Source organism: Duganella phyllosphaerae (assembly GCF_001758785.1).
Taxonomy (GTDB): domain Bacteria; phylum Pseudomonadota; class Gammaproteobacteria; order Burkholderiales; family Burkholderiaceae_D; genus Rugamonas; species Rugamonas phyllosphaerae.
The window spans coordinates 1-57,671 of record NZ_LROM01000002.1 but is presented as its reverse complement, the minus strand read 5'-3'; the positions used below and the strand labels follow the sequence as shown (position 1 = coordinate 57,671).

Here is a 57,671-nt window from a genome sequence, read left to right as displayed (position 1 = left end):
TGGCAGTTCGCGTCCAGGAACAGCTGGATGCGGCGCGCTTTCTCCGCGGCGATCTCGGTAAATTCGCTGATCAGCGCATCTTGCTCGGCCGCGCGGGTAAACAGGTGTACCGCCAGCGGCGCCAGATCGGTAATCGGCCGCATCGTCACGCCGGCAGGCAGCGCGGTGAAGATGTATGCGGCGCCCAGCATCAATCCCGCCCCTTCACCTGCCATTGACACCCCCATCTGCGACTGCTGCGTCTCGTACACGAAGTTCGGGCAAAAGCCGGCACGCTTGCAGGCAGCCACCAGCAGGTCGTGCAAGTGCGGCACGACTGGCCGCTCGAAGAAGATCAGGCGCTCGGCGGCAAGATCGGCAACCGTCAAACCGGGCTGGCTGGCCAGCCGGTGATCGGCGCGCATCACCGCCACCCAGGCGCCGCACAGTATAGGCCAAGCCTTGATGCCGCTGTCAGCAGCGGGCATGGTCACCGGCACGCCGATGCCGACGTCGATGATGTCCTTGTGCAGGGCTTCGAACTGCAAACCAACGACATGTTTTTCATAATGGTCCTTAGGTAATGATCCGAGGTACCGAGTATGTCGCGCTGCGCACATCAAGACCAATTAGTTCGGCGATCACGGTTTGATAAGTTCGACTGGGGGGATCAGTCCTGCCGCTGCTTCGCCACTCCCGCCGCCGTCACCTTGCCCTGCTTGCCGCCGAACTGGTAGAGCACGTAGTTGCTCAGCTGCGCAATCTCGTCGTCGGTGAGCGACGCCCGGAACGACGGCATGAACACCTCCGTGCCGGCGATGTGCGCCCTGGTGCCGGTCAGGATCATCTGCACCACGTTGCGGCCCGACGGGTCGTTGACCGAGCGTGCGCCCAGCAGCGCGGCGTATGGTGATTGCGGGCCGTCGCCGTTCCACTGGTGGCAGCTGGCGCAGCTGCTCTCGAACAGGCGCAGGCCGTCCTTGAGGTGGGCCGGGGTATCAGGCGCCGGCGCGTATGCGCTGGCCTTGGCCACGCTGTCGGGCTGCGGATTGACGACGATCGGGTTGTCGCCGGTGCGCGGTGGCACGCTGCGCAGGTAGGTGATCAGGTTGCGGATGTCGGTGGGATCGAGGTATTGCAGGCTGTTTTCCACCGCTTCGCGCATCGGGCCGGAGGCGGCGCCGTGGCCTGGGGCGTGGCCGGCGCGCAGGTATTGGTACAACTCGGCGTCGGTCCACTTGCCGATGCCGTGCACCGGGTCGGACGTGATGTTGGGCGCCTGCCAGCCGTTGACCACCGCGCCGCCCAGTTCATTGCGGTGGTCGAGCGCGAAGCCGAGGTTGCGCGGCGTGTGGCATTCGGCGCAGTGGGCCAGCGCAATGGCCGTGTAAGCGCCGCTGTTCCACTGCGCCGACTTGTCGGGCGCCGGCTTGAAGCGCGCGCTCTTGAAGAACACCGCGTTCCAGAAGCCCATCGCCCAGCGCTGGTTGAACGGAAAGGCCAGGTCTGGCTGCGGCGTCTGCTGCGTGACGGTCGGCAGGCTGAATAAATAGGCCTTGATCGCCAGCGCATCGTCGCGGCTCAGCAGCGAATACGACGTGTACGGGAAGGCGGGATACAGGCGCTTGCCGTCGTGGCGCACACCGTCGTGCAGTGCGCGCACGAAGTCGTCGTCGCTGTACTTGCCGATGCCGGTTTCCTGGTCGGCCGTAATGTTGGACGAGTACAGGGTGCCGAACGGCAGCTTGAACGGCAGGCCGCCGGCAAACGGCTTGCCGCCCGCAACCGTGTGGCAGGCCACGCAGTCGGCCGCCTTGGCCAGGTACTCACCGCGCACGATTTTCGAGGCCGATACCGGCGCTCCTGCCAGTACCGGCGCGGTGCCCGGTGCGGGGTCGGAACGGGTGAGGTAAAAATACGCAGCCGTGCCGAGGACTGCGGCGCACACGGGCGCAATGATCAACATGCGTTTCATGCCTTGCTCCTTTTTTGCGCCAGCAGCTCGCGCCGGATCGGCAGTTCGCGCAGGCGTACGCCGGTGGCGGCAAAAATCGCGTTGGCCAGCGCCGGTGCGGCGATGGCGGTGCCCACTTCGCCGATGCCGCCGGGGGCCTCGGTGCTGGGGACGATGTGGACTTCGACGTCGGGTGTTTCGTTCATTCTGATCATGCGGTAGTCGTTGAAATTGCTTTGTTCGATGGCGCCGTTGGCGATGGTTACCTCGTTGAACAGCGCGGCGGACAGCCCGAACAGCAGGCCGCCCTGGATTTGCGCTTCGATCGAGCCGGTGTTGACGGGGATGCCGCAATCGACCGCCACCACCGCGCGCCGCAGGCGCACGTCGCCGGCGGGCGTAACTTCCACCTCCACCATGGCGCACACCTTGCTGCCGAACGGCTCGCCCAGGGCCACGCCACGGCCCACGCGCGCGGGCAGGGCAGCGCCCCAGCCCATTCTGGTCGCCGCCAGGTCCAGCACGGCGGTGGCGCGCGGGTTGTGGCGCAGCAGGGCGCGGCGCCACGCGACCGGATCGGCCTTGGCGCGGTGCGCCAGTTCGTCGAAAAAGCTCTCGACGATGAACAGGTTGTGCAGCGCGCCCACCCCACGCCACCAGCCCACCAGCAGTCCCGGCGGCATATCGTGGCGCACCCATTCCACCTTCATGTTGGGAATCGCATAGGGCATGTCGGCCACGCATTCGATGGCGTCGCCATCAAGGCCGTTCGGGCGCATGCCGCCCGGTCGCCAGCGCCCCAATACGGTGGCGCTGCAAATGCGGTCGCCGTACCACACCGGCATGCCGCTGGCATCGACCACCGCCGAAATCACGTCGTGGTACATCGGGCGCACGATGTCGTGGCCGATGTCTTCCTCGCGGGTCCAGATGATCTTGAGCGGGTACTTGACCAGCCTGGCGAACATCACCGCCTGGTCCACGTAATCGCTCTCCAGTCGCCGGCCGAACCCGCCGCCCAGGTATTGCGGATGCAGCACCACCTGCGCCACCGTCAGGCCGGTGATCCTGGCCGCATTGGCCACCACCCTGGTCGGCACCTGGGTGCCGGCCCATATCTCGCAGCAGTCGGCAGTAACGTGGACGGTGGCGTTGAGCGGCTCCATGGTGGCGTGGGCCAGCATCGGCAGCTTGTACGTGGCCTCGATCAATTCGCCGGCGGGACGCGTGCCTGCTTCGCGCCCGGGGATGGCCTTGCCATTGGCCTGGCTGGCGGCGAGTCCCGCGCGCAGGTCGCGCGTCGTCAGCGTCGCATTGGCGCCCCGGTCCCATTCGATCTCCAGCAGTTCCATGCCACGCCTGGCCGCGCCGAAGTGGATGGCGACCACTGCCACCGCGTTGTCGATCCTGATTACGTCGATCACGCCGGGCACGGTCCGCGTGGCGCGGTCGTCGAACTTCACCAGCTTGCCGCCAAAGGTAGGGCAGGCCTTGACCGTGGCGATTCGCATGCCGGGCACGCTGACGTCGATGCCGAACTTGGTGACACCGTAGACCTTGTCGGCCGAGTCCAGGCGCGCCATCGGTTTGCCGATCAGGCGGAACTCGGCAGGTGACTTGAGTTTGACTGCGCCGGGATCGGGCAACTGGTTGGCGGCGGCCGCCACCTGGCCGTAAGCGAGCTTTCTGCCGCTGGCTGGGTGCCGGATCACGCCGCGCTCCACCACGCAGTCGGCGGGCGCCACCTTCCATTTGGCGGCTGCGGCCGATACCAGCAGGGTGCGGGCGATGGCGCCGGCTTCACGCAGTTCGGTAAACGTGCTGCGGGTGCTGGTGGAGCCGCCCGTGATCTGCCCCTTGAGCAGCTTCATGCCATACAGCTCGTCGCTGGCCGGCGCGTGTTCCACCTGGATCTGGTCCAGGTCGACGTCCAGCTCCTCGGCCAGCAGCATGCACGAACCGGTGTAGATGGCCTGGCCCATTTCCACCATCGGCATCACCAGGCGGATGGCGCCGCTAGTGTCGATGCGCACGAACGCATTGGGGGCAAAGGCAGGTGCGCCGTCGGCCGCTGCCGCTTTGGCGTCGCCGGCCTGGCGATGCGGGGTGACCATGCCGAGCGCGGTCTTGGGCGTGGCCAGCCACACGAAGGCCACCGACAGGCCGGCGGCTTGCAACAGCTGGCGGCGCCCGGCCGAAACGGTTTCATCGACGCGGCTCATTTGCGGCCTCCGATCGCGGTGACAGGAATCGCTTGGGTGACCGCGATCTTGCCGGTGGCGGCCTGCTTGATGGCGGCGCGGATGCGCACGTAGGTGGCGCAGCGGCAGATATTGCCGGACATGGCCGAGTCGATATCGGCGTCGGTAGGGTTCGGCGTGCGCTTGAGCAGCGCGGCGGCCGACATGATCTGGCCCGACTGGCAGTAGCCGCATTGGACCACGTCCACCGCCAGCCACGCCTCCTGGATACGCCTGCCGCTGTCGGTGGCGCCCACCGCTTCGATGGTGGTCACTTCGCGGTTGCCCACGCTTGACACGGGCAGCACGCACGAGCGCACCGGGTTACCGTCCAGGTGCACGGTGCAGGCGCCGCACTGGGCGATGCCGCAGCCGAACTTGGTGCCGGTCATGCCGATCACGTCGCGTATCACCCATAGCAGCGGTGTGCTGCCTTCGACGTCCACGACATGTTCGTGACCGTTCACCCTTAGCGTTTGCGCCATTGTCCTGCTCCTCGGTAGTTTTTCATTCCTTTTGAGCGTAACAATCTTTTGACAAGGCGATAACTGGCTGATGGTGATAAGCCGTTATGCGCCTTTTGCACAAATGGGCCTGTCACGCCTGGCTGATGAACTTGTTGGTGAGATAGTGGCCTATCCCTTCTGTCCCGCCTTCCGATCCATGACCGCTTTCCTTCATGCCGCCGAACGGCAATTCGGTGGCGACGATGCGGTACTGGTTAATCCCGATCATGCCCGCTTCCAGGCCGTCGCCGACGTCGAGCGCGGTACGGGCATTGGTCGTAAAGGCATATGCCGACAGGGCGTATGGCAATCGGTTCGCCTCGGCCAGGCCATCTTCCAGCGTGTCGAATTTCATCAGCACGGCGATCGGGCCGAACGGTTCTTCGTGCATGATGCGGGCAGTCATCGGCACATCGGCCAGCACGGTCGGTTCAAAAAAGTAGCCGGGGCGGTCGATGCGCTTGCCGCCCGTGAGCACGGTGGCGCCCTGTTCGACTGCGTCGGCCACCAGGGCCTCCATTTTGGCCAGTTGACGCGGATTGGCCAGTGGTCCAACCTGCGTCTGCGACGTCATGCCGTCGCCGATCACCAGCGCGGCGGTGGCGGCGACGAAGCGTTCCACGAACCGGTCGTACACGCCGCGCTGGATCAAAAAACGGGTGGACGAGATGCAGATTTGCCCGGTTCCGCGAAAACGGTTGGCGGCGCCGCCAACTGCGGCAGCCTCGATATCGGCGTCGTCGAACACCAGCACCGGGCCGTGGCCGCCGAGTTCGAGCGTGATCGGCTTGACGCCGGCGGCGGCGCGCTCCGACAGCAGGCGGCCCACCGGTACCGACCCGGTAAAGGCCACCTTGCGGATCACGGGGGAGGCGATCAGCTGCGCCGACACCATGTCCGGCACGCCGAACACCACTTGCAGCACGCCCTTGGGCAGGCCGGCGTCGTCCAGGCAGCGCGCCAGCGCCAGGGCGGTGGCCGGACTTTCCTCGCCGGGTTTGAGGATCACGCTGCAGCCGGCGGCCAGCGCCGCCGACAGCTTGCGCGCCGGGGTAATCGCCGGGAAGTTCCACGGCGTGAATGCGGCCACCGGGCCGATCGCCTGGCGCTTGACAAGCTGCTGCACGCCGGGACGGTTGGACGGCACCACGCGGCCATCGATGCGGCGCGCCTCTTCGGCGAACCACTCGAAGTATTCGGCGGCGCGCAGCACTTCGTCGCGGCTTTCGGCCAGCGGCTTGCCTTGTTCGAGCGTCATCAGGGTGGCAATGCGTTCGGCGCGCTCGCGCATCAGCGTGGCGGCGAGGCGCAGGATGCGCGAACGTTCGGCCGGCACGGTGCGGCGCCAGACGTCGAAGGCGCTGCGCGCGGTGGCCAACGCCAGGTCCAGGTCGGCGGCGGTGGCCAGCGGCACGCGGCCCAGGATCGCGCCATTGGCGGGATTGACCACGGGCGCGGTATCGCGGTTGCCGGCGGCGATCCAGGCGCCGTCGATGAACAGGGAGAGCGGGTCGTAATTGAAGGTACGCATGGTTTTTTCCTTGGTAGAGTTGAGTTGCCGTGGAAAGAAGCGTAGAACCGGACGGCGCGCGTGATAAGCGGGCACCGTCCCACAACCGCTATGCAAGGAACGCAAAGATGCAATCAGAAAAATTCGCGGAATTTCTCGGCGTGTTCGTCGATGTCGCGCGCGAGGGCAGTTTTTCCGGCGCCGGCCGCCGGCGCGGACGCACGCCGTCGTCCATCGGTCGCCAGATCGACATGCTGGAAGAGCACCTGGAGTCGCCGCTGTTCCTGCGCTCCACGCGGCTGCTTACGCTCACCGACGCCGGCGAAGCGTTGCTGATACGCGCACGCCAGATCCTCGACGCGCTGGCCGACGCCCAGCAGGAACTCGCTTCGATGAAAGGGGAGGTGACGGGCGTGTTGCGGGTGGCGTGCTTTCCCACCTTTGGCAAACGCTACGTGCTGCCGGTGATGGGGCAACTGGCCTGCCAGTACCCCGACCTGCGGCTGGAACTGGATTTGACCGAACGCCTGGCCGACCCGGTGGCTGAGCGCCTGGACCTGGTGATCCGCATCGGCGACCTGGCCGACAGCACCCTGATCGCCAGCCGCCTGGCCACGCAAACCCGCATCCTGTGCGCCAGCCCTGCCTACCTGGCGCGCGCTGGCACGCCTGCATCGTTCGACGATTTGAGCTGCCATCGCCTGATCGACAAGCTGCACGGCGCTGACCTGCTGGGCTGGACCGACGTGCTGGGCCAACCGGCGCGCGCGTGCGGCGGCCAGCCGGTGTTTGCCTGCGACGACTTCGAGGCCATGCGCCTGGCCGCGCAGGAGGGCATGGGCATCGCCTATTTGCCCGACTGGGTGGTGGGGCCCGACATCCATGCCGGTCACCTGCGCCAGCTGTTTCCCGAATGGTCGCAGCAACCGCGCGCCAGCACCGGCATCCACGCGCTGCGCGCGTTGCGCCAGCCGCCGCCGCGGGTGACGGCGCTGCTCGATGCGCTGCGCGCGGCCATCGGTCAGCCGGCGGTGTGGGCGTGCCACACGAGCCGCGCCGCCATTTAGATGCTCTTGGCCAGCAACCCCTGCAAGATGGTGATATTGGCCTGCAGTTTCTCCGCCCGCTGCGGGTCGTCCTGCAACAATTCCTGCTCCAGCCGTTGTTGCTCCTGCAGCGCCCGCAGCGCCGACCACAGCGCCGCTTCCACTGCTTCTTCCTGCATGTGCGCCAGTACGCGCGCGGTGAAGGCGTGGCCGGTGTGGCACCGGAACCGCGCCGGCGCCGCGCCGTCGAGTTGCCATAACGCGCCGCCGCACTCGGGGCAAGTATAGCCACTCGGCTTGCCGATGCGCTGCAGGTCCGGCAAACCGGCTTTGCCTTGCACGAAGCTGTTTTCCACCTTCACCCACGTCGGCGCCGGTGGTGGCGGTGGCGCCGATGGTGCCTCTGGTGGCAGCGCCGCCAGGCTGGTCAGCAGCGCACCCATCTCGGCGACGCGCAGGACGTGATCCACTGCGACGTTGCCGATCGCGCTGGCCGGCATGTCGGGCACTTGCGCTTCCTGCGGGTCTTGCACTACCGCCTGGCCGCCGCAGGCCTTGATGGCCTGCAGGCCGGCCGTGCCATCGTCGAGATAGCCGGTCAGGATGGCGCCGATCACGTGACCGTCGAAGGCGGCGGCGGCCGAGCGGAACAGCGGATCGATGGCTGGGCGCGTGTAGTTTTCCTTGGGGCCGTGCCACAGGCGGGCGCGCGGCTGGCCGTCGTGCTGTTCCACGGTCAGGTGGCAATCGGGCGGCGCGATCAACACCTGGCCCGGCAATAGCGGCGCCCGGTCCACGGCGTGGGTGACCGGAAGCGGGCAGCGCTTTTGCAGGATGTCAGGCAACAGGCTGTGACGCGCGCCAATGTGCATGACGATCAGCACCGTGGCCGGCAGGTCGGCGGGCAGGGCGGCGGTAATGTGCGTGAGTGCCGCCACGCCCCCGGCCGAGGCGCCTATCAGTATCAGTTTTTGCATCGATGTTCCTCCTCTTCCGACCATGCTGGTGCTGGGAGCGTTTTAGTTCGGTGCGTTTTCTCACATGCGCGCAGGTCGCGTCGTACGTCGCATATTTAATACAGATGGAAAAATTTTCAACGGTGTAAAATTGACCTTCTTTTTTTACCGGAACTGCTGATATGGCCCCGTCCGATCATTCTCCCCAGCGCATCCATCTTGTCCAGGACAAGGTCATGCGCAGCGCCCAGCAGTTTCCGGTGGTCGGCCTCGGCGCATCTGCCGGCGGCATCGAGGCGCTGCTCGATTTCTTCGGACATGCCCCGGTCGATACCGGCGCCGCTTACGTAGTGGTCATGCATTTGTCGCCGGTGCACGACAGTAATGCCGACGCCATCTTGCAGCGTGCCACCCGCATGCCGGTGGTGGCGGTCACCAGGCCGGTGCACGTGGAACAGAATACGGTGTATATCATTTCTCCCAATCTGACGTTGGAGATGAACGACGGCTACCTGCGCGTGGGCGAACGTAAACCGGGCGGGCCGCCGGTGGCGATCGACCAGTTCATGCGCACGCTGGCGCTGGCGCACGGGCCGCGCGCGGTCGCGGTGATCTTGAGTGGCACCGGCGTGGACGGCATCGGCAGCCTGTCGCTGGTGAAGGACCAGGGCGGGATGGTGCTGGTGCAGGCGCCCGAGGATGCTGGCCAGTCCGGCATGCCGCGCGCAGCCATCGACACCGGCTTTGCCGACTTTGTATTGCCGGCAGCGCAAATGCCGCACAAGCTGGCCGACCTGTGGCGCAATCTCCGCAATCTCCGCAACCTCCGCGACATCGATCTGCCGCAGGCGGCAGCCGATGCGCCGACGCCGTCCGAGCCGGGACAGTACGAGATCGTGCGTGAAATTCTCGGCCTGCTGCGCACCCGCACCGGCCACGATTTCTCAAAATACAAGCAGGCCACGGTACTGCGCCGTATCGAGCGGCGCCTGCAGGTACGCGAGCTGCACGCGCTGCAAGACTACCGCGACCTGCTGCGCCAGGAACCGGCTGAAGGAAATGCCTTGTTGGCCGACATGTTGATCGGCGTCACCCAGTTTTTTCGCGACCGCGAAGCGTTCGACGTGCTCGCGCAGGACGTCGTGCCCGAGTTGTTCCGCGACCGCCACGACGACGACCTGGTAAGGGTGTGGAGCGTGGCGTGCTCCACCGGCCAGGAAACCTATTCGCTGGCAATGCTATTGGCCGAACATGCCGACAGCGCCAACCTCGGCTACAAGTTCCAGCTGTTCGGCTCCGACATCGACGAACGCGCCATTGCGGTGGCGCGTGCCGGCCTGTACGCCCCCAGCATTGCCGACGACGTGGGCGAGGCCCGGCTGGCCCAGCACTTTACGCGCGAGGACGGCCGTTACCGCATCCGTAAAACACTGCGCGACACCATCCTGTTCGCCAGCCAGAACGTGCTGCGCGATCCGCCGTTCTCGCGGCTCGACCTGATCAGCTGCCGCAACCTGCTGATCTACCTGAACCGCGACACCCACGCGCAATTGCTTGAAATGTTCCATTTCGCCCTGAAGCCGGGCGGCTACCTGTTCCTGGGCAGCTCCGAATCGGCCGATACGCTGGCCGAGTTTTTCATGCCGGTCGATAAGAAGAACCGCCTGTACCGCGCCAAGCCGGCGCCGCGGTTTGCCCGTACGACCACGCCAATTCCGCTGGTAGTGGCGCCGGTGCCACACCTGGCAGCGGCCAACCCGGCCCAGCCCGACAAGGTGATTTTTTCGTATGCATCGGTGCACCAGCGGCTGCTGGCCGAATACGCGCCGCCCAGCGCGCTGGTCGATCATGATTCTAATATCGTGCACCTGTCGGAAGGTATCCACCAGTTCCTGCGCCATGCCGCCGGCGAGCCCTCGCGCAACCTGATCACGCTGGTGGAGCCCGAGTTGCGGCTCGAGTTGCGCACGGCGATGTTCCAGGCCATTCAAAGCGGCAAGAGTGTTGAAACCCGCCGGATTGTCATGCAGCGCGGCGAGCGGTCGTTCTACGTCAATATCGCGGTGCGCCCGGTGTTCGATGTGAACACCGGCACCGACTTCGTGCTGGTGCTGTTCCACAAGGCCGAGCAGACCACGGAAGAGCAGGTCATCAACGCCGACGGCGTTGAACAGGACGCTGTGCTCACCGGCCTCGAGGAAGAACTGCGCCGCACCAAGGCGCAGTTGCAGGACACGGTCGAGCATTCCGAAACCTCCAACGAGGAACTGAAAGCGTCCAACGAAGAGCTGCAAGCGATCAACGAAGAATTACGCTCAGCAACAGAGGAGCTGGAAACCAGCAAGGAAGAGCTGCAATCGGTCAACGAGGAACTGGTGACCGTGAACTACGAGCTCAAGAACAAAGTGGAGGAAGCGGGCAAGGTCAACGACGACCTGCAAAACCTGATTACGTCCACCGACATCGCCACCATTTTTGTCGATCGCAGCCGCCGCATCAAGCGCTACACGCCGCACGCGGCCACGCTGTTCAACCTGATCCCCGGCGACGTCGGCCGGCCGTTGCACGACATCACCCACAAGCTCGACTATCCCGAACTGGCCACCGACGCCAGCACCTCGTTCGACACCCTGCGCGTGGTCGAGCGCGAAGTGAGCAGCGACGATGGCCGCTGGTTCATCAGCCGCATCCTGCCGTACCGCACCGGCCAGGACCGCATCGATGGCGCAGTACTCACGTTTATCGACATCACGGGCCGCCGTCGGGCCGAAGAGCAGATGCGCCGCAACGAGGAACGCATGCGCCTGGTGGCTGCCAGCACCAAGGATTACGCCATCATGACGCTCGATTGCGATGGTCGCATCACCAGTTTCAACAGCGGCGCCGAGCGCATCTTCGGTTATACCGAGCAGGAAGTGCTGGGCCGCCACGACGCCATCATCTTCACCCCCGAGGACCGTGCAGCGGGCGCGCCGGACGACGAAAAGCGCCGCGCGCGTGAAGACGGCCGTGCCGAAGACGAGCGCTGGCACCTGCGCAAGGATGGCAGCCGGTTCTTCTGCAGCGGCGTGATGGCGCCGCTGGCCGACGGCGAATTCTTCGGCTACGCCAAGATCGGCCGCGACCTCACCGGCCGCGTGGAGCACGACCAGCAGCGCTCGGAGCAACTGGCGCTCGAACGCGACCGCCGCGCCGAGGCGCAGACCGCCAATGCACTCAAGGACGAGTTCTTGGCCGTGATGTCGCACGAGCTCAAGCATCCTCTCAACCTGATCCACCTGAATGCCGACCTGATCTGCAGGCTGGCCGGAGCCCAGGGCAATGCCGTGCTGAACAAGGCGGCCGAAACCATTCGTGCCTCCACCGTCAGCCAGGCCAAGATCATCAACGATTTGCTCGACCTGTCGCGGCTCAAGACCGGCAAGATGGCGATCAACCGCCGCCGCATCGATCTCAACGTCATGACACGCACGATCGTGGACGTGGTGCGCGCCGACCCGGCCGCCGCCAACCTGCACATTGCGCACCGCGAACCGGACGAATCGCTGTGGCTGTATGCCGATCAAACCCGCATCGAGCAGGTGATCTGGAATTTGCTCAACAACGCCATCAAGTTTACGCCGGCGGCCGGCACCATCGACGTAATGCTGAGCAGGGAAGGGGACCAGGCCCGGCTCGACGTACGCGACAACGGCCAGGGTATCGCGGCCGAATTTTTACCGACCATTTTCGACATGTTCGGGCAGGGCACGCCAAGCATCGTGCGCGGCACCAAGGGCCTGGGCATCGGCCTGGCCATGGTGCGGCAAATCGTCGAACTGCATAACGGCCGGGTGGAAGCGGCGTCCGGCGGCAGCGGCCACGGCGCCAGCTTCACGGTCTGGCTGCCGCTCGACAGCCGCCGCCAGGAACGTGAAACGCTGGCGCCGTCACAGGGCGCAGCGGCGTTGGAGGGCGTGCGGATACTGGTGGTGGACGACAGCGAAGATGTGATGGAGGCGTTCACCCAGCTGCTGCAATTTACCGGCGCCACGGTGCGCCCCACGACGTCTCCCCACGCCGCGCTGGCTATACTGGCGGAAGAGGACATCGACTTGCTGATTTCCGACATCGGCATGCCGGAGATGGATGGGCTGGCGTTTATCGGCGCCGTGCGCACTGGCGCGCGCAACGCCAGCGTGCCGGCAATTGCGGTCACCGGCTACGGCCGCAAGGCCGATATCGAACGGGCGCTGGAAGCCGGCTTCGACACCCACGTCAACAAGCCGGTGGAAATCGACCAGGTGGAAGCGGTGGCCCGGCGTTTGCTGGGCCGCGATGGCGGTTGAGCGCCTTTACCTGGCCGACTTGATTCCTGGCCCCTTGAGACCGGTACGAGTTGTTACTTGAGTGGCTACTTGAGTGATGCCTGGAGTTTTTTGGCCATGTCGCCATGCTCGGCAACAATCGGTTCGAGCTTGGTGGCCAGCGCCTTGATATCGGCGTCCTTGGCGCCGGTCATGTCTTTTTTGAGCTTGGCGTGCACTTTGGCATGGTCTGCCACGCCGCCTTGCTTGATGTAGGCCTTGTCGAATTCCGTGCCCGACAGCTTTTGCAGCTCGGCCGCCATTTTCTGGTGGGCAGCGTCGGGCGCAGTGGGCAACGTGATGTTTTTCGCCGCCGCGACCTTTTTGGTATCGTCCAGCCCGGTGGTGTGATCGTCGATCATCTTCTGGGCAAACGCCTTGACGTCGGGGTTGGCCGATTTTTCAACCGCGATCTTTCCGGCTGCAATTTCGGCCAGGTTGGCCTGGGCGATGGCGGCCAGGCGGTCGGCATCGGCCTTGGCCACCGTGGCATTTTGGGCGAACGCGACACCGGTGGCGGCGAAAGCGAGCGAGAGGGCGGCAAGCAAGCGGTTGGTTTTCATGGGCTATCTCCTGGTTGAATGGACAGTGCCGTGCACTGCGAACCAGTAGTCTGCTTCGCCCACCCTCCTAAGCTCTGTGCGCCATGTCACCGATGCGTGTTCAGATCACGCATCGGCTGCGTCAGGCGCGGAACGCGCGGCGCATGCCGTCGAAGTCGACTGCCGGCTGGTGCTTTTCCACCGCTGCCGCCGTGACCTTGCTCGTCGGCGCGAATACCAGTCCTTGCACCAGCATTGCCGCCAGCAACAGCAGCCCGAAAATTGCAGCGATCTTGATCGTGACCATGATTGTCCCCTTCTGTATCGGCCGGTATGCAGATGCGTCCGGCGCTGGTTGTTATATCCAGAGTAGGCCGTACCCAGGCTAAAGGGAAGCTGTTTCGTCGGATAGCTGGTATTTCCGGGCCGGATGGCTGGTCAGCCGTGCAGGCGCGTTTGATCTTGCACAAGGCCGCAACGGTACGTGCCCACTACGCTGGTCGTTGGTCCGGGAGGCGATGATGGCGAAATTCCTGTATGCATTGTTGTTGTTTTACCTGTGCGGCTGCGCCGGTACCTCGCACCGTGCCCCCGCCCCTGGCGACGCGGATGTGATACCGATTACGGCGCAATGGCTGGCCGGGCAGCGCCGCGAACGCAATGTTGACGACGCTGCCAGCGCCGTGTCCGCGCTGTCGAGGCCAGCAGCATTGCCGGTCCCAGTCCCGATCCCGATCCAGGTCCAGGTCACGGTCCCGGTCCCGGGTTCGGTCCGGATTCCGGCCCCGGCTACCGCTGCGGGCACCGACAGCGCCTACCGGCTGGGCGTGGGCGACGTGCTGGCCGTCACCGTCTGGGACCATCCCGAGCTGACCGGCGCCGGCTTGCCGTCGCGATCCGACAACCTCGACGGCCAGACCGGACCACCGCCGGCCACCTTTGTCATCGACCAGCAGGGACAGTTACATTTCCCGTTTGCTGGCGCCGTGCCGCTGGCCGGCCTCACCCGCGAAGCGGCGCGCGACCGGCTGGTGCAGCGGCTGGCACGCTACTTCCGGGCGCCGCGCGTGACGGTGACGGTGATGGCCTACCGCAGCCAGCGCGTGTATGTCGAAGGCCAGGTGCGCACGCCCGGCCCGCAACCGATCAACGACATTCCCATGACCCTGCTCGAAGCGCTCAACCGCGCCGGTGGCCTGTTGCCAACGGCCGACCAGAGCCGCATCACGGTCGAACGGGCGGGGCAGCGTTACCGCATCGACCTGGCGGCGGCGATGCGTGGCGGGCCGCCGCAGCCGCAAGCACCCGCGGACAGTGCTGCCCCCAGCCAGGGGCACCCGGCTGCGATGCTGCTGGCCGATGGCGACGTGGTGCGGGCGCCGCCGCGCGACGAGAGCAAGGTGTTCGTCGGCGGCGAGGTGCTGTCGCCCCGCGCGCTGACCATGCACGACGGTCGCCTGACGCTGGGCGAGGCGCTGGGCGAGGCCGGCGGGCTCAATCCGCAAAGCGCAGATGCGGGGCAGGTCTACGTGGTGCGTCGGGCGCGGCATGGTGACGATGTGGCGGCTGAGGCTGCGGCTGCGGCTGATACTGGCAAGGTGTACGGCACCGGCGCCCCGGGGCGATCGCTGGTCTACCGGCTCGACGCCCGGTCGGCCAGCGCGCTGGCCCTGGCCGAGCAATTCGAATTGCAGCCGCGCGATGTCGTGTACGTGGCCGCCTCCACGCTGACCAACTGGCACCGCGCCATCAGCCAGCTGTTCCCGGGCGAGCTGTCGTCGGCCGTTGGCGTCACCACCCGGCCTTAGGATACCCACAATGGATGCCCCCATGGACGCCCCCCGCGACGCCGACACCTCCCGCATGCTGCGCGCGTTGCCGGGCGTGGCGCAGCCGGGCCGCCTGATCGAGTACCCGGCGCCGCCCGCGCCGGCCGATCCGACCATGCTGGCCTGGCGCGCCTGGTTCCGCGCGCTGGCCGCACGTCGCTGGCTGATCGTGGTGGTCGCCGCACTGTGTACGCTGGCGGCGCTCGGTTACGCGCTGGTGGCGCCGCCCGTGTATCAGGCCAACATGCTGCTGCACGTGGAAGAGGAGCAGCCCAATGCGTCGAAGAACATCCTCAACGAAGTGTCGTCGCTGTTCGAGACCAAGAAGGCCGCGATCGCCGAAATGGAGCTGCTGCGCTCGCGGCTGGTGGTGGCGCCCGCGGTCGATACCTTGCGCCTGTACATCCACGCGCGGCCGCGCTACTTTCCGCTCGGCGGCGAATGGATCGCCCAGCGCCGGGGCGGCCAGTTGTCGGCGCCGGCCTGGTTCGAACGCGGCGGTTACGCCTGGGGTGGCGAAAAAATCGACGTCGCCGTGTTCGATGTGCCAAGCCACTGGTATGGCCGAAAGTTCAACCTCATGGCGCTCGGCGGCGAGCGCTGGCGGCTGACCGATGGCGCCGGCCGCGCATTGCTCGATGGCCGGACAGGGCAGCTGGCGCGGCTGGCGTTGCCGGCCGGGCCTGCTGCGACGGGAGTAACTGGAGCGGACGGCACGGCGGGTTTCGCGGCGACGCGTACCACGCCCGATCACCTGGAATTGCTGGTCACGCGCCTGCGCGGCGCGCCCGGCACCCGCTATGTCTTGCGCCGCACATCGCGGCTGGCGGCGCTTGAAAGCGTGCAGCGGTCGCTGCAGATTTCCGAACAGGGCAAGCTGTCGGGCATCATCGCGGTCACCTTGCAGGGCAGCGATCCGCAGCAGGTATATGCCACGCTGACCGAAATCGGCCGCGAATACATGCGGCAAAACCTGGCGCGCCGTACCGAGGAAGCGCAAAAGACCCTGGCCTTTCTCGACCGCCAGTTGCCGGTGGCCAAGCAGCAGCTGGAAGCTGCCGAGGCCAGCTACAACGGCTTTCGCAGCGGCCACGAGACCATCGACCTGACCCAGGAGGTGCGCATCGCGCTCGACACGCTGGCGGCCGCGCAGGCACGACGCAGCACGCTGGTGCAAAAGCGCGCCGAGCTGCTGGGCCGCTTTACCGACGAGCACCCGGTGTTGCAGGCGGTGGCGCAGCAAGTGCGCGAAAACGACCGCGAGATCGGCGCGCTGGAAACCCGCATCAAGCGGCTGCCGCGCATCGAGCAGGAACAGGTAAGGCTCGAGCGCGACGTCACGGTCAGCACCAAGCTGTACACCGAGCTGCTCAACACGGCCCAGCAATTGCGCCTGATGGCGGTGGGCAGCATCGGCACCGTGCGCATGGTGGACATGCCGGTCGCGCCCGAGAACACGCTCAAGCCCAACCGGCCGCTGATCGTGTTGCTGGGCCTGGTAATCGGGGTGTTCCTGGGCGCGCTGCTGGCACTGGCCTGGCGCGCCGTGCGCGGCGGCATCGACGCACCCGAACGGATCGAGGCGCTGCTGGGACCGAACACGGTGCACGCGACCATCCCGCACAGCCGCAGCCAGGACCGGTTGCGGCGCCAGCTACGGCGGGCAGGCAAGGCCGAGCCCTCATCGAAGGCCGGGCAACAGCTGCCGGCGGTGCGCTCGCTGGCGCAGGCCGCGCCCGACGACGTTGCTGCCGAGAGCCTGCGCGCCTTTCGCGCCACGCTGCAATTCGTGTTGCCGCACAGTCGCAACAACATCGTGTGCTGCCTCGGTCCCACGCGCGCGGTGGGGGCGGCTTTTGTTTTAGTCAACCTGGCGCTGCTGCTGGCAGCCGGTGGCCAGCGCACCTTGCTGGTCGATGCCGACTTGCGCGACGGCACGCTGCACCAACACTTCGGTCTCGACCGCGCGGCCGGCTTGGCCGATTGCCTGGCCGGGATGTTGCAGCCGCACCAGGCGCTGCGCGCCGCGGTCGCGCCCCGGCTCGACTTCATCGCTGCCGGCGGCGCCGGGCCGCACCAGGCCGAACTGCTGCAGTCGAGGCTGTTCGCCGACGTGCTGGCGCGGCTGGGCGCGCGCTACGACGTGGTGCTGGTGACAGCGCCGCCGGTGCTGGTGGCGGCCGATGCGCTGGTGGTGGGCGCCAATGCCGGGTCGGTGTTCCTGGTGGCGCGCGCCGGGGTCACCACCGAGACCCAGCTGGGTGCGGCTGTCAAGCGTCTCAACCATGCCGGCATTGCGCCGCGCGGGGTGGTGTTCAACGACGTCTGACGCACTTTTTCAAATTGTTTTGAATTTTTTTTCACGCCGGACTTTGTCTCCCTTTTTGATTGAAAGCCGCATGCCTGCTGAATTTCGTCTTGCCGGTGTGCATGGTCTGATGACTCGAAATAAATCTTGTCAGAAATTTTTTGCTCAAAGCATTGAACTATAGAATTTGATGCAGATCAAACCTCGCTCATTCACTTTGAAATTGCGAGGAACGGCTGATGAAATCATCTGTCAACTATCTGTCTCAAACTGCTGGTGCGACTGCCTGCATGATCTTGCTCTCCGCCTGCGGCGGTGGTCAAAGCGATAGCGCCAGCGAGGCGCCCGCCGTCATGCTGGCCACGACGCAACTGTCGGATCAACCGGCGGCGGACGCCAGCTACAACGCGGCCGCCACCGCGCTGTACGTGGCCACCACCGGCGCCGACAGCAACCCCGGCACCAGCGCCAAGCCGTTCAAGACCATCGCACGCGCGGCCCAGGCGGCCACCCCGGGCACCGTGGTGCACGTGGCGCCCGGCACCTATGAAGGCGGCTTCCGCACCAGCACCAGCGGCACGCCGACGGCGCGCATCCGCTATGTTTCGGACACCAAGTGGGCCGCAAAGATCGTCCCGCCGGCCACGTCCGCCAATGCCGTGGCCTGGGACAACCGTGGCAGTTATGTCGATATCGATGGTTTCGACGTCGACGGCAGCGGCCACAAGGCCGGTACCCGCTGGGCCGTGGGCCTGTACACCGCCGGCTCGTTCGGAACCGTTACCAACAGCCATGTGCATCACATCGGCCAGGGCGCTTGTGCCTCGGGTGGCGGCATCGGCGCCGACAGCTATTACAAGGGCACCGGCAACGACGTGCTGGCCAACGTGGTGCACGATATCGGCGCGGCTGGTTGCAAGACCATGTCCGGGGTGTTCGTCAACAGCGCCGATAGCGACGTCAAGAACAACCTGATTTACGCCGTCTCGCAGGCTGCGGTGCTGCTGTGGCACGATGCCGCACGCGCGGCCGTGAGCCATAACACGATCTTTGCCGCCCATACTGGTATCGTGGTGGGCGGCGGCGATCCTTATGTGTCCAATGGAGTCAACGATTACTCGCGGGTAGCCAACAACATCGTGGTCGATACCCAGTACGGCGTGGTCGAGCAAGGTAACGTGGGCAGCAACAACACTTACACCAACAACCTGATGCACCAACAATCGGCCTATCCGTACATGTTGCTCAAGGGCGTAGCGGTGGCCACCATCGCGGCGGCGCCGCAGTTCGTCAACTATGTTCGTACCGGCGGCGGCGATTACCAGCTGCAGGCAACGTCGCCCGCAATCGACAAGGGACTTGCCGGCGACGCCACCGCAACCGACCTCAACGGCAAGGCGCGTCCTGCCGGTGCCGGTCCCGACCTGGGCGCCTACGAGTTCAACGGCGCCACGCCGAGTCCGACACCGACGCCTGCTCCGCAGCCAGTACCGGATGCAGCCCCTGCGACGGCGAACAACCTGTACGTCGCCACCACGGGTTCGGACAGCAACTCGGGCGCGCAAGGCTCGCCGCTGCGCACGATTGCCCGTGCTTCCGCGCTGGCCAAGCCCAACACCACGGTGCACGTGGCGCCGGGCACCTATGCTGGCGGCTTCAAGACCACCACCAGCGGTACCGCCAGCGGCCGCATTTACTACTATTCGACCGTCAAATGGGGCGCCAAGATCGTGCCGCCGGCCAGTTCCAGCAACAACATCGCCTGGGACAACCGCGGCAATTACGTCGACATCATCGGCTTCGAGGTCGATGGCAGCAAGCTGCAGGGCGGCACCGTGTGGCGCAGCGGCTTGTACACGGGCGGCTCGTACGACGTCATTCGTGGCAACCGCGTGCACCACATCGCCAACACGCTCGCGTGCAACGGTAGTGGCGCGTCGGCCATCGGCGTCGATTCTTACTACAAGGGCATCAAGGGCGATGTGATCAACAACTTCGTGCACGATATCGGCCCGGCCGGTTGTAAATACATCCAGGGCATCTACGTGAGCACGTCGGGCAGCGTGGTGGGCAACGTGGTATACCGCGTCTCGGAGGCGGCGATCCACCTGTGGCACGACGCCACCAATGTGATCATCGCCAACAACACGGTAGCCGCTTCCGGCACCGGCATCGTGGTGGGCGCAGGGGACTTCTACAACCGCACGGCGCCCAACGACTACACCCATGTCGTCAACAACATCGTGTACGACAACCGTTACGGCATCACCGAGCAAGGTTCCACCGGTACCCACAACACCTACCGCAACAACCTGGTGTACCAGAACAGCATCTACAACATCAGCCTGAAAAATGGTCTGCAGGCGACCGGTACGGTGTCGGCCGATCCACAATTCGTCGGCTACACGCGCAGTGGCACGCCTGACCTGCACCTGCGCGCCTCGTCGCCGGCCAAGGGCAAGGGCACGACCGACTACGCGCCCAAGACCGATATCGAGGGCAAGCCAGTCACAGCCCCGGTGACCATCGGGGCTTACCAGTAAGCAGGATTGAGCGGTCAGCCGGCATCGGCTGACCGCCCGGCAGGCGCGGTTTTTACGGTACGGGCGAGGTCCTGGTCGCCCGGCAAGCGGCGCCGCAGCAGCCGCCGCAGCCTGCCGGTCTGCGCTTCGAACGGCAAGTGAAACAGGTAGGCCAACGCCAGCACCACGGCCAGCATGGCGGCATACACCGCCAGGCTGGCTGCATCCCCCGGCGCCAGCAGCGCGCCGTCGCGGTACGACCACAACATCCGCTGCAACGGGATATGCACCACGTACAAGGTAAAGGAGAAGCCGGCCAGGAAGGCCCCGGTCTTTGCCACCGCCGCCACCGGCCGTCCCCGTCCCACGCTGCACAAGCACACCACCAGCAGCACTGCCAGCAAGAGGTCCGGCCCCAGGGTGGCGAGGGTGAAGTCGCCATCCTGGCCACCGAGGCGCAGCAGCGCCGCCACGACCAGCAGCACACCACGCCACAGCCAGCGCTGCGCAGCCGAGAAATCGAACCGCAGGCGCGACGCTGCCACCCCCAGCAGCCAGACCAGGAAGTAGCCGGTAATCGCCGCGCCCAGCAGCACCGTCAACGCCAGCGCCAGCGCCGCACAACCTGATCGCCACCAGGCAGAGCCGGCGCGCGCACCTGTCACCAGCAGCGGAAACAGCACGTAGTACCAGGTTTCGTTGGACAGGCTCCAGAGCGGAAAATTCTCGCCGAAAGGCGGCACGGCCAGGGTCTGCAAGCCCACCAGGTTGCCCAGCAGCGTGGTGAGAGACCAGGCCGAGCCGGCCATGGCGAGATCGGAGCGTGGCAGCGCGCCGGCCCATGCCAGGGCCAGCATCAGGACGAACGCCGGCAACAGCACGGTCCACAGGCGCGTGGCGCGGTCGACGGCATAGTCGCGCAGCGCCCGTGCCCGCGGCACGTTGTGGCTGCGGTCGAGGAATACGCCGCCCACCAGCCAGCCACTGAGTACAAAAAACACCAGCACCGCCTGGTGCGCAAAACCGGTGACGAACGCCAGCCCCTGGTACCACAGCGGCGGATCGGTCAAGGCGCCCAGGCCGGGAAACACCTGGGCCCGCAAGTGCGCAGCCGCCACCTGCAATGCGGCCAGCCCGCGCAGCCAGTCGATCAGCACCGACTGTCGGCCGCCCGGCATCAGCCGGCTGCTGCGCACGATGCGCAACAGCGGTCGCTTGCGGCGCACGCCGAACAGCAGCGTGGCCACCGTGCACAATAAAATCTGCAGGTCGATGGCGAAGCTGCGGCGCTGCACGTAGCGCGCATAGTAGGCGAGTTTGATGGGCAGTACCTGGTGCAGGTAGGCGTGTTCGGGGTCCGGCGCCTGACGCAGCAGTTCGCCCTCGTTGCGAAAGCGCAGCGCGGCCCAGTCGGTGATGCCCGGCGCCACCGACAACACCACCGAGCGCACGGCTGGCGGATAGTGGGCCACGTAGCGTGGTACTTCTGGGCGCGGACCGACCAGGCTCATGTCGCCGCGCAGCACATTGACCAGTTGCGGCAGTTCGTCGAGCTTGTGGCGCCGCAGCCAGCGCCCGGCGCGGGTGGCGCGCTGGTCGTCGGCCACCGACAACTGGCCATCGCGCTCGGCGCCGGCAGCCATGGTGCGGAACTTGATGATCTGGAACGGCGCGCCGTGCCGGCCCACGCGGCGCTGGCGAAACAGCACCGGGCCCGGCGAGTCGCAGCGTACCCATGCCGCCAACAGCAACAACAGCGGCGCCAGCAGCAACAGGCCCGCCAGTGCGGCGGCGATATCGAACAGGCGTTTGGCTAACATAGCAGCTCCGTCAGGGTGGCGATCACGCGCGCCTGGTCGGCGTCGGTCATGCGGGTGTACAGCGGCAGCGTCAGCTGCGCGTGGTAGCTGGCTTCGGCGTGGGGGAACTGCTCGGGGTGCAACTGGTAGCGGTCGCGCCAATAGGGCTGGCGGTGCAGCGGGATATAGTGGACGCTGGTGCCGATGCCGTGTTCCGCCAGCAGCTCGATCAGGCGGTCGCGCGCCAGCGGCGCCTGCGCCGTCAAGCGGACCGGGTACAGGTGCCAGGCGTGCTGGCTGCCGGGTGGCGCATCGGGCGGCAGTGTCAAGGGCAGGTCGGCCAGGCATTCGTTGTACTGGCGCGCCAGGTGCTGGCGGCGTGTTAGAAAGCCGTCGATCTTGCGCAGCTGGACGCGGCCGATGGCGGCGGCGATATCGGTGAGGTTGTACTTGAAGCCTGGTGCGACCACCTGGTAGAACCAGGCCGGGTGCCGGGAGACGAAGCGGTCGAACGCGTCTTCGCTGATGCCGTGCAGCCGCATCACCCGCACCCGCGCTGCGATGTCGGCCGCGCGGCAGACCACCATGCCGCCTTCGCCGGTGGTGATGGTCTTGTTGGCATAGAAGCTGAACACGGTGGCGTCGCTGTCGAGCGTGCCCACCAGGCGGCCGCGCAAGGTGGTGGGAAAGGCGTGGGCGGCGTCTTCGACCACGCGCAGGCCGTGGCGGCGGGCCAGCGCGACGATGGCGTCGATGTCGCAGGCCAGGCCGCCGTAATGGACCGGGATCACCGCGCGGGTGTCGGGCGTGATGGCAGCTTCGATGGCGTCCGGCTGCAGGCACAGGGTGTGCGGATCGACATCGACGATCACCGGGTCGGCGCCCAGGTAGCGCACCACTTCGGCGGTGGCGGTGAAGGTCATGGTGGGCACGATCACTTCGTCACCGGGACCGATGCCCAGCGCCTCCAGGGCCAGGTGCAGGCCGGCGGTGGCCGAGTTGACGGCGATGGCGTGCACGTCGCCGCCCAGGCAGGCAGCGAAGTCCTGTTCGAACTGGCGGCTGACGGGGCCGCTGGTAATCCAGCCGGAGCGCAGACAGGCGAGAACGGCGGCGGCTTCTTCCTCGCCGAGGTCGGGGAGGGCAAAGGGGAGAAAGTCGTCGGTTGATAAGGTCATCGTGATCTCCTTTGGTACCTGTTGGTGGTGTGGCTGTGTGGCTGTGATGCTGGCTATGGATTCCCGCGTGCGCGGGAATGACGGATTTTTCGCTCACGGTACTGCGGGTGGTAGCGGGTGGTAGCGAGTGGTTGCGGGTTGTAGCGACTTGTTGCGGGTTGTAGCGACTTGTGGCGCGCTGTTCAAGCTGGTTCAATGGGGCGGCGGACCGGGGCGGCAGCAGGCGTCGAGGTAGCGCTGCGCCAGCAGCCGGTAGTCGAGGTGGCGGCGGGCGTAATGGGCGCCGCGCTGGCCCAGTTGCTGGCGTTGCGGTGGCGGCAGGCTGGCCAGGCCGGTGATGGCGGCCGCCAGTGCGCCGGGGTCTTCGGGGGCGATGCTCACGCCGCAGCCGGCGTCGGCGACCGGGTCGTTGGCGGCGTCCACCGCGTGGATCACCGGGCGCGCCGCCATCAGGTAGTCGCCCAGCTTGTTGGGCGAGATGCCGTAGCGATACAGGGGCTGGCGCCGCCAGCCCAGGTAGGCGATGTCGAAGCTGCCCAGCAGCGCCGGCATGCAGGCCTTGGGCAATGGCGCCAGAAAATGCACGTGGTGCAGGCCGTCCAGGTCCACCCGCCGCTGCAGTTGCTGCTTGTCGGGGCCGGCGCCCGCCAGCACAAAGGCGAGCGGCTGGCTGCGCAGCAGGCTGGCCGCGTCGAGCAGGGTGTCGAGCGCGTTGGCGCTGCCGTGGCTGCCGGCGTAGCCGACCAGCGTGCGGCCCTGGGCGCGCAGGGTGGCCAGCAGCGACGTGACAGGTGCCGGCAGCGGCGGTGGCGCCGCTTCCCATTCGGCCGGGACCACGCCGTTGGGCACCACGTGCAGCTTGTGCGGCGCCATGCCGCGCGCCACCATGTGACCACCGGCGTGCGGCAGGATCGAGATCACGGTATCGGCGTGGCGATAGGCATAATCCTCGGCCGCCTGCATCACCCGGATGAACGGATGGCGCGGCGACATGCCCCCGAGTTCGATCGGTGACAGTGGCCACAGGTCGTGCACCTCGAACACCAGGCGGGCGCCGGCCAGTGCGGCGATGCGGCGCGCGGGCCAGATATCGGCCGGGTAGGTGCTCGATGCGATCACCAGGTCGGGCCGCTCAGCGGCCAGCTGTTTCGACTGCTGGTACAGGCGCGCGATAAAGGCGGCGAGATTGGCTGCGCGCCCCGCGCCATTGCCTTCGTAGGCGGGCGTGGCCAGCCAGCGGTAGGCGATGCCGTCGATCTCTTCGTCCAGCACGGCGCGGCCGTTCAGCTGCGGTGCCTGGGCGCGCAGGTGCGAGGCGCTGGCCGCCACGATGCGTACCCGGTGGCCGGCACGCACCCACTCGCGCGCCAGGTAATAGGGGCGGTATTCCATGCCGTGGCGGATCGAGCCGGCGTAGTGATTGATCAGCAGGATGTTCACGGGAGCTCCTTACCAGCGCAGTGCATCGAGCGCGCGCACCAGGTTCTTGTGACTGTTGGCGGCCCAGCCGGCGTGCCACTGTGAGGGGTGCGTGAGCAGGCAGATGCGCCTGTGCCTGCCCAGCGCTACCTGCGGCGCCACCGGGTGGAAGTAGCGCGGCGCCGGCTTGTCGCTGATGTACAGGTCAAAGCTCGACAGCAGTTCGTGGTCGTAGCACTCGGCAGCGATGCCGCAGCGGGCGCGCAGGTCGCTGTCGTCCAGCACCGCGCAATTGGTGATGCCCAGGCGCCGGTTGGCGAAGTCGCCGTGGCTGGCTACCGTGTGCAGCTTGCGGCCCAGCGTGGTCTCGATACGCTGGAAGTTGGCTTCGAATTCGGCGCGGATCTGGTCCAGCCGCGCGCTTACCTGCTCCGGGAGTTTCAGGTGCGTGCGTTTGGCATAGGTGGCCAGCTCCTCGTAGTGGTAGCTCGCTTCGCTGCCGTAATCTTCGATCGCTCGCATGAGGCCGAAGTCCAGCGTGGACAGGCGGAAGTAGTAGCTGGCGCGCACACCGTGGCGCTGCTCGATCTCGAACATGCGGCGGGCGGTGGCCAGGTCGGTGTCGATGTCGTGGCGGTGGACCAGCACCGGCGGCGATGACCAGCGGTGGCCGACGCCGTTGCCGCTGTTCTGGCTGCGCAGCGCATGCAGCCAGCTGCGCACCGAAGTCTGGCGGTAGCCGTGATCGCGCGCTTGTGCCAGCAGGGCGTCGTAGTGCGGCAGCCGGCACGGCATCAGGTAGTCGGCATACAGCCGGTTCAGGATGGTTTTCATTGCAGTGTGTACCGCACGCGGTAGGGCGTGAAGCCGAGCAGGGTTTTGAATTGGCGCAGGCCGGGCTGGGCGCCGAAGAAGGTGTCGTACATCACGTAGTCGGGGCCGTCGCCGGAGCGACGTTCCGCCAGCAACAGGTTGACGATGTCGGCGATCATCAGGTGCATCACGCCGTCGTTGTTGCGGTAGCCAAGCAGCTGGGCGAATGCGGCAAAGTTGCCGAAGCGGCCCATGTTGGCGTAGGCAACCAGCTGGCCGCACTTGTCGAACACGCCGAAGTAGCGGTAATGGCACTGCGGCTCGTAGCGGGCAGCTTTTTGCTGGTAGTGCGCATCCATCGGCCGTCCCTGGCGGTTTGGCACGCTGGTGTTGATGGCATGGATGGCGTCGATGTATTCGTTGCGGTCGATCTGCGCCAGCCGGTAGCCGCGCTTGCGCGCCTTGCCCACGTAGCTGGCGGCGCCGCTGCAGGGGTATGCTGCATTGTCAGCCAGCAGGCGCAGGTCGATCAGCGCCACGCCGAACTGCTTGTGGCCGATCACCTTGTAGCGCGGATGGCGGCGGGTGAACAGTCGATAGGTATTGCGCACGTCCTCGGGATGGTAGCGGGTGTCGAAGCACAGCCTGGCGACAGGCAGGCGCGCCACGTCAAGTACGAGCCGGCAGCCCTTGACGAGGGGGGTAAAGTCGATCAGTTGCGGGAGCTTGACGAGCATGGTGTTCCTTATGCAATGGCGTAGCGGATGCGGTAGGGCGCGAAACCGAGCTTGCGCTTGAATTCGCGCAGGCCGGGCAGGGCGCCGAGGTAGGTGTCGTACATCAGGTAGTTGTAACGGTATTCGTCGATCAGGCGGCAGGCAATATCGGCCAGCAGCAGGTACATCACGCCGTCGCTGTTGACGCCGAGCAGACGATCGGTGGCGGCGAAGTCGCCGTAGATGCCCAGGTCGCAATAGGCCACCAGCTTGCCGCCGGCATCGAGCACGCCGTAGTAGCGGAAACTGTCCACCGCCACGTAATGGTCGGTGCGGTCGGCGTAGGCCGGGTCCATCGGACGGCCCTGGCGCACGTGTTGCGAGGTGTTGATGCGATGGATGTCGTCGATGTAATCGTTGCGGTCGATCTCGGCCACCGTGTAGCCGCGTGCACGTGCGCGCCGCGCCTGGTAGCCTGCATGGTCTTTTTGCGCCACCGACTGCAGGTAATCGGCGCCGCTGGCGAACGCGCGCAGGTCGATCAGCGCCACCCCCAGCGACTTGTTGCGCACGATGCGGTAACGCGGGTGCGGCATGGTGAAGCTGGCGTGGGTGCGCCGTACCAGCTCGGGATTGAGCGTGGCGTCGAAACACAGCCGGGCGCGTGGCAGGCGCACGATGTCGCCGAGCAGTCGCAGCCGCGCCAGCACGGTGGGCCAGAGTCCGGAATTGTCAGAGGTGGTCATAGAAGTCGATCAGCTTGGTGGACTGGCTGCGCCAGTTGTAGCGGGTGCGCACCGCGCGGCGGCCGTTTTCGCCCATGCGGCGGGCGATGTCCGGGTGGCCGGCCAGGTAGTCGATGGCGGCGGCTATCGCCGGCGGGTCGTACGGATCGACGCACAGGCCGCAGGCGCCACCAGCGCCCCCCGTGCCGCTCACTGCGCCGTCCGCGCCGTCGCCTTCGATGATCGCCCGCCAGCGCGGAAAGTCGGAGGCGATTACGGGGATGCCGGCAGCCATGTACTCGAACATCTTGACCGGCAGCGCGTCGAGGTGATTGAGCGTGGGGTGTAGCGTAACCAGTCCCGCGCGCGAGGCACCCAGCAGCGCCGCCACGTCGCCGCGCGCCAGCTGGCCGAGGGCGTCGACGTGGCGCCAGCCGGGGCGGGCGTGCAGTTGCGCGGCCAGTGCCGGTTCGCTGAAAGCGCCGGCCAGCTGCAGCCGCACCGGGGTTTGCAGCAGTTCGCAGGCGCGCACCAGTTCGGCGATGCCGCGTATCGCCGACAGCCCGCCGGCGTAACACACTTGCAGCGGCTTGTCGGCCCAGGCCAGGTCGGCGCCGAATTCCTCGGGCATCGGGTAGTTGTTGATGTCCACGGTGGCGCGGTTGATGCGCTCGAACCGTTCGCGGATGAACGGCGTGGCCGTGATCACGCCATCGAGCCGGCGGCAGGCCTGGTGCTCGAAGCGCGCATAGGCGGCGGCCAGCGCGCGCCGCGTCCAGGGCGGCAGGTAGGGCTTGCCGAGCAGCTGGCGCGGCACGTCTTCGTGGGCGTCGAAGATCACCTTGCAGCCGTGGCGTTGCAGCAGCAGGCCAGCCGGCAGCAGCTCGGGATCGTGCAGCTGCACCACGTCGGGCGCCAGCGCCAGCGCGCAGCGGTAGACCCGGGTGGTGGCCGAGATCATCCGTTGCAGCCGTCCGCGCGCGGCCCCCGCATCGACGATATGCACGCCATGGCGATGTTCGTCACCACGGCCGTCGGCCACCACCAGCGTGACCCGGTGGCCGTGGTCGGCCAGCGTGCGGCACTGCTTGCCGAAGATGCGGGCGTCGTGACGCGGATGGGCGGACGTCAGGTGGGCGATGCTGAGCATGTCAATCTCCCGCGCGGTACCGCGCATAAGCGCCCAGCGCGGCGCCGATCAGCATGTCGCTGAAAAAATGCGACAGGCACAGCAGCAGCAGGGTGCTGGCCAGGAGGCTCCAGGCCAGCAGGAAACGGTGGTCGCGGCTGGTGCGTCCACCCAGCAGGTAGCCGTGGATGGCCAGGTGCGTGAGCGGGTAAAGCAGTAACGCCAGCAGCGCTGCAAAGCCCAGCAGGCCGAGGTCCACCCACGCCGACAGGATGTTGTGGGCATAGCGCCCGCTCGGGTAGCTGCCGTAGTCGCCCAGAATTGGATGGTCGGCGATGGTGCGCAGCGCCTGTTCGGTCAGTGCATGGCGGGCGCTGGCGGACGTGGAGTGCGACAGGTCGAGCAGTTCCAGGGTGCGGTTGCCCGGCACCGCCGCCACCAGCGCATCGAGATTGAGCTGCAACAGCATGATGGCTCCTGCCATCAGCACCAGCATGGCCAGGCGCGAACGGGCCGCGTGCAGCTCGAACAAGGGGATCAGGAACAGCAAGGCGCCAAACTCGCTGCGTGCGGTGTTGATGTACAGCGTGGGCAGGCCCAGCGCATACAGCGCCCAGCGCAGCGCCGCGCGCCGGGTGCAGGCCAGCAGCACCACCATCGGCAGCAGGTACGAACGCGAGAAACCCTGGTAGGTGGCCACGCTTTCCGGGTCGCGCGCGGCGCCCAGCGCGGCGAGGTAAAACGTGCCGTCGACCGCGTAGGCGAACACCACCGCCGACATGGCCGCCAGGCTGGCCAGCAGCGTGACCTGGAAACGTTTCGATTCGAAGTCGAGGGTCTTGAAGATCACGAACAGCACGAACATGTACAGCAGGCCCAGGGTATGGTGGCTGGTGGCGCCACCGCCAGCCAAGCCCATGTGCAGCACGATGATGGCGGCGTAGTAGGCCAGGAAGGCCAGCCACGCGACATCGACCCGGTGCACGCGCCAGCTGTGCGCGCGCATGCGCAGCAGGTAGGACAGCAGCAGCGGCGCCAACATCAGCAGCGAAATCCAGGCAAAGTAGCCGCCGAGATAGGCGCGGATCAGGCCCAGTCCGAGCAGCGTCTGGTAGGCGAAAAAGCCGGGGAACAGCAGCCAGAACGCCAGTTCGGCCCAGGCCGGCCCGAGCAGACTGAGCAGACCTGGCGCACCGGCGCGGCTGCCGGCCGCATGGACCTGCGCCAGCGGCGTCGACTGGAAGGTGATCGCGTCAGCCGGCAACATGGAGCCTCCGGCCCGACGGGCGCTCGCGTGCGTAGCGGTACGACAGGTGCAGGTACACCAGGTACAGCAGCGAATAGCCGATGCTGTAGGCCAGCACATTGTGCGCCAGCGACAGCGGCGCCATGAACGCAGCCACCGTGGTGGCAAACAGCGCGACCTGCCATAGCAGCTCGATCTTTTGCCGGCCCGCCACCGAGAACACGTAGCTGAGCGGACCGGCGACAAAATTGAGGAAGAACAGCGGCGCCATGATTTGCGCCAGTTCGCCGGCGCCGCGCCAGGCCGGCCCGAACACCAGGCCGAACAAGGCGGGGGAGGCCAGCCACAGTACCAGCGCCGGCGCCGCGCCCAGCGCCAGCAGCACGCGCAGCGCGTGGCGGTAGGCGGGGCGGCAGTCGCCATGCTCCTGGTACTGGCGTACCGATTCGCGCTTGAACACTTCCAGCACCGATGCCGCCAGCAGCGAAATCGGCGCGGCCAGCACGCGCTGGGTGAGCGCAAACAACCCGGCCGCCATCACGCCGTGGCGCGCGCCGATGATCAGCAGCGGCAACTGGCCGACGGCCGCGTTGAGCAGGCTCGATGGCAAAGTGAAACGCCAGAAGGCGCGGTGGCGGCGCAGGTAGCGGCGCTGCGCGGTGGTGGGCAGCAGGGCGGCCAGGTTTTGGCGGCGCAGCCGGCGCAGGTAAGCCAGCCATCGCAGGGCTGCGCTACTGGCGACTGCGGCCGCGTTGTTTGCTCCGGCGGCATTGACATCGCCAGCTTGCCGCGCCGTGATGCCGGAACCGAAACGGCGCAGCGGCAAGTTCAGCAGCCGGCGCGCAGCCACCAGGCCGACGGCCATGCCCGCCAACTGGCCGGCCAGCAGGGCGTCGCCGCCGGTGCCGGCCAGGTGCGAGGTCAGCCAGGGCAGCCCCGCCAGCAAAGCCAGTAGCGCCAGCTGTACCCCGGCCACGCCCCCGGCGGCCACGATGCGCGCCTTGGCGGCAGCGGCAAAGCCGTTGTGCGAGGCGGCGTAAGCCAGCGTGGTCTGCATGCCGGCGGTGAGCCAAGCCGCCAGGCCCAGCGTCAGTATGCCTGGCCACGACATGGCGACCAGGTCCAGCCACCGCGCCGCCAACAGCGCCACCGTCAGCACCACCGCCAGCCAGCTTGACGACCATGCCACCACGCCAAAGCACAGCCGCTGGCGGATGCGGCCCGGATCGACCACCATGGCAAACTCCATGCGCAAGGTGGCCGCCACGGCGGCAATGGCGACGATGCCCAGCCACACGCTGAACGCGCCCAGTTCGGCCGGGGTGCACAGCCGCGTGATCAGTGGCGCGGCCACGATGGGCAACGCCTGCGCGGCCAGCGATCCGCCCAGGACCGTGAGCAGGTGCTTCCAGAAGGTGGGCAGGGCGGTCATGTTGGTCATGGCGGTCATCCCGGCTCAAGCAGTTAGGCGTCGAGCCCGGCCAGCACGGTGGCGGCCACGCGGGCTACGTCGGCCTGGCTCAGGTGCGGTCCCATCGGCAGGCTCAGCACCCGCCCGGCCAGCAGCTCGGCCACCGGGCAGGAGACGTCGTCGTAGCGCAGGTAGGCCGGCTGCAGGTGGATCGGCTGCGGGTAGTGCACCACGCTGGGGATGCCGGCGGCCGTGAGCGCGGCCTGCACCGGCTGGCGGCGCGGCGGCACGATGGTGTACTGGGCCCAGGCGCTGGCCTTGCCGCCACCCAGGGTTTCGACACGGCTGCCGAAACAGCGGTCGTAGGCGGCAGCCACGCGGCGGCGTGCGGCGATCTCGTCGTCGAAGGTGGGCAGCTTGGCCAGCACCACCGCGCATTGCAGGGTGTCCATGCGGCCGCCCACGCCCACGCGGGTGTGGCGATAGCGTTCGGCCTGGCCGTGGATGCGGATCTCGCGCATGGCGCGCGCCAGTTCGTCGTCGCTGGTGAAGATGGCGCCGCCGTCGCCGTAGCAACCGAGCGGTTTGCTGGGGAAAAAGCTGGTGCAGCCGATGGTGGACAGGTTGCCGCTGCGCTGGCCGCCGGTTTGGCCAGGATAACTGGCGCCAAAGCTTTGCGCGCCATCCTCGATCACGGCCAGGCCGTGGCGGCGCGCGATGTCGTTGATGGCGTCCATGTCGGCTGGCTGGCCGTACAGGGAGACGGGCATGATGGCGCGGGTGCGCGCGCCGATGCGGCGCCCGATGCGGGCCGGGTCGAGATTGCCGGTGGCGCGCTCGACATCGACAAACACCGGCCGCGCGCCAGCGAGCACGATGGCTTCGGCCGTGGCGATGAACGAAAACGGCGTGGTGATCACCTCGTCGCCGGGCTGCACACCGAGCGCCATCAGGGAAATGAGCAGCGCCTCGGTGCCGGACGAGACGGTGATGCAGTGGCGCGCGCCACAGTACTCGGCCAGTTGCGCTTCCAGCTGCGCCACCTCGGGCCCCATGATGTACTGGCCGTGGTCAAGCACGCGCTGGATGCCGGCGTTGATATCGTTGCGCAGCAAGTCGTATTGCTGTTTCAGGCCCGTGAATTCCATCTGTCTCTCCTGGATTAGCTTGCTGTTTGAACGGTGCAGACACCGCCCGCCACCGTGTACACGTCGCCGGTGTGCGGGCAGCGCGCCTGGCCATCGCCATGGGCGGCGCGCGGCAGGTCGAGGCGTTCGCCGTGGCGGCTGACCCAGCCGATGTGGCGCGCCGGCACCCCGGCCATCAGTGCGAAATCGGCCACGTCGCGGGTGACCACGGCGCCGGCGCCGATCATCGCGTATGCGCCGATGGTCACGCCGCACACCACGGTGGCGTTGGCGCCGATCGACGCGCCCGTTCGCACCAGCGTGCGCCGGTACTCGTGCTTGCGCACCACGGCCGCGCGCGGATTGTGGACGTTGGTGAAGACCATGCTGGGACCGCAGAACACGTCGTCTTCCAGTACCACGGCGTCGTACACCGAGACGTTGTTCTGGATCTTGACGTTGTGGCCGATGACGACGTCGTTGCCGATGAAAACGTTCTGGCCCAGCGAGCATTGGCTGCCGATGCGCGCACCGCCGCACACGTGGCTGAAGTGCCAGACGCGGGTGCCGGCGCCCAGCACCGCGCCGGCATCGACTATCGCGCTGGCGTGCACAAGGTTGTCCATGGTGCTCTCCTAGTAGTCGAGCGGCAATGCCACGCGGCGGCCGTCGCGCGCGGAGCGGTAGGCGGCGATCAGCACTTCCAGCGATTTCAGTCCTTCGCGCCCGTCGGTTTCCGGCTCGGCCTCGCCGCGCAGCACCTTGACCACGTTGTCGTAATAGAGCGGGTGGCCGAAGCCGTAGACCGAGGCGGTTTCGTAGCTGGCCTGTTGGACTTTGGCGTCGTCGTCGTGGGGCACGGCAAAGTCCCATTGCTGCACCTCGTTGACGGCCACGCCGCCGATGCGTGCGGTGCCGGTCTCGCCGAGGATGGTGATGCTGCCCTCGAGGTTGTGCGGGTAGGCCAGCATGGTGACGTTCATGGAGCCGAGCGCGCCGTTGCGCCAGCGCAGGCTGATCACGCCGGTGTCTTCCACTTCGATGTCGCGCGCCAGGGTGGCGGTGTACGCTTGCAGGCTCTCGATCGGGCCGATGATCCAGTCGAGCAGGTCGACATAATGGCTGGCCTGGTTCATGAAGGCGCCGCCGTCGAACTCCCAGGTGCCGCGCCACGGCGCGCTGTTGTAATAGCTTTGCGGGCGAGTCCAGAACACGTTGAGATTGACCATGTAGATACGGCCGAAGCGCTTTTGGTCCACCGCCCGCTTGAGCAGTTGCAGCGTGGCGTTGCGGCGGTTCTGCTTGACCACGAACATGCGCACGCCGGCCGCATCGCACGCGCCTACCATGCGCTTGGCGTCTTCCCAGCGCGTGGCCATCGGCTTTTCGGTGATGACGTGGCGGCCAGCCCGCGCTACCCGCACCGCCTGGTCCGGATGCAGCCCCGACGGCGTGGTGATGATGCAGGCGTCGATGTCGCTGCGCGCGAGCATGTGGTCGAGGTTGTCGAACGGGACGGCGCCGGTGTCGGTAGCGGCGCGGTCGAGCGCGGCGGCATCGACGTCGCACACGGCCGCCAGTTCGCAGCGGTCGGCATGCTGGGCCAGCGCGCCAAAATGGTTGCGGGCGATGCGGCCGCACCCGACCAGGGCGAAGCGCAGCTTGCGGTCGGTGACGGCAGGGCAGAATTGACGCATGGGGCTACTCCTTGCGGTGGAATGAAGATCTGGAACGACAATTGGAAGCACAGTCAGGAAGCAAAATCAGGAAGCGTGGACCGCCACCGGCGCCACGGCCGCCACCGGTGGCACGCGCAGACGGCGCAGCGCGGCCTCGCTGTCGGCGCTGCGCACGGCGGTTTGCGGCGTGAATTCGGTGATGATGGTCTTGAGCATGGCCTCGATCAGGCAGCGGTCGTTGCTGGCGCAAGCCACCAGCAGCAGTTCCAGGTACTGGTCGAGCAGGGCGGCGGGCAGCGCCTGTTCCTTCATGCGCAGGATGCGCGGGTGGCGGCTGGGGGTGGCGCCGTCGGCGATGAGCAGCTCTTCCTGCAGCTTTTCGCCGGGGTACAGGCCGACGTAACGGATGTCGATGTCGCCCTGCGGATGGTGCGGGGTGCGCTCGGTCAGGCCGGCCAGCGCGATCATGCGCCGCGCCAGGTCGACGATGCGCAGCGGCGCGCCCATGTCGAGCACGAACACCTCGCCGCCTTCTGCCATGGCGCCGGCCTGGATTACCAGTTGCGCGGCCTCCGGGATCAGCATGAAGTAGCGTTCCATGGCGGCGTCGGTGATGGTGAGCGGGCCACCTTGCTGCAACTGCTGGCGAAACAGCGGCACCACCGAGCCGGATGATCCCAGCACGTTGCCGAAGCGGACCATGCTGAACGTGGTGGCGCCGGACGCATCATCTTGCGCGGCCTGGAACACCAGTTCCGACAGGCGCTTGCTGGCGCCCATGATGGTGCTGGGCCGCACCGCCTTGTCGGACGAGACCAGCACGCAGGTGTGCACGCCGTGGCGCGCGGCGGCGGCAGCGACGTTGCGGGCGCCGACGACGTTGTTGCGCAGTCCCTCGACCATATTGGTTTCGACGATGGAGACGTGCTTGTATGCCGCCGCGTGATAGATGGTGTGGATGGCCGCGTGGCCCATCACGCGTTCGAGCATGCGTTCGCTGCACACGGAGCCCAGGTGGGCGTGCAGCACCAGTTGCGGCCAGCTTGTGCGCAGTTCCTGGGCGATGGTATAGAGCGCGAACTCGCTGTGATCGACCAGGTGCAGGCAGCGCGGCGCCAGGCTGGCGATTTGCCGGCACAATTCGCTGCCGATCGAGCCGCCGGCGCCGGTGACCAGCACGTTCCTGCCGCGCACGCAGCGGGCGAAGAGCGCGCTGTCGGGCTGCACCGGCGGGCGGCCCAGCAGTTGTTCGGGGGCGAAGTCGGGCAGGGGGCGGCGCGCGGCGCGATCGAGCGTTGGCGGTACCTGGTGATGCAGAAGCGAGCGCAGCAGGGCGCGCATGCCGGCGCGCGAGGCGATCAGGTACAACATCGCCAGCGGCCAGTACATGGCCAGCACCGGGCCGGGAATGCGCGCCACTGCGCCATCCTTGGTCAGCAGGTACAGCGCGACAGTGGCCGCGCCCAGCGCCAGGCCGGCCAGGATGAGCGTGCGCTGTTCGAGCTGGCGCAGGGCTGCGCCGTACAGCGATGCAATCGACAGCGCCGAGACGCTGAGCGCGGTGAGCAGAAAAGCGGCGGGCCACGGCGGCATGGCGCCGGTGATGACTGCCATCGCCAGCACCAGGCACAGGGGCAATGCCGCGCCATCGGCCACGCACATCAGCAGGCGTTTGCCGCTGCGGTTGATGGCGGCCAGCCGCACGCACAGCTGGCGGAATAAAACAGCGGGGTATTGGACGGAAACGGACATTGTGCGGTACCTTCAAAAAGCATGCGAGGCCTGGGTGGGCGGCTCGGGATGCACTGATTGTCGGCTGACCAGCACTGAGGGACTTGACTCCCGTCAAACGGCTACACGGAGCTTGTCCATGCGGCTTGACAACTAATTTCCTGTTCCTACTATTTTCCGGAATTAAAGTTTATTTGGAGACCGTTTGGAGGGTCTAACAAAACCTTCAGAGCAAGGCGCAGCAACGCCGCTATGGAGGTTTTTTTAGACGCTCTTGATGACGTAAACGCAGCGTCTTGCGCCGTTGAGCATATGCTCCACGCGTCCAACCGAGCAATCGCTGCCCAGCACGCGCTGGAACAATTCCAGCTCCGAGCGGCAGAATTGCTGGCACTGGCGCGCGGCCGCGCAGATCGGGCAGTGGTTTTCGATCAGCAGCAGGGCGCCGTCATCGGCGGTTTGCACTTCCGCCATATAGCCTTCCACGCTGCGCGCCTGCACCAGCGCGGCCACGCGGTCGGGCAGGGCGCGGGCCCCGGCTGCGGCCAGGTGCTGGCGGTACTGCTGCTCGCTGACCTGCTCGCGCGAGGCGATCAGCTGGTCGAGGCCCGCGTCGCCGAACAGCTGGCGCACCTGGGCAATCAGCTGTACCGTCAGATCGGCGTGGCGGTCGGGGAAGCGCGCGTGGCCCGCTTCCGTCAGCAGCCAGCGCCGCGATGGACGGCCTGGTTTATCAGCCACGTCCTCGTAGGTGAGCATGCCTTTTTCCTGCCACGCTTCGAGCTGGCGGCGTGCGCCCATCGACGTGAGGTCGAGCAGCACGGCCAGCTGCTGCGCGGTTTGCGGGCCGCGTGTCTTGATCAGGAACAGCGCCTGGTCGGCGGTGTTCATGACAGCGCTCCTGCCGCCGGCACCGCCTGCTGCAGGCTGTAATGCCAACGTTGCAGGCGCCATGCCGACCACGCGCCCAGGGCGGCGGACAGCAGCAGGATCAGGCGCGTGTCGATCAGCGTGAGCACCGCCCCGATCAGCGCCATCACGATATTGGCCAGGCAGAAAGTGGTGGAGATCAGGCCCATCACCGCGCCCTGGCCATGGGCGCCGAAGCGCTCGGCGCACCAGTGCGGCACGATGCTGCTGTGGAAGGCGTGCGGTATGCCGAACAGCACGATGGCGGCCAGGCCGATGTTGGCGTCGCCCACCGCGAGCACCGCGATCAGGCTTGACGTCACGTACGCGAAGCCGCGCGCCCGCAGCAGCGGCTCGCCCGCGAACTTGCGGCCGGCGACGATCGTCGTGGCGGTCATTACCGCGCACATCGCGGCCGTGGCCCAGGCGATGCCGCGCGGGCCGTAGCCCGGCACTTCCACCAGCCACAGCGGATAGAACTCGTAGAAGCCGGTCACGCAGCAGCTGTAGGCCAGCGTGATGATGAACAGCGTGCGCAGTTCCGGCTCGCGCAGCAAATTGAGGGCATGGCGGTGGCGCGCCACTTGCCACCACGAGGTGGTGGCGGCCGACGGCGCCTCGCGCGGCAGCGCCTTGGCCACCAGCACGGCGGTGCCGAGCAGCAGGACCACGGCGATCCAGAACGGCGTGGTAACGCCATACCCCAGCGTGAAGCCGGCCATCAGCGGCCCGACCAGCCAGCCCATGTAGAACGCGCCGTTGAGCCACGACAGCGCCTTGCGGCGCAGGTCGCCTTCGAGTTTATCGGCCAGCATGGCGCGCGCCACCGAGCCGTTACCTTCCAGTAGGCCAGTGATGAAGCGCGCCACGATAAACAGCGGAAACGATTCGATCACGAGCGCCAGCGCGGTGATGGCGTGGCCGATGGCCGCACCGACGGCGGTCACCAGCAGCACCGGCCGGCGGCCATAGCGGTCGGACATGGGACCGAGCAGCGCGGAGCCGATCAACAGGCCCAGCGGATTGATGGTTAGTGCCAGGCCCAACAGCAGCTTCGGCGGCAGGCCGAGGAAGGTGTTGAGGCCGTTGGCGGTGCCGTCCGCAAACAGCGGCGCCAGGATCGGGTACGGCAGCGCGGCGCCGACCGTGGAGAGCAGTGCCAGCAGGCAGGCGCTGCTGATGAGCAGGGAGTTTTTCATGGCGTTACTGTAACGGCGCATCCAACGTAAGTAAACAAAAATGTTTATTAATTACCGAGGCCGTAAGCGCACGGTATGATGGCGCTCTTTTTACGGAAAATGGCGGAGCATGATCAGCAAGTGGCGTAACTGGTTCGGCGGCCGGCGTGGCGGGGTGTTCTTCCTGCTGCTCGGCATCGGCATCATCGGCATCTTCATCGCGCTCGAACTGCGCCTGCCCAGCGCCGCGCAATTGCAGACCGTCACCGGCCGGGTGGACTGGACCTACGACAGCCGGGGCGCCATGTATTTTGCCGCCCGCACCACGCCGCAGCAGTTCGTGGTGCACGTGAAGGGTGACGCCGATGGTCGCTTGCGCGCGGCGCTGCGCTCGGCCACCAGGCTGTACCCGGTCACGGTGCGCTTCGACCCCAGGCAAACCAACCATCCGGGCTTTTTGCCGGGCGACTTTCACGTGGCGTACGGCGTCTCGGTGGGCGGCAAGGATGTCACCAGCCTGGACGACGTGCGCGCCAGCTACCGGCGCGACAACCTGGTGGCGCTGGCGATGGGACTGGTGTTCATGCTGCTGGGCGCGCAGCGCTTGTACATCTATCGCGACTGAAAACTCAGCGGAGATCGCGCTGGCGGCGGAAAGCGAGCCAGCCGGCGATTGCCGTAAAGCTGGCCACGATCAGCACCACCACCAGGAAGCCGTGCGGCGCGTCGGCCAGCGGGATCCCGCCCACGTTCATGCCCAGCAGGCCGGCGATGATGTTGATCGGCAGGGCCAGCACGGTCACGATGGTCAGCACGAACAGGCTGTGGTTGTTGCCCTCGTTGACCAGCGCCGCGATCTCTTCCTGGATCAGCTTGATCCGCTCCTGCAGCGATGCCATGTCGGCCAGCACCATCGAGAATTCCTCGGTGGACTGGCGCAGTTCCTGGGCGTCGATCTCGGCCACCCAGGCCGGCGGCCTTTGCAGCAGCCGGAACAGCGCGGCCGGTTCGGGCGCCAGCAGCCGGCGCAGGCGCACCAGCACCCGGCGCAGTTCGCCCAGGCTGGCGCGCTTGGTATTGAGTTTGCCGGCCAGCAGATTGTCTTCGATGCTGTCCACGGTGGCGATCGCGTGGCGCACGATCTTGATCAGCGCGTCGGCCTGGTCGCGCAGCAGGTGGATCAGCAGTTCCACCGACGAGCGGATCGGTTCGCCATTGCGCACCGCGTTGCGCAAGCTGTCGATGGCGCGCAGCGGCTTGCGGCGGGCGCTGATGACCACCTGCTTGTCCACGCTCAGCCACAGGGTGGAGATGTCGGACGGGTCGAACGAAAAATCGTGCAGCACGTCGTTGACCACGGCGATCAGCGTGTTGTCGGCCACTTCGATGCGGGTGGAGCGCGGTCCCTCGTGCAGGCTCTCGTAGAATTCCTCGGGCAGCGACAGGTGCTCGTTGAGCCACTTCTCGCTGGCGGTATTGGCCAGGTTGTAGTGCAGCCAGATGAACTCCGCCGGGTGCTGCTCGCGGTTGTCCAGCCACGCGCAGGCTTCGTCGGCGTTGAGCGGCATGCCCACGCCTTCCTGGGCGCGGCCGAACACGTAGCCGCACACCAGGCCCGACGCGTCGGAACCGTAGGACAGGGGCGCTTGCTGCATGCTCACACCAGCAGCGCGGCGCTCATCTCGGCGGCGTTGTCGCGCGCCTGCTTGAGCAGCGCCTGCATGCGCTCCGCGTCGATGAACAAATCGATCGCCGATTCGGAATGCGGCGGCAGGTCGCGCTCGGCTTCCTGCAGCGGCGAGCGCACCGGTGTGAGCAGGTTGGCCAGCAGCAGCGTATCTTGCAGCGAGTCGGGCGGGATCGACATGAAGGCGTCGCGCAGCCCTTCGATGGCGTCGGCCACCGGTTCGGGGATGCACAGCTTGCGCATTACTTCGCGGGTGATGATTTCTTCGCTGGCCGAGTGCCAGTTTTCCGGGTCTTCTTCGAGCAGGCCGGGGAACTCGTCGGCGCGCGAGAGCAGGTAGAAGCCGCCCACCTCGTGCACGATGCCGGCAAACAGCGCGGTGTCTTCGTTGACGCCGGTGACCTCGCGCGCGATCAGGCGCGCCAGCGCGGCGACGGCGATGGTGTGGTCCCACAGCTGTTCGGCCTTGACGCGCAGCGCCGGGTCCACCAGCTTGCTGCCGAACTGGCGCACCACCATGGCGGCGGCCAGCGCGAACAGGTTCTGGTAGCCGATGCGCATGATGGCGCCGCGCACGTTGGTGACCACCGGCGCACCGGCGCGCGCGAACATGGCGGAGTTGGAGATGGCAACGGTACGCGCGGCCAGCGTGGGCTCGGCCAGCACCAGGCTGATCGCCTTGTCGATCGGGCAATCGGGATCGTCGAGCGCAAGCTGCACCCGCAAGGCGGCGTTGACGCTGGTGGGAAATACCAGTTCGCCACGGATGGCCATGGCCGCAATATGGCCGAATGCTTCGAGTTTATTCATGATCAAAATTATACGCACGCCAGCGCACAAGCTCAACGCCATGTTGGCCTGCGCGTGCCTCGATTCACGAATATAGGTCGCAATGCAACAGTGTTAATGTTGAAACGATAACCATCAAGCGCTGGCGAGCTGCGGCTGACGCACCGCAGGCGCTGCCGTGTAGCGCGCCACCGACAAATCGTCGGCCAGGATGGCCGGTTTGCGGGCCGAGATGATATCGGCCAGCAGTTGCGCCGAGCCGCACGACATGGTCCAGCCCAGGGTGCCGTGGCCGGTGTTCACAAACAGGTTGCGCAGGCCGGTGCGGCCGACGATGGGCGTGCCGTCCGGGGTCATCGGCCGCAGGCCGGTCCAGAAGCTCGCTTCGGCGGTGGCGCCGGCGCCGGGGAACAGGTCGTTGACCACCATCTCCAGCGTTTCGCGGCGGCGCGGATTGAGGCGCTTGTCGAAGCCGGCGATTTCGGCCATGCCGCCGACGCGGATGCGGTCGTCGAAACGGGTGACGGCGATCTTGTAGGTCTCGTCGAGGATGGTGGAGACCGGGGCCGCCTCGGCATTGACGATCGGTACCGTGATCGAATAACCCTTGAGCGGATAGACCGGCACGTTGACCAGGCCCTTGAGCAGCGGCGTGGAATAGGCGCCAAGCGCCACCACGTACGAATCTGCCGTCAGCAGTTCGCTGCCGGTTTGTACACCCTTGATCTGGTCGCCGCTGGTGACCAGCGCCTCGATCTCGATGTTGTAGCGGAATTTGACGCCGAGCTCTTCGGCCATGGCGGTCAGGCGCGTGGTAAACAGCTGGCAGTCGCCGGTCTCGTCGTTGGGCAGGCGCAGGCCGCCGACCAGCTTGGTCTGATCGAGGCCCGGCTCGGCGCCGACCAGTTGTGCGCGGTCGAGCAGTTCGTACGGGACGCCGGTGTCCTGCAGAACGGCGATATCCTTGGCCGCATCATCGAGTTGCTTCTGGGTGCGGAACAACTGGGTGGTGCCTTGCTGGCGGCCTTCGTACTCGATGCCGGTGGTGGCGCGCAACACCTTGAAGCAATCGCGGCTGTATTCGGCCAGGCGCACCATGCGTTCCTTGTTGACGGCGTAGCGCTCGGACGTGCAGTTTTGCAGCATCTGCCACATCCACTGCAGCTGGAACAGGGTGCCGTCGGGCGTGATCGACAGTGGCGCGTGACGCTGCATCATCCACTTGACGGCTTTCAGGGGAATGCCGGGGGCGGCCCAAGGTGAGGCGTAGCCGGGCGAGATCTGGCCGGCGTTGGCGAAGCTGGTCTCGAGGGCGGGACCGGGCTGGCGGTCGATCACGGTGACATCGTGGCCGGCCTGGGCCAGGTAATAGGCGCTGGTGACGCCAATGACACCGCTGCCGAGTATGAGTACGCGCATGTGAGCCCCCGAAGATTGTGACTGGACGCAGCGCGCCCCTATAATCCGCTATGGTATGCTGGAATGACCAGCTTTTGTTACTGTAAAACACGATAAATCTAGTGGAATTTCATGCGAATACAGAAGGAATCGGTCCGTACCCTGGACAAGCTCGACCGCAAGATCCTGCACATCCTGCAAGCTGACGGCCGCATCTCGATGAAAGACCTGAGCGAGCAGGTCGGCCTGTCGATCACGCCTGCCATCGAACGCGTGAAACGCATGGAGCGCGATGGCGTGATCACCGGCTACCACGCGCGCATCGATCCGCCGGCGCTGGGCGCCAAGTTGCTGGTGTTTGTCGAGATTACGCTCAACCAGAAGTCCGGGCCGGTGTTCGAGCAGTTCCGGCGCGAGGTGCTGCGCATCCCCGAGGTGCAGGAGTGCCACCTGGTCTCGGGCGACTTCGACTACCTGATCAAGGCGCGCATTCACGAAATGGCCGAGTACCGCAAGCTGCTGGGCGACATGCTGCTCAGTTTGCCGGGCGCGGCGCAGTCGAAAAGCTATGTCGTGATGGAAGAGATCAAGGAGACGCTGGTGCTGGCGACCGGGGCGTGAGGTCCGATTTGCTGTCATCCGTTAAAATAGGCTGACGAAACTTATGAAGCTTATGAAATTGATGAAGTATAGCCAGACGGAGCAAGTGTGAACCCCCACGGTACCCCCGCCAACACCATCCACGTGCGGACCCTCGACGAACATCTGTCCGCCGACCAGAGTTTCAGTTCTGCCTACGCGCGCACGATAGGCGCCATTGCCGGCCGCGATGGCAAGCTGACGCTGGCGGAGTTTGCCGCCGTCACCGAGCTCGCTGGCGACGGCAAGTCGTCGGCCGTGTTCACCGCGCTGGTGCTCAACGCCATCGAGTCCGGCGTCGACGTGGACTGGGCCCTCAACGCGCTGGCCCGCAGCGCCGCCCCCATCGAACAGGCCGCGCGCGAGAATGCGCTTGGCAATGCGATTCCGCTGCTGGCGCTGCACGGCGGCGACGCCCGGGCGTTGGCGCAGCGGCTGGCCAAGGCCCTGTCGGTGCGCCTGGCCCCCGAGGACCTCAACCGTTTGCCGCAGGCGGAAGAACGCGGCCTGCTGGCCAACCTGGGCGAGCAGGCGCGGCGCCTGGTCCGTGGCCGCTCGCTGTCCGATGCGGTGGCCGATTTCGGCCGCAACGCCGGCCAGCCGGTGCTGGTGGAACATGCGCGCAATTATCAAACCGGCCAGATCGATCATGCGCAGCTGCACACGCTGGTCTCCAGCACCACCGAGGCCATTCTGCAGGACATCTCCGCCTACCTGGAGCAGGCGCGGCAAATGGGCCTCGATGAATCGATTGCCGCCACCCTGGTCGCCACGGCCGACGAAATGAAAAGCCAGGTGATGCAGCGGCTGGTGCTGGTCGAGCAGCGCATCGCCCACGAGCGGCGCCTGCTGGCCGAGGAAATCGACGACGCCGTGCATGACGCCGGCAACGCCATCGAACTGGCGATTGCCGACCGCCTGGCCACCGACAAGTGGAAAGAGGACGAGGTGTGGGAGAGCATCGGCCGCAACCAGTTCGGCCAGGAGATGGAGCGCCGGCTCGACCGCATCGTGCGGCGCAAGGAGCAGGCGCTGCACTTGCTGCAGGAAGACCTGCGGCTGTTCCAGTCCGGCATGCGGCTGGGGCAGGTGTCGATGTTCCAGCGCCAGCACCATTCCGCGCTGGCCCGCCTGATGCCGCGCCTGCGCATCGGCACGCGGCTGGCCAACAGTGTCGATACGGCTGCCAATGTCACCTTGATGAGCGGCGTGGTGGCAGCCGCCGGCACCGGTACCGCCGCCTACCTGATCGGTGCGGCCGTGGTGCTGCCGGTGGTGGCGCCGGCGGCGCCGTTCGTCGGTGGCGCGGTGCTGCTGGCCGGCGCCTTCAAATGGTTCACCGACGGCGGCAAGCGCAAGCGCACCGAAATCCGCGACAAGCGCAGCGCCTTCGAAGCCGAATTGCGCAAGCAGCTCGAAGGCGCCGAACACACGTTCAACGCCCAGCTGGACCTGGTGGCGCAAGGCTTCCGCGAATCGGCCGAACAGATGCTGATGCCGCTGCTGCTCGAAGCGGAAGCAGCGGGCCGCGTACCCGGCATGCGCCAACGCATCGCCGACCGCGTGATCACCCAGGCCCAAACCGCCATCACCGAGCTCGACGCCGAACTGCGCAAATAGCCCAGGCCCGCAACCCCAGGTTCGGGGTCAGTGCCGACATTCGGACACGGTCTCAGCTACTGAAAGTTGAGCTCGTGTCCGAATGTCGGCACTGACCCTAATGCCGTTACGAATGTCGGCACTGACCCTAATGCCGTTAAGTTAAGCTGAAGTATTAATTTTTTTAGCATCGAAACGTCGTCCCGGCGCAGGCGGGGACCCAATTTGGCGTGCATTTCGACGAATTTCGTACAACCTGGGTACCCGCCTTCGCGGGTACGACGGGTACGCTGAGCTTAACTTAACGGCATTAGGCACTGACCCCCGAAGTTTAGTGCAGGTTGCGGGTGATGATGGTGTCGGCGGCGGTGGTGGCCTGTTGCAGCGGCTGCGACAGGGCGGCGGTCTGGTACACCGGTTGTTGCGGCATGGCCGCGCCCAGTACCGGGCCGTCGGTTTTGCTGATGTCGACCTTGACGGTCGTCGACAGGCCGATGCGCAGCGGGTGGGCGCGCAGTTCTGCGGTGTCCAGGGCGATGCGTACCGGCAGGCGTTGCACCACCTTGATCCAGTTGCCACTGGCGTTTTGCGCCGGCAGCAGCGAGAAGGCGCTGCCGGTGCCGGCTGACAAGCCCACCACCTTGCCGTGGAACTCAACCTTGTTGCCGTACATGTCAGCTTCCACCGTGGCCGGCTGGCCCACGCGGATGTTGCGCAGTTCCGATTCCTTGAAGTTGGCGTCCACCCACAGCTGGTCCAATGGCACGATGGACAGCAGGGCCGTGCCCGGCGTGGCGCGCGCGCCCACTTGCACCGCGCGCCTGGCGATGTAGCCGGAGACCGGGGCGACAATGGTGTTGCGGCGCGCGGCCAGCCACGCCGCTTGATAGTCGGCCTTGGCTGCCAGCACGTCCGGGTGATGCGACACGTCCACGCCCGCCACCGACGCCTGCGCCGCCTGCTCCTGCTTCATTGCCACGGCCACGGCGGCGCGGGCGTTGTTGACCGCCTGGCGTGCGTGCGCCACTTCCTCGCTCGAGATCGTATGGTCGGCTGCCAGCGGCAGGCGCCGCGCCAGGTCGTCTTCGGCGCTCTTGAGTTCGAGCTGGCGCAGGGCGACCGTGGCGCCGTATTGACCCACGTCGGCGTAGCGCTGGCGCTGCCGGCGCACGGCTGCGCCCAGCTTGGCGTCGGCCTGCGCCAGCGCGACGTCGGCGTCGGCCGCGTCGAGCGTGACCAGCGGCGCGCCCGCTTGCACCATCTGGGTGTCGTCGGCGCGGATCTCGGTGACGGTGCCGGTCACCTGCGACGACAGGTTGACCAGGTTGCCGCCCACGTAGGCGTTGTCGGTTTCCTGGATTTTCGACAGCACCGCCTGGTAATACACGGCATACGCGGCGCCGGCGGCGATGAACAGCACGGTGATGCCGGCCAGGACGGTGTTGCGCTTCTTGTTGTTGGCGGTTTTGACGGCGTTGGCTGGTTGGTTTTCAGTGGTCATGATGGGCTCGTTTGCTTATTTAAGTACCTGTTTCATTGCGGTGGCCAGCGGCGCCTGCTCATGGTAGCCGCCACCCAGGGCGTTGGTCAGCGCGACTTCGGCCAGGCGCTGCACCTGTTGCAGGGTCAGGTCGGCGTCGCGCTCGCGCAGCACGGCAAGCTGCGCGTGGAGCACCGCGGCGTTGTCGGCCAGTCCGCGTTCGTAGCGTTTTTGCGCCGACGCCAGTTGTGCGGCGGTCGCCTTACTGCTGGCTGCCTGTTCTGCAATTTGCTGTTCGATGCCCTGCACCTGCAAGGCGTCCTGCGCCACTTCGCGCACCGCGTCCACCACGGCCTGGTTGTATTCGGCGATGCGCTCGTTGCGCGCGGTGCGGGTGGCGCCGAGCTGGGCGTCGAGCCGGCGGCTGTCGAAGATCGGCAGGCTCAAAGTAGGTCCCAGGTACACGGTGCGGCTGGCCGCCTGCAGCAGGTTCTCCACCTTGATGGTGTCGAGGCCAATCGAGCCGGTCAGGTTGACGTCCGGGTAGAACGCGGCCTTGGCGGCGTCGATCCGGCTCAGCGACGATTCGACCTTCCAGCGCGCGGCCTGCAAGTCGGGACGGCGCGCCAGCAGGTCGATGCCGAGCCGCGCGGGCAGGGCGTGCGCCACCGCCTTCGCCTGCACCGGCTTGAGATCGGCCAGCGCCGCGTGGTCGGCGCCGAGCAAGGCCCGCAAGGCTTCGCGCTCGACGCCGATGTCGGTGTTCAGTTGCGCGGTCTGCTTGCGCAGCTGGGCCAGTTCGGCCTGCGCCGCGTGGCTGGCGTCGGCGCTGGCCAGGCCGCTGTCGATGCGGCGGTTGCGGTCCTGCGCCAATGCAGTTGGTGCGGCAGTCATGCGCGCCAGGTTGTCCAGCCGCGCCAAGTCGCCTTGCAGGCGGAAATAACTCTGGGCGATGGCGGCGGCCAGCGCCTGTTCGGCCTGGGCATACGCGGCGCGGTCGACGTTGAGCGCGCCGACGGCAGCGGCCACCTGGGCGCGGTTCTTGCCCCACCAGTCGAAGTTGTAGCGCGCTTCGAGGCGCAGCGTCTCGGTGGTGAAATAGGCGCCGCCGATGGGCGCCGGGAACAGGCCGGTGCCCGAGTAGCGCTGGCGGTTGGCGTTGGCGTAGCCGCTGATGTCGATGCCCATGTCAGCCATGCTGCGCGACAGTTCCGAGCGCGCGCTGCCGATGCGTGCCGCCGCCACTTCCAGGCTCGGGCCACCCTGCAACGCCTGCTCGACCAGCGCGTTCAGTTGCTCGTCGCCATAGGCAGTCCACCAGCGCGCCTGCGGCCAGCCTTCGCGCGCCAGGTGGATGTCTGCGGTCAAATCGGCGGTGGTGATGTCGCGCTGGGCGGCAATGTGCGCGTCGGGTGGAATCGCGGCGCAGCCGGCCAGCAGCAGGGCCGCCATGGTGAGTAGAGATTTTTTCACGGTGTGTCTCATCAGGTGTCAATCGTGGGCGGCGTGCACCGCCGGCGCTTCGTGTTTTGCGGCTGGCCGTATCAACAGCAGCAGTGGCAGCACGCACAAAGTCAATATCAGCATCAGCCAGAAGTCGTCCACGTACGCGATCATCGACGCCTGCCGGGTGATCTCGTTGTTGAGCAGCGCGGCGCCCTGCGGTGCCGCCAACGCATCGAGCGCGGCCGGATTGGCGATGGTGATTTTCTCGGTCAGCGCCGCGTGCATGGTCTGCGTGTTGCGCACCAGGAGCGTTTGCACCAGCGCGATGCCGATCGAGCTGCCGATATTGCGCATCAGGCTGTAGATCGCCGTGCCCTCGGCGCGCATTTCCGGCGACAGCGTGGCAAAGGTGGCGGCCGACAGCGGCACGAACACCAGTCCCAGCCCCAGGCCCTGGATCACGCCGGGCCAGATGATGTCGCTCTGCGAGAGCACCAGCGTATAGCGCGTCATCTGCCATAGCGAAAACGCGGTAATCGCAAAGCCGGCGCCCAGCAGCAGGCGCAGGTCCACCCGGCCCACCAGTTTGCCGACGATGAGCATGGCGAGCATGGTGCCGATGCCGCTGGGCGCCGTCACCAGGCCGGCAATCGCGGCCGGGTAGCCCATCAGGCTTTGCAGCATGGTCGGCGTCAGCGCACGGGTGGCAAACAGCACCAGGCCCACGATGAAGATGAACAGCAGGCCGCTGACATAATTGGCGTTTTTCAGCAGCCGGTAGTCGAAGAACGATTTGCCGGCCGGCTGCATGGCCGTGTGCACGGCAAAATAGATAAACGCCAGCGCCAGCACGATCGCCTCGATCCAGGTTTCGGTGGCGGCAAACCAGTCGTTCTGTTCACCGCGATCGAGCAGCAGCTGCAAGGCGCCGATGGCCACGCTGAGCGTGACGAAACCGAAAGCGTCGAACTTCATCTTGCGCGGCGCGCCGGTCTTGCCGATGTAGCGCCAGATGCCGTAAAACGCCATCGCGCCGATCGGCACGTTGATGAAGAACACCCAGCGCCAGTTGTAGGCGTCGGTCAGCCAGCCGCCCAGCGTGGGGCCGAGGATGGGGCCGATCATCACGCCCATGCCCCATACGGCCATGGCCGAACCATGCTTTTCACGCGGATTGATGTCGAGCAGCGTCGCTTGCGACAGCGGCACCAGCGCCGCGCCGAACACCCCTTGCAACATGCGCGCGGCAACGATCTCGCCCAGGTTCATCGACAGCCCGCACAGCACCGAAGCGAGCGTGAAGCCGGCTACGGCGGTGAGAAAAATATTTTTCTGGCCAAAGCGGTCGCACAGCCAGCCGGTGAGCGGCGTGGCAATCGCGGTGGCCACGATGAAAGAGGTCAGCACCCAGGTGATCTGGTCCTGCGAGGCCGACAGGCTGCCCTGCATGTGGGGCAGGGCGACGTTGGCAATGGTGCCGTCGAGCGCCTGGATCACGGTGGCCAGCATGATCGACACCGTGATCATGGTGCGGTTGATGTCCGCGTCTTCCGATACTACATCGCTCATATGCCCGACTCGATATCGCTTTGCATCTGCTCGAGAAAGTCCGTGACGATGGCCAGCACGGCGGGATCGGCCTTGGCCAGCAACTCGGTGCGCATCGCATCGGCTTCCTGTTTCACGCTGCGGTACACCTGCATGCCCGATTCGGTCAGGCTGAGCAGCTTGACCCTTCGGTCGGTCTCCGATGGGGTGCGGAGCATGTAGCCGGCTTTGACCAGGCGGTCGATGGTGGCGACCATGGTGGGGTCTTCCACGCCCACGCGGTTGGCCAGGCGGGTTTGCGACGGCGGCTCTTTTTCCTTGGCGGTAAGGGCAATCGCCATCCAGCTCGACTGGCTGATGCCGAGGTGGCGCAGGCGGCGGTCGATCGCCAGCCGCCAGGCGCGGGCGCTGCCGTGCAGGGCCATCGAGAACCGTTCTTCGATAGTGGGCATATAATTAAACTGTGAATGGTTAGGTATCGAACTATTATTGTAGCATGGCGGACTCTGCTCGGAGGTGGAGAGAAAGATTTCGCCACCCTTGGTATCATGGGGATTACACAGAGATCGAGTCGAACAGGGAGAAAACTTTGCATAGCAAAATTGTGATCGTAGGCGGCGGCGCCGGCGGGCTGGAGCTGGCATGTAAGCTGGGCCGCAAGATGCCGGGAGCGGTAATGCTGGTCGATAGCCGCCTGTCCCATATCTGGAAGCCGTCGCTGCACGAAGTGGCCGCCGGCACCCTCGACGTCCACCAGGAAGGCCTGTCATACCAGATGCTGGCGCACGACAACGGCTTTACCTTTGCCTATGGCCCCATGCTGGCGCTGGATCACGTCCAGCGCACCATCACCATCGGCGCCATTACCGTCGGCGACGAGCGCAACGAAGTCGTGCTGCCCGAGCGCCAGGTCGGCTTCGACTCTTTGGTGATCGCGGTGGGAAGCACCTCCAATTACTTCGGCGTGCAGGGCGCTGCCGAGCACACGATTTCGCTCAACGCCACCGAGGACGCCGAACGCTTCCGCCTCACGCTGTTGAAACTGCTGACGCTGGCGTCGCTGCAAAAAGAGCACAACGTGCAGGCGGGCGTGGACGTGGTGATCATCGGCGGCGGCGCCACCGGCGTCGAGCTGGCGGCCGAGCTGCGCGAAGCCAGTGGCGTGTACGCCACCTACGGTTTCGGCCAGTTGAAGGCCGAGCGCGATATCCGCATCACCCTGCTCGAAGGCGCGCCGCGCATCCTCGCGCCCTTGCCGGAAAAAGTGTCGAGCGCTGCGCTCGACCTGCTGCACCAGCGCGCCGTCACGGTCGTGACCAACACCCGCGTGACGGCGATTGCAGCCGACAGCGTTACCGCTGGCGACATCGTCTATCCGGCCCAGCTGGTGGTGTGGGCGGCCGGCATCAAGGCGCCGGACTTTCTCAAGGAGCTGGGCCTGCCTACCGTGAAGTCGGGCGCGCTGGACGTGGACCAGCACTTGCAGGTTAAAGGTTTTCCCGGGATTTATGCAATGGGCGATTGCGCCGCCTGCATCGGGCCGGACGGCAAAGCGGTACCGCCGCGCGCCCAGGCCGCCCACCAGCAGGCCGACTACCTGCTCGACACCTTCCTGCGCCAGCGCGACAACAAGCCGCCACAGGCCAAGCCTTACGAATACAAGGATTACGGTTCGCTGGTGTCGTTCGGCCAGACCACGTCGGTGGGCAGCTTGATGGGTTCGCTCAAGGGCTTGAGCTGGTTCGTCGAAGGGTTTGTGGCGCGGCTGATGTACGTGAGCCTGCACCTGCTGCACCACAAGGCCGTGCTGGGTACGGTGCGCACCGGGGTGCTGGCGCTGGCCCGCTTCCTGATCAAGCGCAGCACCCCTTTAGTGAAACTGCACTAATTAAATCGAGCGCCTGACGGACCTTCAAAGCAAGGCGCAGCGACGAAGAAAGTACGCCGAGGAGCTGCAACGCAGCTTTGGCGGTTGGTCAGGTGCTCGGCGGCTTCGGCAATATCATCGTCAGCATGGCTCCGCCGGCATGGCCGGGCGCCAGGGTGAGGGTGCCGCCCAGGTAGGCGGCGCGTTCGCGCGCCATACGCAGGCCGAATTTGACCTGGTCGGCGCCCGCTGGCGCAGCAGCAGTGGTAGCGGCGGCGGCCAGGCCGACGCCATTGTCTTTCACCGTCATCATCACTTCGTCTTCATTGTCGTCCACGATCACGTCCACCTCGGTGGCGCCAGCGTGGGCGACGATGTTGCGCAGCGCTTCTTCCAGCGTATGCAGCAGCACGATGCCGTGGCTGCGCGGGCAATCGAGTTCGTCGTCGGGCAGGCTCGACCGTGCGGTGATGTTGTGCTGCTGGCCGAACTGCTCGACCAGCTCGCCCAGCGCCACGCGCACGCCGAGGAACTCGAGCTTGTCGTTCCACAGCTTGATCTGCATCTGGCGGTTGGTTTCCACGATCTGGTTCAGCAGCTTTTTCATGTGGCCGGCGCGGTCCTGCAGCGCCTGGTCGTCCGGCAGCTTTTGCATCAGCAGGCCGAGGTGCATGGTCAGCGCGGTGAGCGACGAGCCCAGGCTGTCGTGCAGCTGGCGCGACAGCGAGCGCCGTTCGTTATCCCAGCACGTGTGGACATGACCGAGCAATTCGCTCAGGTCGGCGCTGCGCTGGGCTTCGTGATGTTCTGGTGGGACCGGTACGGACATGGGCATCTCTGTTTGTATAGAAAGACTTGATGTAAGTTGTAAAGAAGGAGTCTCATTTCCGATGATACCCGAGCTTTCCGCAGGGCGGCGCTCCGCAGGGAAATCATTTTCCTGGCATTACAGTATTACCGGTTCCTGCATGGAACTTTCGATTGCATCCATTAATTGTTCGATGCCGACCGGCTTGACCAGGTGACGATCAAAGCCGGCTGCCATCACGCGCGCCAGGTCGTCCGCCAGGCCGTAGCCGGTGAGGGCGATCAGCTTGATGTGGCGGGTGGCCGGATCGGCGCGCAGGCGCCGCGCCACCTCGTAGCCGTCAATGCCGGGCAGGCCGATATCGACCAGCGCCAGGTCGGGGCAGAACTCGCGCACCGCGTCCAGTCCGCGCAAGCCGTCCGCGGCGGCGCGCACCTGGTAGCCATAGCAGCCGAGCATCATGGTCATCATCTCGCGGCCGTCTTCGTTATCTTCGATCAACAGCAGGCTCGGTTTGGCGCCGGCAACCGGCACCACTGGCGTCACCACTGGTGCCTGGTGGGCAATGCGCGGCAGGCGCAACGTAAAAGTACTGCCGGCGCCGGGGCCTTTGCTGTCGGCTTCGATGTCGCCGCCGTGCAAGTCGGCCAGGCGCCGCACCAGCGACAGCCCGATGCCGAGGCCGCCCTGCGAACGGTCTAGCGTGCTCGCGCCTTGTACGAACACATCGAATACATGCGGCAGCAGCTCGGCGGCAATACCGACGCCATTGTCGCGCACGCTGAGCACGACCTGCTCACCCTCGGTCCAGGTGCGCACCTCGATGCGGCCACCGGCCGGCGTGTACTTGAGGGCGTTGTCGATCAGGTTGCTGGCGATTTGTTCGAGCCGGGTGGCGTCGCCGTCGACCCAGCCGCCGGCCAGGTCGTGCGCCAGGTCGTAGCCGCTGCTGCGGCCGGTGGCGCGAAAGGTTTCCAACGTGCCGGCCACCAGGGCGGCCAGGTCGACCGGCGCACGGTCGAGCAGGATCTTGCCGGACATCGCGCGCGACAGGTCCAGCAGGTCGTCAACGATGCGGCCCAGGTGCCGGCTCTGGCGTTCGATGATTTTCTTGGCGCGCTGCACGCCATCGACGCTCACGCCCGGCAGCCCGATCAGCGCAGCGGCGCTGCTGATGGCGCTCAATGGATTGCGCAGTTCGTGGCCCAGCATGGCGAGGAACTCGTCCTTGGCGTGGTTCTCCCGCTCGGCCACCTGGCGTTCCGCGATCTCGCGCCGCAGGCGGCCGTTGGAGGCGGTCAGCTCGGTGGTGCGCAAGCTCAGTTCGCGCGCCTGTTTTTTCAGTTCCTCGTTCTTGGTGGCCAGCGCCACGAACACGGAAATCTTGGCATACAAAATTTGCGGGATCACCGGCGTGAACAGGAAGTCGACGGCGCCATGCTGGTAAGCCTTTAGCCGGTCGAGCTCGTCGGCCAGGAAGGCGGTGATGAAGATGATGGGGATGTCGGCCGAGCGCGCCCGCGCGTGGATCGCTTCGGCGGTCTCGAAGCCGTCCATGCCGGGCATGTTGACGTCGAGCAGGATCACGGCAAAGTCGTTCATCAGCACTTGGCGCAGCGCCTCCTGCCCGGTGCGCGCGGCCAATACTTCGTAGGACTCCTGCTCGGCCCATAGCCCAAGTAAACTGGTCAACGCGAACAGGCTGTTGGCGTCGTCGTTGACGACCAGGATTTTGGGTTTGTCTGGCATGGGTGCGTTGGTTGGACAGCAGCGGGAGAGACCGGATGATCATAACAATTGCTTGTATGAATGTCAAAAACCGAAAGGTTATGGCGCTGTGCTACCAGTGCGCTGCCCTGTGTTTGCTTCCGCACAGACCTGCCGCGCTGGCGCTGTCACAGTGAACGTGTATCCACCCACTCAAGGAACACATCATGAATATCGATACTGTCGTGGACAAAGAATATGTCGGCCTGAGCTTTCGCGCTCTGGCCTCGTCGCCAGTGAGCGCACTGCGCGGCATCAGCGCCAAGGACGCCAAGGCGTTGGCGCAGGCATTCAACGTGCACTCGGTGCGCGACCTGGCCAATATGGACTTCGTCAAATGGGCGCAAGCCATTACCACCCTGGCCGACCTGGAACAGTCCACCCCGGCCGAACAAGCCAAGGAAACCCTGCTCGACGACGGCCTGGAGATGACCTTCCCGGCCAGCGACCCGGTCTCGGTCGATGCGGGCATCACGCGCATCGAGGTTCCGCCGGAGATGGTCGATGCCAAGCATGACCACCAGCACAGCAACAACGCAAAAAATCTGAAGGGTAAGGACAAGACGCCAGCGTAATTTGTCTGGCCTGATCGGCAGGTGCCATGTCCGCCATGTCCGCAATCGCGGCATGGCGGATTTTTCTGTTCATACCGCGGTGGACAGCACAGGCTCGGCGGGGGACTGGGTGCGGAGGGTTTGCGCCGTGCAGCTGCGGTTCTTGCCCGAGCGCTTCGCTTCGTACAGTGCCGCATCGGCTACAGCAATGACTGCCGCCACTGCATCGGCGTCGTCCGGGAAGATGCCGATACCGATACTGGTGGACAGTTGCAGCGTATGGCCGTTGACGATGTACGGCTGCGACACCGATTCGATCAGCTTGTTGGCGGGCTCCTGGGTATCGCCCACGTGCGAGATATTGCCCATCACGATGACGAACTCGTCGCCACCCACGCGCGCGACCGTGTCTTCCTTGCGCGCACAACTGACCAGGCGCTGGGCCACCAGCTTGAGGATCTCGTCGCCGGCCGCGTGGCCATAGGTGTCGTTGATGGGCTTGAAGCCGTCGAGGTCGAGGTACATCACGGCAGCCTTGTTCTGCTGGCGCGTGGCGTGTTGCAGCACCGTGGCGATGCGGTCTTCGAGCAGGCGGCGGTTGGGCAGGCCGGTGAGCGGATCGTGCAGCGCCAGTTCCTGCTGCTGCTTGCTGTATTGCGCCAGCTCTTTAGAGCAGGCGCACCTCGAGCATGTTGTGGATGCGCTTGTGCACCTCGAGCAAGTCGAATGGTTTGCTGATGAAGTCGCGCGCGCCGGCTTCGAGGGCGGCGATCTTGAAGCTCGGCTGCGCGGTGAGCGCCAGCACGGGCAGGTAACCGCCTTGTTCGATTTCCTTCAAACCCTTCATGACCTGGAAACCGTTCAAACCTGGCATTTGCAGGTCAAGCAGGATCAGGTCGTAGCAATGCTGGCGATGCATGGGGCATACCTGCTCGGGCAGCATGGTCGAAGAAACGTCGGTGTAACCGGCTTCGCGCAGGATTTCCAACATCAGCTCGACGTTGTCGGCGCTGTCATCCACCACCAAGATCTTGGCGTGCAGAATATCGTCACGGCTCGGCATATTTTTTTCTCAATCTGTGTCATCTAAGCGGCGGGGGCCCGGCCGCGAAACGTCATTGCATAATAAATAGATAATATCGCAAACCGCTGTGCTGCGGCGCACACATCTACAATTAATTTCTCAATAGAAACAATTCTACCTGGTTTCCATGATTTTTCTAGTGTAGCAAGCATGATCGTGATTGCTTGTAGGACATTGCCGCGTCTAAAAGTAGGAGCGGTAAATGTGCTAAATTGCAATAAATTTTACCGTTGTTTATTGAATCACATCGCCGCTCAGAGGGGCGACTGTCAACCTCCGCGTTTGTCGCTGCGCGTAGCGGCGACTTTGGCGATCAGTTCGCCGGGCTCCACCGGCTTGGAAATATGTGCGGAAAAACCACTTGATAACGCTTTCACGCGGTCTTCCACGCGTGCAAACGCTGTCAGCGCAATGGCCGGCATGTCGCCGCCGCGCGCCGCGCCCAGCGCACGTACCCGTTCGAGCAGACCGTAGCCATCGACATCGGGCATGCCCAGGTCGGTCAGCAGCAGCTGGGGGCGGGCATGTTCGAGCATGTCCAGCGCCTCGGTGGCATTGGCGGCAGTGAGCACGTCGGCGTGGCAGTCGTGCAGAATACGGCGAATCAATTCGCGCGAGTCGTCGTCGTCATCGACCACCAGCACTTGCAAGCCGGCCAGATCATGCGGTGCAGCACATGCCGACGTCGGCGCCGCGTCGTTCTTGCCGGGCCGGCGCGGCAAGCGCAGCGTAAAGCAGGCGCCCTGGCCTGGACCGTCGCTGTGCGCGGCGATGGTGCCGCCGTGCTGCTCCACCAGGTGCTTGGCGATTGCCAAACCCAGGCCCAGCCCGCCATGCTTGCGGGTGGTGGTGGCGTCGGCCTGGCGGAAGCGCTCGAACACGTGTCCGATGAAATCGGCGGTGATGCCGGCGCCGGTATCGCGCACCTCGACCGCCACCTGGTCGGCTTCGCGCCGCACCGCCACCGTGACGCTGCCGCCCGCCGGCGTAAACTTGATGGCGTTGGTGAGCAGGTTCCAGATAATTTGCTGCAAGCGGCTGGCGTCGCCCGACACCATGCCGGCCGTGTTGTCGAATTCGGTGGTGACGTTGATTTGCCGCGCCTCGGCGGCGGGGCGCACGGTATCGATGGCGGCGCTGGCAATCGCCACTGGCGACAGCGGCAGCAGCTCGAGCCGCACCTTGCCCGAGGCAATGCTGCTCATGTCGAGCAGGTCTTCGATCAGTTGCGCCTGGGCGCGGGCATTGCGTTCGATGGTTTGCAGGCCGCGATGCAGGTCGGCCTCGTCGCGGGTGCCGCGCCGCAGTACTTGCGACCAGCCGAGGATGGCGGTGAGCGGCGTGCGCAGCTCGTGCGACAGGGTGGCCAGGAATTCATCCTTCATTTGGCTGTTGCGTTCTGCTTCGGCGCGGGCCTCGCGCTCGCTGTCGAGCAATTGCCTGCGCTCTTCGGCCGCTTGCTGGGTCGCTTCGTACAGGCGCGCATTGTCGATGGCAATGGCCGCCTGGGCGGCGATGCCGCCGATGATGCGCTCGGTGCGTTCGGTAAACATGGCGCGCTCGGGATGGCCGAAAAACAGGCAGCCGATCACCGCGCCGGTGCCCAGCGCCACCGGCACCGCAAGGTAGCTGCGCACCAATGGCGTGCCCGGCGGCAGGCCATGATTGGGGCTGGCCTGGTCGGCGCCGGCTTCTGCCGGCAAATCGACACTGCGGATGGGTGCCTGGCGGTGCAGCGCATCCACGCTGCCGGAGTTGCTGACCAGTAGTGCCTCCGCGCGCGGCGCGCAAAAGCCGGCGAAGCTGTCGCCTGCGCCATCCGACAGCGTATGGCGCATGGCGCTGGCGCCGCTGTCGTCGGGCGCCTGGTAAAAGAACGCGCCATAGCGGGCACCGCTGATGCTGGTGGCGGCGTCGGTCAGTTCCTGCAGCAGCGGGTGCAGGTCGCGGCGTGCAGCGAGTGCGGTGCCGGTGCGGTTGACCAGTTCGAGTGCGGCGGTTTCATCGCGCAAGGCTTCCTGGGCGCGCTTGACCTGGTCGACGTCGGTGCTGGTGCCGAACCAGCGCACCAGCTTGCCGTCGGCGTCGCGCACCGCGTTGGCGCGCACCAGGAACCAGCGGAACTCGCCGCTGGCGCTGCGGATCGGCACTTCCAGCTCGAAGGCTGCGCCGCTGGCGCGGCACTGGTCCCACATCTGATCGAGCGCGTCAATGCAGTCGGGCGCATACACGCGGCGCCAACCGTCATCCAGCATGTCCTGTGGCGTGGTGCCGGTGTAATCGTACCAGCGCTGGTTGTACCAGATCATCGCGCCGTCCTGCTCGGCGATCCACGCCAGCTGCGGCATGGAATCGGCCAGCGCACGCAGTTCGTGCTGGCTCTGGCGCAGCGATTCGCGCGCGCGGCGCAGTTCGTCGAGAGCGTGCGGTAAATAGTCGAGCGCGGCGTCTTCTACCGGGACGGCAGAGGTGGCGCTCACAGGCTCATTTGGAGAAATCATGGGTGGCGGCGGCCTTCGCGCCACTCCTGCACGCCGTGTGGCGCACGGGGAAGCGCGAAGCTAACACTGGACAGTTAACGGTTTGACCATTCTAGCGTGATAGTTCGCCTCGCCACCGCACGGTTGAAACGGCGCCGGAAGCTTACGCCGCCTTGGCTTGCACGCTGCGTGCCAGCTGCACCAGGGCGTCTTGCAGAACGTCGATGTCGTAGGGTTTTTGCAACGAACGGGCAGGGAATTCCAGGTGGCGGGTGAGCTCGTCGCCGTAGCCGGAAGCGAACAGCACTTCCAGCGCCGGCTGGTCGCGCCGGGCCTGGCGCGCCAGGTCCACGCCGGACATGCCGGGCAGGCTGACGTCGGTGAACAACACGTCGAATTGCTGGCTGGCCAGCTGCGGCAGAGCTTCTTCTGCGCTGGCGGCCGCTTCCACCTCGTGGCCCAGTGCGCGCAGGGTTTCGCACACCAGGTAGCGGGCGTCGGCATTGTCTTCCACCACCAGCAGCGTCAGGGCACGACCGGCGTCGGCCGCCGGCATTGCCTGCGCCGGTGCCAGCGCGCACAGCACGCCTTGCACCATGTTGTAGTCGTCGCGCACCGGGGTGTAATACAGGTCGAGCGGCTTTTGCGTAAAGGCGTGGTCGCGCCATACCGGCAGGTTGCGGCTGCGGTAGCTGGCGCTATGGCCCTGGCGCGCATGGACGATGACGTCCGGATTCCAGCTCCACACCGACGGCTGCATCGGCGGCACGTTGCCACCGGGCGCGCGCAGGCTGGGCAGGCCGAGCAGCTCGACATACGCGTCGTTATGGACCATGATTTGTTGCTCGCCCCATTGCAGCACCATGGGCAGCGGGGAGTTGAGCAGAATGTCGACCGTCAGCCGCAAAGTGGCGGGCCAGGCAGCGCTATCGCCAAGGGCGGTGCGGGTCCAGTCCGGGGCGGGCGCTGCGATCGAATCGGGTAATGACATACGAGTTGACCTCTTCACAAGATGAACGCATCGTACACGGTAAAAAAAAAGCCCGCTACGGGAGCGGGCTAAATCTATTTCCTTGGAGGAGAATAGAGGAGACAGCTCAATAATGCTGCAACGCGCAAACGAATGCAAATTTTTATTGATGATGATCGAGATAAGCGCCGTGAATGGTGTGCTTTTTCGTCCATGTTGCAGTGCAGGTTTTAATACGGGGGAACCATGGCAACGGTAGTCAAACACAGGGGCGTCAACATCATTTTGCTGGAGGCGGGCGAGCAGTTGCTGCAGGTCTGCCGGACTGGCGACATCGGCATCGTCGAGGATGGCGAGGGCTGGTGGATCAAATTTATTGGCGATAACGGTGCCATCGATTGCTATGGCCAACCGTATCCCTCGTACAACGAAGCGTTGTGGACCGCCAAGGCGGCCGCAGAATATGGCGTGTGATGCAGCGTGAATTGAATCTCGATCGAGGGGTGGACAAGCGCGATAACCGTCCCTATAATGCTGCTTCTTTCGAACGGCACGCCGGTTGAAAGAAGCGCAGCAGAGTAGGGGTGAACTGTTTGCAAAGGCTTTGTTCGGTGTTTCGTGCGCCAGGCAAACAAAACCGATAGAAATGTCGGACTTTGCGAAATAAAGTTTATCTGATACAATGTTGCAGATGATGTTTTGGCGGCTGTAGCTCAGCTGGATAGAGTACTTGGCTACGAACCAAGGGGTCGTGGGT

44 protein-coding genes and 2 pseudogenes are annotated in these 57,671 nt (G+C 65.9%); 11 read left to right on the top strand and 35 right to left on the bottom strand.

All coding sequences use genetic code 11. The annotated features are described in order from the left end of the window. Positions 1–47: 47 nt before the first annotated feature. From DUPY_RS28730 to DUPY_RS00210, 5 genes and pseudogenes are all read right to left on the bottom strand, one after another. A pseudogene (locus tag DUPY_RS28730) lies at positions 48–599 on the bottom strand (LysR family substrate-binding domain-containing protein); the annotation flags it as partial. Positions 600–649: 50 nt separating this feature from the next. Continuing rightward, positions 650–1,954: a c-type cytochrome gene (locus DUPY_RS00225; RefSeq protein ID WP_070245726.1), complete on the bottom strand. Its 1,305-nt coding sequence runs from the start codon at positions 1,952–1,954 to the stop codon at positions 650–652. Beyond that, positions 1,951–4,155: a xanthine dehydrogenase family protein molybdopterin-binding subunit gene (locus DUPY_RS00220; RefSeq protein ID WP_070245725.1), complete on the bottom strand. Its 2,205-nt coding sequence runs from the start codon at positions 4,153–4,155 to the stop codon at positions 1,951–1,953. The genes DUPY_RS00225 and DUPY_RS00220 overlap by 4 nt, the downstream gene beginning before the upstream one ends. Next, positions 4,152–4,658: a (2Fe-2S)-binding protein gene (locus tag DUPY_RS00215; RefSeq protein ID WP_070245724.1), complete on the bottom strand. Its 507-nt coding sequence runs from the start codon at positions 4,656–4,658 to the stop codon at positions 4,152–4,154. Before DUPY_RS00215 ends, DUPY_RS00220 begins: the two co-directional genes overlap by 4 nt. Positions 4,659–4,770: 112 nt before the next feature. Next, positions 4,771–6,210 (bottom strand): NAD-dependent succinate-semialdehyde dehydrogenase, encoded by a 1,440-nt coding sequence (locus tag DUPY_RS00210; RefSeq protein WP_070245723.1) that lies wholly within the window; start codon positions 6,208–6,210, stop codon positions 4,771–4,773. 107 nt (positions 6,211–6,317) lie between these two features. Here DUPY_RS00210 and DUPY_RS00205 point away from each other — a divergent pair, with 107 nt between their 5' ends. Beyond that, a complete protein-coding gene (locus DUPY_RS00205; RefSeq protein ID WP_070245722.1) occupies positions 6,318–7,256 on the top strand; it encodes a LysR family transcriptional regulator in 939 nt (312 codons plus the stop codon). On the opposite strand, the gene DUPY_RS00200 is transcribed toward DUPY_RS00205, so the two are convergent. Further along, positions 7,253–8,212, bottom strand: a complete 960-nt coding sequence (locus tag DUPY_RS00200) for a chemotaxis protein CheB (protein ID WP_070245721.1) — start codon at positions 8,210–8,212, stop codon at positions 7,253–7,255. The genes DUPY_RS00205 and DUPY_RS00200 overlap by 4 nt on opposite strands. A 161-nt stretch (positions 8,213–8,373) precedes the next feature. Here DUPY_RS00200 and DUPY_RS00195 point away from each other — a divergent pair, with 161 nt between their 5' ends. Further along, on the top strand, positions 8,374–12,519 hold the full coding sequence (locus DUPY_RS00195; protein WP_070245720.1) for a CheR family methyltransferase: 4,146 nt from the start codon (positions 8,374–8,376) through the stop codon (positions 12,517–12,519). Positions 12,520–12,584: 65 nt separating this feature from the next. On the opposite strand, the gene DUPY_RS00190 is transcribed toward DUPY_RS00195, so the two are convergent. Both DUPY_RS00190 and DUPY_RS28200 read right to left on the bottom strand, forming a co-directional pair. Beyond that, the gene (locus DUPY_RS00190) at positions 12,585–13,100 is read right to left on the bottom strand and encodes a DUF4142 domain-containing protein (RefSeq protein ID WP_070245719.1); all 516 of its coding nucleotides are present in this window, start codon (positions 13,098–13,100) and stop codon (positions 12,585–12,587) included. A gap of 121 nt (positions 13,101–13,221) precedes the next feature. Next, positions 13,222–13,386 (bottom strand): hypothetical protein, encoded by a 165-nt coding sequence (locus DUPY_RS28200; RefSeq protein WP_167358996.1) that lies wholly within the window; start codon positions 13,384–13,386, stop codon positions 13,222–13,224. Between the two features lie 214 nt (positions 13,387–13,600). On the opposite strand from DUPY_RS28200, the gene DUPY_RS28725 reads away from it, so the two are divergent. The 3 genes from DUPY_RS28725 (at position 13,601) to DUPY_RS00175 (ending at position 19,759) form a co-directional block, all read left to right on the top strand. Beyond that, entirely contained in the window at positions 13,601–14,887 is a 1,287-nt protein-coding gene (locus tag DUPY_RS28725; protein ID WP_229255180.1) for a polysaccharide biosynthesis/export family protein, read from the top strand. Positions 14,888–14,909: 22 nt separating this feature from the next. Beyond that, positions 14,910–17,237, top strand: coding sequence for a GNVR domain-containing protein (locus tag DUPY_RS00180; protein WP_070245746.1), 2,328 nt, complete (start codon positions 14,910–14,912; stop codon positions 17,235–17,237). A 269-nt stretch (positions 17,238–17,506) separates the two neighbouring features. After that, on the top strand, positions 17,507–19,759 hold the full coding sequence (locus DUPY_RS00175; protein WP_229255179.1) for a right-handed parallel beta-helix repeat-containing protein: 2,253 nt from the start codon (positions 17,507–17,509) through the stop codon (positions 19,757–19,759). Positions 19,760–19,773: 14 nt separating this feature from the next. On the opposite strand, the gene DUPY_RS29140 is transcribed toward DUPY_RS00175, so the two are convergent. From DUPY_RS29140 to DUPY_RS00100, 15 genes are all read right to left on the bottom strand, one after another. Next, entirely contained in the window at positions 19,774–21,558 is a 1,785-nt protein-coding gene (locus tag DUPY_RS29140) for a sugar transferase (protein ID WP_070245717.1), read from the bottom strand. Beyond that, positions 21,552–22,715, bottom strand: coding sequence for a DegT/DnrJ/EryC1/StrS family aminotransferase (locus tag DUPY_RS00165; RefSeq protein WP_208599969.1), 1,164 nt, complete (start codon positions 22,713–22,715; stop codon positions 21,552–21,554). The genes DUPY_RS29140 and DUPY_RS00165 overlap by 7 nt, the downstream gene beginning before the upstream one ends. Positions 22,716–22,907: 192 nt before the next feature. Continuing rightward, on the bottom strand, positions 22,908–24,155 hold the full coding sequence (locus DUPY_RS00160) for a glycosyltransferase family 4 protein (RefSeq protein WP_070245715.1): 1,248 nt from the start codon (positions 24,153–24,155) through the stop codon (positions 22,908–22,910). 9 nt (positions 24,156–24,164) lie between these two features. Then, complete coding sequence (locus DUPY_RS00155; RefSeq protein ID WP_070245714.1) at positions 24,165–24,968, bottom strand: polysaccharide deacetylase family protein; 804 nt, start codon at positions 24,966–24,968, stop codon at positions 24,165–24,167. After that, positions 24,965–25,684 (bottom strand): hypothetical protein, encoded by a 720-nt coding sequence (locus DUPY_RS00150; protein ID WP_070245713.1) that lies wholly within the window; start codon positions 25,682–25,684, stop codon positions 24,965–24,967. The genes DUPY_RS00155 and DUPY_RS00150 overlap by 4 nt, the downstream gene beginning before the upstream one ends. Before the next feature lie 8 nt (positions 25,685–25,692). Then, positions 25,693–26,409 (bottom strand): hypothetical protein, encoded by a 717-nt coding sequence (locus tag DUPY_RS00145; protein ID WP_070245712.1) that lies wholly within the window; start codon positions 26,407–26,409, stop codon positions 25,693–25,695. Further along, on the bottom strand, positions 26,396–27,538 hold the full coding sequence (locus tag DUPY_RS00140) for a glycosyltransferase family 4 protein (protein WP_070245745.1): 1,143 nt from the start codon (positions 27,536–27,538) through the stop codon (positions 26,396–26,398). The genes DUPY_RS00145 and DUPY_RS00140 overlap by 14 nt, the downstream gene beginning before the upstream one ends. A gap of 1 nt (position 27,539) precedes the next feature. Next, the gene (locus DUPY_RS00135) at positions 27,540–28,784 is read right to left on the bottom strand and encodes a hypothetical protein (RefSeq protein ID WP_070245711.1); all 1,245 of its coding nucleotides are present in this window, start codon (positions 28,782–28,784) and stop codon (positions 27,540–27,542) included. Further along, on the bottom strand, positions 28,771–30,204 hold the full coding sequence (locus tag DUPY_RS00130; protein WP_229255178.1) for an MATE family efflux transporter: 1,434 nt from the start codon (positions 30,202–30,204) through the stop codon (positions 28,771–28,773). The genes DUPY_RS00135 and DUPY_RS00130 overlap by 14 nt, the downstream gene beginning before the upstream one ends. A 23-nt stretch (positions 30,205–30,227) precedes the next feature. Beyond that, positions 30,228–31,322, bottom strand: coding sequence for a DegT/DnrJ/EryC1/StrS family aminotransferase (locus tag DUPY_RS00125; RefSeq protein ID WP_070245710.1), 1,095 nt, complete (start codon positions 31,320–31,322; stop codon positions 30,228–30,230). A 14-nt stretch (positions 31,323–31,336) separates the two neighbouring features. Beyond that, positions 31,337–31,927, bottom strand: a complete 591-nt coding sequence (locus tag DUPY_RS00120; RefSeq protein ID WP_070245709.1) for an acyltransferase — start codon at positions 31,925–31,927, stop codon at positions 31,337–31,339. 9 nt (positions 31,928–31,936) lie between these two features. After that, the gene (locus tag DUPY_RS00115) at positions 31,937–32,998 is read right to left on the bottom strand and encodes a Gfo/Idh/MocA family protein (RefSeq protein WP_070245708.1); all 1,062 of its coding nucleotides are present in this window, start codon (positions 32,996–32,998) and stop codon (positions 31,937–31,939) included. 66 nt (positions 32,999–33,064) lie between these two features. Then, positions 33,065–34,732 (bottom strand): UDP-N-acetylglucosamine 4,6-dehydratase family protein, encoded by a 1,668-nt coding sequence (locus tag DUPY_RS00110; RefSeq protein ID WP_070245707.1) that lies wholly within the window; start codon positions 34,730–34,732, stop codon positions 33,065–33,067. A 243-nt stretch (positions 34,733–34,975) separates the two neighbouring features. Next, on the bottom strand, positions 34,976–35,602 hold the full coding sequence (locus DUPY_RS00105; protein ID WP_070245706.1) for a helix-turn-helix transcriptional regulator: 627 nt from the start codon (positions 35,600–35,602) through the stop codon (positions 34,976–34,978). Continuing rightward, positions 35,599–36,819 carry an MFS transporter gene (locus DUPY_RS00100; protein ID WP_070245705.1) on the bottom strand — a complete coding sequence of 407 codons (1,221 nt, stop codon included), beginning with the start codon at positions 36,817–36,819 and terminating at the stop codon, positions 35,599–35,601. The genes DUPY_RS00105 and DUPY_RS00100 overlap by 4 nt, the downstream gene beginning before the upstream one ends. 109 nt (positions 36,820–36,928) lie before the next feature. On the opposite strand from DUPY_RS00100, the gene DUPY_RS00095 reads away from it, so the two are divergent. Continuing rightward, positions 36,929–37,423: a hypothetical protein gene (locus DUPY_RS00095; protein ID WP_070245704.1), complete on the top strand. Its 495-nt coding sequence runs from the start codon at positions 36,929–36,931 to the stop codon at positions 37,421–37,423. A gap of 4 nt (positions 37,424–37,427) precedes the next feature. Here DUPY_RS00095 and DUPY_RS00090 read toward each other — a convergent pair whose 3' ends face one another. From DUPY_RS00090 to DUPY_RS00080, 3 genes are all read right to left on the bottom strand, one after another. Then, positions 37,428–38,453: a transporter gene (locus DUPY_RS00090; protein ID WP_070245703.1), complete on the bottom strand. Its 1,026-nt coding sequence runs from the start codon at positions 38,451–38,453 to the stop codon at positions 37,428–37,430. Between the two features lie 2 nt (positions 38,454–38,455). Next, positions 38,456–39,295 (bottom strand): HDOD domain-containing protein, encoded by an 840-nt coding sequence (locus DUPY_RS00085; RefSeq protein WP_070245702.1) that lies wholly within the window; start codon positions 39,293–39,295, stop codon positions 38,456–38,458. Positions 39,296–39,409: 114 nt separating this feature from the next. After that, positions 39,410–40,693 (bottom strand): D-amino acid dehydrogenase, encoded by a 1,284-nt coding sequence (locus DUPY_RS00080; protein WP_070245701.1) that lies wholly within the window; start codon positions 40,691–40,693, stop codon positions 39,410–39,412. A gap of 111 nt (positions 40,694–40,804) precedes the next feature. Between DUPY_RS00080 and DUPY_RS00075 the strand changes: the two genes are divergently transcribed. Together DUPY_RS00075 and DUPY_RS00070 are read left to right on the top strand one after the other, a co-directional pair. Further along, positions 40,805–41,293, top strand: a complete 489-nt coding sequence (locus DUPY_RS00075; RefSeq protein ID WP_070245700.1) for an Lrp/AsnC ligand binding domain-containing protein — start codon at positions 40,805–40,807, stop codon at positions 41,291–41,293. Positions 41,294–41,380: 87 nt separating this feature from the next. Then, positions 41,381–42,931 (top strand): hypothetical protein, encoded by a 1,551-nt coding sequence (locus tag DUPY_RS00070; RefSeq protein ID WP_070245699.1) that lies wholly within the window; start codon positions 41,381–41,383, stop codon positions 42,929–42,931. Positions 42,932–43,241: 310 nt separating this feature from the next. On the opposite strand, the gene DUPY_RS00065 is transcribed toward DUPY_RS00070, so the two are convergent. From DUPY_RS00065 to DUPY_RS00050, 4 genes are read right to left on the bottom strand one after another with little or no spacing between them, the layout of a single operon-like run. Continuing rightward, positions 43,242–44,411, bottom strand: a complete 1,170-nt coding sequence (locus tag DUPY_RS00065) for an HlyD family secretion protein (protein WP_070245698.1) — start codon at positions 44,409–44,411, stop codon at positions 43,242–43,244. A 15-nt stretch (positions 44,412–44,426) separates the two neighbouring features. Next, complete coding sequence (locus DUPY_RS00060; protein WP_229255177.1) at positions 44,427–45,863, bottom strand: efflux transporter outer membrane subunit; 1,437 nt, start codon at positions 45,861–45,863, stop codon at positions 44,427–44,429. An 18-nt stretch (positions 45,864–45,881) separates the two neighbouring features. Beyond that, positions 45,882–47,405 (bottom strand): MDR family MFS transporter, encoded by a 1,524-nt coding sequence (locus DUPY_RS00055; RefSeq protein WP_070245696.1) that lies wholly within the window; start codon positions 47,403–47,405, stop codon positions 45,882–45,884. After that, a complete protein-coding gene (locus tag DUPY_RS00050) occupies positions 47,402–47,836 on the bottom strand; it encodes a MarR family winged helix-turn-helix transcriptional regulator (RefSeq protein WP_070245695.1) in 435 nt (144 codons plus the stop codon). Before DUPY_RS00050 ends, DUPY_RS00055 begins: the two co-directional genes overlap by 4 nt. Before the next feature lie 137 nt (positions 47,837–47,973). Here DUPY_RS00050 and DUPY_RS00045 point away from each other — a divergent pair, with 137 nt between their 5' ends. Continuing rightward, positions 47,974–49,272 carry an NAD(P)/FAD-dependent oxidoreductase gene (locus tag DUPY_RS00045; protein WP_070245694.1) on the top strand — a complete coding sequence of 433 codons (1,299 nt, stop codon included), beginning with the start codon at positions 47,974–47,976 and terminating at the stop codon, positions 49,270–49,272. Between the two features lie 88 nt (positions 49,273–49,360). Here DUPY_RS00045 and DUPY_RS00040 read toward each other — a convergent pair whose 3' ends face one another. Next, entirely contained in the window at positions 49,361–50,086 is a 726-nt protein-coding gene (locus tag DUPY_RS00040; RefSeq protein WP_084640466.1) for a sensor histidine kinase, read from the bottom strand. Between the two features lie 111 nt (positions 50,087–50,197). Further along, positions 50,198–51,808: a response regulator gene (locus DUPY_RS00035; RefSeq protein WP_070245693.1), complete on the bottom strand. Its 1,611-nt coding sequence runs from the start codon at positions 51,806–51,808 to the stop codon at positions 50,198–50,200. 185 nt (positions 51,809–51,993) lie between these two features. Between DUPY_RS00035 and DUPY_RS00030 the strand changes: the two genes are divergently transcribed. Then, entirely contained in the window at positions 51,994–52,401 is a 408-nt protein-coding gene (locus tag DUPY_RS00030; protein WP_070245692.1) for a hypothetical protein, read from the top strand. Positions 52,402–52,470: 69 nt separating this feature from the next. Here DUPY_RS00030 and DUPY_RS00025 read toward each other — a convergent pair. The 3 genes and pseudogenes from DUPY_RS00025 to DUPY_RS00015 form a co-directional block, all read right to left on the bottom strand. Beyond that, positions 52,471–53,443: pseudogene (locus DUPY_RS00025) on the bottom strand (response regulator). Positions 53,444–53,733: 290 nt separating this feature from the next. Beyond that, positions 53,734–55,965: a hybrid sensor histidine kinase/response regulator gene (locus DUPY_RS00020; protein WP_070245691.1), complete on the bottom strand. Its 2,232-nt coding sequence runs from the start codon at positions 55,963–55,965 to the stop codon at positions 53,734–53,736. A gap of 142 nt (positions 55,966–56,107) precedes the next feature. After that, positions 56,108–56,935, bottom strand: a complete 828-nt coding sequence (locus DUPY_RS00015; RefSeq protein WP_070245690.1) for a response regulator — start codon at positions 56,933–56,935, stop codon at positions 56,108–56,110. Positions 56,936–57,160: 225 nt separating this feature from the next. Here DUPY_RS00015 and DUPY_RS00010 point away from each other — a divergent pair, with 225 nt between their 5' ends. Then, positions 57,161–57,388, top strand: coding sequence for a hypothetical protein (locus tag DUPY_RS00010; protein WP_070245689.1), 228 nt, complete (start codon positions 57,161–57,163; stop codon positions 57,386–57,388). Positions 57,389–57,671: the final 283 nt, after the last annotated feature.

What these genes read in the sequence shown, in the direction of transcription:
- DUPY_RS00135 (WP_070245711.1), bottom strand. Translation starts at nt 28,784, where the DNA reads ATGTTGCCGGCTGACGCGATCACCTTCCAGTCGACGCCGCTGGCGCAG.
- DUPY_RS00130 (WP_229255178.1), bottom strand. Translation starts at nt 30,204, where the DNA reads ATGACCAACATGACCGCCCTGCCCACCTTCTGGAAGCACCTGCTCACG.
- DUPY_RS00055 (WP_070245696.1), bottom strand. Translation starts at nt 47,405, where the DNA reads ATGAGCGATGTAGTATCGGAAGACGCGGACATCAACCGCACCATGATC.
- DUPY_RS00040 (WP_084640466.1), bottom strand. Translation starts at nt 50,086, where the DNA reads ATGCCCATGTCCGTACCGGTCCCACCAGAACATCACGAAGCCCAGCGC.
- DUPY_RS00010 (WP_070245689.1), top strand. Translation starts at nt 57,161, where the DNA reads ATGGCAACGGTAGTCAAACACAGGGGCGTCAACATCATTTTGCTGGAG.
- DUPY_RS00220 (WP_070245725.1), bottom strand. Translation starts at nt 4,155, where the DNA reads ATGAGCCGCGTCGATGAAACCGTTTCGGCCGGGCGCCGCCAGCTGTTG.
- DUPY_RS00105 (WP_070245706.1), bottom strand. Translation starts at nt 35,602, where the DNA reads ATGAACACCGCCGACCAGGCGCTGTTCCTGATCAAGACACGCGGCCCG.
- DUPY_RS00065 (WP_070245698.1), bottom strand. Translation starts at nt 44,411, where the DNA reads ATGACCACTGAAAACCAACCAGCCAACGCCGTCAAAACCGCCAACAAC.
- DUPY_RS00050 (WP_070245695.1), bottom strand. Translation starts at nt 47,836, where the DNA reads ATGCCCACTATCGAAGAACGGTTCTCGATGGCCCTGCACGGCAGCGCC.
- DUPY_RS00035 (WP_070245693.1), bottom strand. Translation starts at nt 51,808, where the DNA reads ATGCCAGACAAACCCAAAATCCTGGTCGTCAACGACGACGCCAACAGC.
- DUPY_RS00085 (WP_070245702.1), bottom strand. Translation starts at nt 39,295, where the DNA reads ATGAATAAACTCGAAGCATTCGGCCATATTGCGGCCATGGCCATCCGT.
- DUPY_RS28200 (WP_167358996.1), bottom strand. Translation starts at nt 13,386, where the DNA reads ATGGTCACGATCAAGATCGCTGCAATTTTCGGGCTGCTGTTGCTGGCG.
- DUPY_RS00020 (WP_070245691.1), bottom strand. Translation starts at nt 55,965, where the DNA reads ATGATTTCTCCAAATGAGCCTGTGAGCGCCACCTCTGCCGTCCCGGTA.
- DUPY_RS00215 (WP_070245724.1), bottom strand. Translation starts at nt 4,658, where the DNA reads ATGGCGCAAACGCTAAGGGTGAACGGTCACGAACATGTCGTGGACGTC.
- DUPY_RS00090 (WP_070245703.1), bottom strand. Translation starts at nt 38,453, where the DNA reads ATGCAGCAAGCGCCCCTGTCCTACGGTTCCGACGCGTCGGGCCTGGTG.
- DUPY_RS00175 (WP_229255179.1), top strand. Translation starts at nt 17,507, where the DNA reads ATGATCTTGCTCTCCGCCTGCGGCGGTGGTCAAAGCGATAGCGCCAGC.
- DUPY_RS00125 (WP_070245710.1), bottom strand. Translation starts at nt 31,322, where the DNA reads ATGGAATTCACGGGCCTGAAACAGCAATACGACTTGCTGCGCAACGAT.
- DUPY_RS00100 (WP_070245705.1), bottom strand. Translation starts at nt 36,819, where the DNA reads ATGAAAAACTCCCTGCTCATCAGCAGCGCCTGCCTGCTGGCACTGCTC.
- DUPY_RS00095 (WP_070245704.1), top strand. Translation starts at nt 36,929, where the DNA reads ATGATCAGCAAGTGGCGTAACTGGTTCGGCGGCCGGCGTGGCGGGGTG.
- DUPY_RS00165 (WP_208599969.1), bottom strand. Translation starts at nt 22,715, where the DNA reads ATGACCTTATCAACCGACGACTTTCTCCCCTTTGCCCTCCCCGACCTC.
- DUPY_RS00200 (WP_070245721.1), bottom strand. Translation starts at nt 8,212, where the DNA reads ATGCAAAAACTGATACTGATAGGCGCCTCGGCCGGGGGCGTGGCGGCA.
- DUPY_RS00140 (WP_070245745.1), bottom strand. Translation starts at nt 27,538, where the DNA reads ATGCTCAGCATCGCCCACCTGACGTCCGCCCATCCGCGTCACGACGCC.
- DUPY_RS00150 (WP_070245713.1), bottom strand. Translation starts at nt 25,684, where the DNA reads ATGCTCGTCAAGCTCCCGCAACTGATCGACTTTACCCCCCTCGTCAAG.
- DUPY_RS00180 (WP_070245746.1), top strand. Translation starts at nt 14,910, where the DNA reads ATGGACGCCCCCCGCGACGCCGACACCTCCCGCATGCTGCGCGCGTTG.
- DUPY_RS00205 (WP_070245722.1), top strand. Translation starts at nt 6,318, where the DNA reads ATGCAATCAGAAAAATTCGCGGAATTTCTCGGCGTGTTCGTCGATGTC.
- DUPY_RS00030 (WP_070245692.1), top strand. Translation starts at nt 51,994, where the DNA reads ATGAATATCGATACTGTCGTGGACAAAGAATATGTCGGCCTGAGCTTT.
- DUPY_RS00225 (WP_070245726.1), bottom strand. Translation starts at nt 1,954, where the DNA reads ATGAAACGCATGTTGATCATTGCGCCCGTGTGCGCCGCAGTCCTCGGC.
- DUPY_RS00120 (WP_070245709.1), bottom strand. Translation starts at nt 31,927, where the DNA reads ATGGACAACCTTGTGCACGCCAGCGCGATAGTCGATGCCGGCGCGGTG.
- DUPY_RS00155 (WP_070245714.1), bottom strand. Translation starts at nt 24,968, where the DNA reads ATGAAAACCATCCTGAACCGGCTGTATGCCGACTACCTGATGCCGTGC.
- DUPY_RS00190 (WP_070245719.1), bottom strand. Translation starts at nt 13,100, where the DNA reads ATGAAAACCAACCGCTTGCTTGCCGCCCTCTCGCTCGCTTTCGCCGCC.
- DUPY_RS28725 (WP_229255180.1), top strand. Translation starts at nt 13,601, where the DNA reads ATGGCGAAATTCCTGTATGCATTGTTGTTGTTTTACCTGTGCGGCTGC.
- DUPY_RS00015 (WP_070245690.1), bottom strand. Translation starts at nt 56,935, where the DNA reads ATGTCATTACCCGATTCGATCGCAGCGCCCGCCCCGGACTGGACCCGC.
- DUPY_RS00110 (WP_070245707.1), bottom strand. Translation starts at nt 34,732, where the DNA reads ATGTCCGTTTCCGTCCAATACCCCGCTGTTTTATTCCGCCAGCTGTGC.
- DUPY_RS00115 (WP_070245708.1), bottom strand. Translation starts at nt 32,998, where the DNA reads ATGCGTCAATTCTGCCCTGCCGTCACCGACCGCAAGCTGCGCTTCGCC.
- DUPY_RS00075 (WP_070245700.1), top strand. Translation starts at nt 40,805, where the DNA reads ATGCGAATACAGAAGGAATCGGTCCGTACCCTGGACAAGCTCGACCGC.
- DUPY_RS00195 (WP_070245720.1), top strand. Translation starts at nt 8,374, where the DNA reads ATGGCCCCGTCCGATCATTCTCCCCAGCGCATCCATCTTGTCCAGGAC.
- DUPY_RS00145 (WP_070245712.1), bottom strand. Translation starts at nt 26,409, where the DNA reads ATGACCACCTCTGACAATTCCGGACTCTGGCCCACCGTGCTGGCGCGG.
- DUPY_RS29140 (WP_070245717.1), bottom strand. Translation starts at nt 21,558, where the DNA reads ATGTTAGCCAAACGCCTGTTCGATATCGCCGCCGCACTGGCGGGCCTG.
- DUPY_RS00210 (WP_070245723.1), bottom strand. Translation starts at nt 6,210, where the DNA reads ATGCGTACCTTCAATTACGACCCGCTCTCCCTGTTCATCGACGGCGCC.
- DUPY_RS00080 (WP_070245701.1), bottom strand. Translation starts at nt 40,693, where the DNA reads ATGCGCGTACTCATACTCGGCAGCGGTGTCATTGGCGTCACCAGCGCC.